24 protein-coding genes (2 of these 24 cut by a window edge) are annotated in these 57,671 nt (G+C 51.4%); 18 read left to right on the plus strand and 6 right to left on the minus strand.

Translation table 11 applies throughout. From position 1 onward, the window contains the following. The 15 genes from EKO24_RS19215 to EKO24_RS19285 all read left to right on the plus strand — a co-directional run. On the plus strand, positions 1-2,156 hold the end of the coding sequence (locus EKO24_RS19215; protein ID WP_161990627.1) for a non-ribosomal peptide synthetase. It extends 5,155 nt beyond the left edge of the window; the window shows 2,156 of its 7,311 coding nt (coding positions 5,156-7,311); the start codon falls outside the window, past its left edge; the stop codon is at positions 2,154-2,156. Beyond that, the gene (locus tag EKO24_RS19220) at positions 2,153-6,055 is read left to right on the plus strand and encodes a non-ribosomal peptide synthetase (protein ID WP_127028420.1); all 3,903 of its coding nucleotides are present in this window, start codon (positions 2,153-2,155) and stop codon (positions 6,053-6,055) included. Before EKO24_RS19215 ends, EKO24_RS19220 begins: the two co-directional genes overlap by 4 nt. Further along, entirely contained in the window at positions 6,052-7,662 is a 1,611-nt protein-coding gene (locus tag EKO24_RS19225) for a cyclic peptide export ABC transporter (RefSeq protein WP_127028419.1), read from the plus strand. Before EKO24_RS19220 ends, EKO24_RS19225 begins: the two co-directional genes overlap by 4 nt. A 104-nt stretch (positions 7,663-7,766) precedes the next feature. Continuing rightward, on the plus strand, positions 7,767-9,008 hold the full coding sequence (locus EKO24_RS19230; protein ID WP_127028418.1) for an alginate export family protein: 1,242 nt from the start codon (positions 7,767-7,769) through the stop codon (positions 9,006-9,008). A gap of 98 nt (positions 9,009-9,106) precedes the next feature. Beyond that, positions 9,107-9,982 carry a substrate-binding periplasmic protein gene (locus tag EKO24_RS19235; protein WP_127028417.1) on the plus strand — a complete coding sequence of 292 codons (876 nt, stop codon included), beginning with the start codon at positions 9,107-9,109 and terminating at the stop codon, positions 9,980-9,982. A gap of 2 nt (positions 9,983-9,984) precedes the next feature. Beyond that, a complete protein-coding gene (locus tag EKO24_RS19240) occupies positions 9,985-11,307 on the plus strand; it encodes a dicarboxylate/amino acid:cation symporter (protein ID WP_127028416.1) in 1,323 nt (440 codons plus the stop codon). 541 nt (positions 11,308-11,848) lie between these two features. After that, positions 11,849-13,390 carry a serine hydrolase domain-containing protein gene (locus EKO24_RS19245; RefSeq protein WP_127028415.1) on the plus strand — a complete coding sequence of 514 codons (1,542 nt, stop codon included), beginning with the start codon at positions 11,849-11,851 and terminating at the stop codon, positions 13,388-13,390. A gap of 68 nt (positions 13,391-13,458) precedes the next feature. Beyond that, positions 13,459-19,947, plus strand: coding sequence for a type I polyketide synthase (locus EKO24_RS19250; protein WP_127028414.1), 6,489 nt, complete (start codon positions 13,459-13,461; stop codon positions 19,945-19,947). Beyond that, on the plus strand, positions 19,944-25,619 hold the full coding sequence (locus EKO24_RS19255; protein WP_143733262.1) for an SDR family NAD(P)-dependent oxidoreductase: 5,676 nt from the start codon (positions 19,944-19,946) through the stop codon (positions 25,617-25,619). Before EKO24_RS19250 ends, EKO24_RS19255 begins: the two co-directional genes overlap by 4 nt. Positions 25,620-25,628: 9 nt before the next feature. Beyond that, complete coding sequence (locus tag EKO24_RS19260; protein WP_127027488.1) at positions 25,629-26,552, plus strand: aspartyl/asparaginyl beta-hydroxylase domain-containing protein; 924 nt, start codon at positions 25,629-25,631, stop codon at positions 26,550-26,552. Between the two features lie 135 nt (positions 26,553-26,687). Then, the gene (locus EKO24_RS19265) at positions 26,688-32,366 is read left to right on the plus strand and encodes an SDR family NAD(P)-dependent oxidoreductase (protein WP_206667317.1); all 5,679 of its coding nucleotides are present in this window, start codon (positions 26,688-26,690) and stop codon (positions 32,364-32,366) included. 197 nt (positions 32,367-32,563) lie between these two features. After that, the gene (locus EKO24_RS19270) at positions 32,564-38,536 is read left to right on the plus strand and encodes a type I polyketide synthase (protein WP_127027490.1); all 5,973 of its coding nucleotides are present in this window, start codon (positions 32,564-32,566) and stop codon (positions 38,534-38,536) included. A gap of 182 nt (positions 38,537-38,718) precedes the next feature. After that, a complete protein-coding gene (locus EKO24_RS19275; protein WP_127027491.1) occupies positions 38,719-43,230 on the plus strand; it encodes a non-ribosomal peptide synthetase in 4,512 nt (1,503 codons plus the stop codon). A gap of 3 nt (positions 43,231-43,233) precedes the next feature. Beyond that, entirely contained in the window at positions 43,234-45,090 is a 1,857-nt protein-coding gene (gene asnB, locus EKO24_RS19280; RefSeq protein ID WP_127027492.1) for an asparagine synthase (glutamine-hydrolyzing), read from the plus strand. Positions 45,091-45,177: 87 nt separating this feature from the next. Next, positions 45,178-46,770, plus strand: a complete 1,593-nt coding sequence (locus EKO24_RS19285) for a TolC family protein (protein WP_161990628.1) — start codon at positions 45,178-45,180, stop codon at positions 46,768-46,770. Positions 46,771-46,826: 56 nt separating this feature from the next. On the opposite strand, the gene EKO24_RS22945 is transcribed toward EKO24_RS19285, so the two are convergent. The 6 genes from EKO24_RS22945 to glgB form a co-directional block, all read right to left on the minus strand. Continuing rightward, on the minus strand, positions 46,827-46,994 hold the full coding sequence (locus EKO24_RS22945) for a hypothetical protein (RefSeq protein WP_206667318.1): 168 nt from the start codon (positions 46,992-46,994) through the stop codon (positions 46,827-46,829). 3 nt (positions 46,995-46,997) lie between these two features. After that, positions 46,998-48,185: an ABC transporter substrate-binding protein gene (locus EKO24_RS19290; RefSeq protein ID WP_127027494.1), complete on the minus strand. Its 1,188-nt coding sequence runs from the start codon at positions 48,183-48,185 to the stop codon at positions 46,998-47,000. Beyond that, positions 48,182-49,045: a prohibitin family protein gene (locus tag EKO24_RS19295; protein WP_161990629.1), complete on the minus strand. Its 864-nt coding sequence runs from the start codon at positions 49,043-49,045 to the stop codon at positions 48,182-48,184. The genes EKO24_RS19290 and EKO24_RS19295 overlap by 4 nt, the downstream gene beginning before the upstream one ends. 511 nt (positions 49,046-49,556) lie before the next feature. Beyond that, positions 49,557-50,327 (minus strand): polysaccharide deacetylase family protein, encoded by a 771-nt coding sequence (locus tag EKO24_RS19300; protein ID WP_127027496.1) that lies wholly within the window; start codon positions 50,325-50,327, stop codon positions 49,557-49,559. 119 nt (positions 50,328-50,446) lie between these two features. Continuing rightward, positions 50,447-51,880, minus strand: coding sequence for a glycogen synthase GlgA (gene glgA / locus EKO24_RS19305; RefSeq protein WP_127027497.1), 1,434 nt, complete (start codon positions 51,878-51,880; stop codon positions 50,447-50,449). Between the two features lie 48 nt (positions 51,881-51,928). Further along, positions 51,929-54,091, minus strand: coding sequence for a 1,4-alpha-glucan branching protein GlgB (gene glgB / locus EKO24_RS19310; protein WP_127027567.1), 2,163 nt, complete (start codon positions 54,089-54,091; stop codon positions 51,929-51,931). A 154-nt stretch (positions 54,092-54,245) separates the two neighbouring features. Between glgB and glgC the strand changes: the two genes are divergently transcribed. The 3 genes from glgC to malQ all read left to right on the plus strand — a co-directional run. Further along, on the plus strand, positions 54,246-55,526 hold the full coding sequence (gene glgC, locus EKO24_RS19315; RefSeq protein ID WP_127027498.1) for a glucose-1-phosphate adenylyltransferase: 1,281 nt from the start codon (positions 54,246-54,248) through the stop codon (positions 55,524-55,526). Continuing rightward, positions 55,516-57,210, plus strand: coding sequence for a glycoside hydrolase family 57 protein (locus tag EKO24_RS19320; protein ID WP_127027499.1), 1,695 nt, complete (start codon positions 55,516-55,518; stop codon positions 57,208-57,210). Before glgC ends, EKO24_RS19320 begins: the two co-directional genes overlap by 11 nt. Positions 57,211-57,287: 77 nt before the next feature. Further along, positions 57,288-57,671, plus strand: the beginning of a protein-coding gene (gene malQ / locus EKO24_RS19325; RefSeq protein ID WP_127027500.1) for a 4-alpha-glucanotransferase. 1,086 nt of this gene lie beyond the right edge of the window; the window shows 384 of its 1,470 coding nt (coding positions 1-384); it begins with the start codon at positions 57,288-57,290; the stop codon falls past the right edge of the window.

Genomic DNA, 57,671 nt, shown 5'->3' on the forward strand with positions numbered 1-57,671 from the left:
GCGAACACGATATTGTCCTGAACTTCGATAAGGACAGCTTGTTTACCGGTTTTCTGGTCTGGCTGACGTTGTATCCCGATGCCGATGAAGTGATCGATATTTTATACAGCCAGGACAGTTGGATTCCGGTGTATTTGCCGGTTTCGATTGCAGGGATCGCGGTCCGGAAAGGCGATGTGTTTAAAGCGTCGTTGCAACGCAAATTGTGCGCGAACGGCCTGAATCCCGATTATTTTATCGACGGTACGTTATATAAAGCCGACGGACAGGAAATCCCCGTTTCTTACGCGGCATATCATAATCAGCCGCAGTTCCAGTCCGGCGAATTTTATCGCCGCTTGTTCCCAGGCAAAGGTGAAATTCCGGTCAGGCCTGCGCTTCAGGTGGCAAAGCTACGTGCATTCTTGGCCGAATCGTTGCCGGCATATATGATTCCGGCGCATTTTACCGAGCTGGAAAACCTGCCTTTGAATAGCTCCGGAAAAGTCGATTTAAAAGCGTTGCCGGTTCCTTTTACGGTAAACAGCAGCGTACAGGGCGATCATTATGCGGCACCGACAACCGGTGCCGAACGGCATTTGGTCGAGGTATGGCAAGACGTTTTGGACCAAAGACCGATCGGCATTCACGATCATTATTTTCATCGCGGCGGCGACTCGATCCGCGCAATACAAATTGTCGCGCGGTTGCGGGAACATAACCTGAAGCTGGACGTGCGCGATATTTTCCAATACCCGACCATTTACGAATTGGCAACGCAGGTGACAGAGGTTGTTAAAGCCGTCGATCAAAGTCCGGTAATCGGCGTGATTCCGTTAACGCCGATCCAGCATTGGTTCTTTGCGCAAAATACGCCGGAACCCCAGCATTTCAATCAAGCCGTTTTGCTAAAACTTAACGGCCGGGCGCAAAAAGCCGATCTGCAAACCGTGTTGGAACATCTGTATCGTCATCACGACGCCTTACGCATTCAATTTAAAATCGGTGTCGACATCGCTCAGCAAATCAACGGAGCGGAAGGAATCGTCAATTTGCAGGAAGTCGATTTACGCGAACAAGCAGAGCCGGCTCAAGCCATGCAGCAACATGCCGATGCGGCGCAGGCCGCTATCGATTTAAGCGCGGGACCGTTATTCAACGCTGTGTTGTACCGTTTGCCGGAACAGGATTGTTTACTGCTGTTTTGTCATCATCTGGTTATCGACGGCGTATCGTGGCGTATTTTGTTGGAAGATTTCAGTAGCGCTTATCGGCAAGTGCTTGACGCTCAAACGATAACATTGCCGTTAAAAACCGACTCGTTTAAAAGCCATGCCGAACGCTTGCAGCTGTTTGCCGAAAGCGGCGAATTAAGTCAACAGCTGGTTTATTGGCAAACTTTGGCTTCGATAGTCGAGCCGGAACCGCAAGCGAGTGCTGCGACGATAGCCGATGCCGGTGAATATGCTTTCGCTTTGAATGAAGCCGATACGCATCTGCTGCTGACCGATACTCACCAGGCGTTCAACACTCGCATCGACGACGTGTTATTGGCGGCTTTGTCAATGACTCTGTATCAATGGCAAGGGCGCCGGCAAACAGTAATCGAAATGGAAGGCCATGGCCGGGATCAGCTGGAAGGTTTGGATACGCAACGCACCGTGGGCTGGTTTACCGTCGCTTATCCGAAATTGCTGCAATACGACCCGCAACAAAACCTGGCCGATTTACTGAAAGAGACCAAGGAATCGCTACGTCTTATACCGAATAAAGGTTTGGGTTACGGCGTATTGCGTTATTTGCAGGGCCGGCCCGAGTTGGCGTTGACGCCGGAAATCGGTTTTAACTATCTGGGCCAAATGGATGGGGCTGACAGGAATGAGTTGTTCAGTATCGATTGGCAAGGTTTAGGCCGCGCTGTCAGCGCCAAAATGCCGCTGGCTCACGATCTGGACATTTTAAGCTTGGTCGAGAACAAAGCGCTGCAATTTCATATTGCTTACAACACATTGCGTTATCAGGACGAAAGCATCCGGCAACTAGGCGATTTGTATAGGCAAAACATAACTTTATTGATCGCTTTCTGCATGGAGCAAGACGGCAGCGAATTAACGCCGTCGGATTTGACTTACCGAGAAATCAGTATTGATGAACTGGATCTGCTGTTTGACGAATGACGGACTTAAATAAAGCAAACTTACAAGATATTTATCCGTTGTCGCCAATGCAGCAAGGCATGTTGTTTCATGCCTTGTACCAGCCGGGCGGTGATGCCTATTTCGAGCAAATAAGCTACGACATCCGGGGCGACTTGGATATTGGTCTATTCAAACAAAGCTGGCAGTTGCTGCATAACCGACATGACGCGTTGCGTACCGTTTTTGTCTACAAAAAAACCGCCAAGCTGTTGCAAATGGTGTTAAAGCACCGGGACATGGACTTCAACTGCATCGACTTAGCCAACCTGGCACCGGATCAACAAGCCGAGCGCATCGAACAATACCGGCAACAGGACAGAGCCAGGGGCTTTGTTTTAACGAAAGAGCGTTTGTCGCGGATTCAGCTGTTTAAAACAGCTGCCGACCGCTATGCGATGATTTGGAGTTTTCATCATATTATTCTGGATGCATGGTGTTTCGGCATCATTTACCGGGAATTGATGCACTGTTATCAAAGCCTTCTATACAATAAGCCGCTACGCTTGGCTCCGGCCCCGCCTTACAGCCGCTATATTCAATGGTTAGGCGCTCAAGATAAAGATGCCGCCCACGATTTTTGGCAAAACTATCTGCAAGGTTATGACGTTGCAGTCGGTTTATACGGACAACAGCAACAGACAGGCGATTATTGCTACGCGATACAAAAGCTGAGTTTATCAACAGAGGATTCCGACAGGCTCAGGGGCGCTGCGAGAACGGCGCAGGTTACGTTAAACACCGCCGTTCAAGCGGCTTGGGCTCTACTGTTGAGCGCACATAACAGCCGCAAGGATATCATATTCGGCGTTACCGTGTCCGGACGCCCGGCGGCGGTTGTCAATGTCGAAAACACAGTCGGTTTATTTATCAATACCGTGCCTTTGCGTGTCCGTATTGACGACCGGCTCAGTCTATCCGCACTGTTGCAGCATGTTCAGAAGCAGGCATTATCGGCCGAATCCTATCATTATTACTCTCTGGCCGACATTCAAAGCCTCTGCGAGCTCAAGCAAAATTTGCTGAATCACGTGTTGGTGTTTGAGAACATTCCGCAAGTGCATGCCGAAGATTCCGGCATGCAGAACAACGGTTTTGCGATTCGGCAAACCGATATGTTCGAACATTCGCATTACCCTTTCGCGTTGTCGGTAACTCCCGATGAGTCGATCGAATTAACGTTGACCTATGACCGCTCGGTCTATAGCGACATAAAGATCGAACGCGTCGCGAAGCAACTGGAGTATTTGCTGTTGCAAATTGCCAAGCAGCCGCAAGCTAGCGTGGCCGAACTTGCGATTTTGCCGGAATCGCAGCAAGCAGAAATTTTAAATCGTTTCAGTAAGGTTGTTGCCGGGGAAGACAGCCGCTTGCTGCTTGATTTATTTGCCCGGCAGCGAAACTGTTTTCCGGACGATCCAGCGGTCAGCAGCGGCAATAACCAGCTGACATTTCGTGAGCTCGACGCCAGGTCGAATCGTTTCGCAAATTATTTACTGCAAAATTTCCAGCTTGAAGCTGACGATAGAGTGGCCGTATTACTGCCCCGCAATAGCGATTTAACTGTTGCGTTGCTGGGTATATTAAAAACCGGGGCCGCCTACGTGCCCTTGGATAATGCTTACCCGAAAGCACGGATTGATTACATTTTGGAGCATAGCCAAGCCAAGCTGTTCGTCACGGCCGGTTCCGGTGTTGGCTGGGGTGTGCCGTCGGTAACGGTTGAACAGGCTGTCAGCCAGTGCGCTAACGATTCCAATCCAGGCATTAACATATCGCCGACACAATTGGCATACTTGATTTACACCTCCGGATCCAGCGGTCAGCCCAAGGGCGTGATGGTAGAGCACGCCAATCTCGCTGCTTTTTGCATTAACTTGCGGCAACGATTCGGTTTTACCGGGCAGGATAAACTGCTGGCGTTGACGACGATCAGTTTCGATATTTCGGTACTGGAATTGCTTTGTTCGCTGGCAGTCGGTATAAGGATTGTGATAGCCGACGATCAACAGAGTCAAAATCCCGAACAAGTCGTTCGCTTAATCAAGGACCATGCTATTACGCTATTGCAGTCCACGCCTTCGCGTTTGCAATGGTTGATCGGCGCCGGCGGGATTGAGGCGCTTTCCGCATTAAAAGTTATCCTGGTGGGCGGAGAAGCTTTGCCGGAAAGTTTGGCGAAACAGCTCAAACAATTGCAGTCGACCCTGATAATTAACGTGTACGGTCCAACCGAAGCGACTATCTGGTCAACTTGCCAGCCGTTAGGCGAGGGCTCAATATCTATCGGTACGGCGCTGGCCGGCGAAAGCGTTTATATCATGTCGCCCGAACGTAAATTACAACCTATCGGCGTGATTGGCGAAATCGTTATTGCCGGGGCCGGCGTCAGCCGCGGTTATTGGCAAGACGAGGAACGAACCGATAAAGTGTTTACCAGCGATCCGTTCAAAACCGGCCAACGCATGTATGCGACCGGCGATTTAGGACGTTGGCTGGAAAACGGTGAAATCGAGTTTTTAGGACGTAATGACGATCAAGTTAAGATTCGCGGCTACCGTATCGAATTAGGTGAAATTGAGCGCCAAATCCTGGAACACCCGGCCGTTGTTCGAGCCGTTGTCGTTAATAGCGGTAGTGCCGAACAGGGTGTTTTGAACGGGTTTATCGTACCGGTCTCGCCAGGGGGCAGTTTCGAGGGATTGACTGCCGAACTGCGTAAACATCTGGCGCAATGGCTGCCTGAATTTATGATCCCCAGCCGCTTTATCGTTACCGAATACGTACCGTTAAACAGTAATGGTAAAGTCGACCGTAAAGCGCTGGTCAAGATGCTAGGAGAATTAGCCGTACCGCAACGCCAATATCGTGCAGCCCGGAATGAACTGGAGCAGCAGTCTGTAGAGATTTGGCAACAGGTGCTTCAGTACCGGCCGATCGGTATCGATGACGATTTTTTCAGCCTGGGCGGAAACAGTATTACTGCAATCCAATTATTGTCGCAGTTGAGTAAACTGTTCGGCAAAGATATTCTGCTCAGCGATTTTTGGAGTCATTCCAGCATTTCATCGCTAACCGAGGCTTTGGCTGATGAGCGTAATTCGGTAATGGTCGCGCTGAATAATCATAGCGATGCGCCGGTAATGTTTTGTTTTCCTCCAATCACCGGTTTTGGTGCGGTGTTCAGAGGTCTGGCCGGCTATTTGTCGTGGTCTTGTTATAGTTTCGATATTGTTCCCGATATCGACTGGATTGCCTACAGCATTGCCGCGATTAAACAGGTGCAAGCGCATGGGCCGTATGTTCTGCTGGGTTATTCGGCCGGCGGCAATTATGCGTATCACGTGGCGGCGGCGTTGCAAAGCCAAGGCGAGCAGGTTCGGGCATTGATTTTGATCGATAGCATCAGGGTCACGGACATCGTGATTTTCAGCAGCCGGGAAAAACAAGACGTTATTGAACAGGCCCTGCAAGAATCGCAGTTGCTGGCTACTCTTGACAAAACTGAGTTGAGCGGCTTGTCCGCTCAAACGGAACTTATGCCCTCTGGGTATAAAGCTGAGTTGAGCAGCGTGTCTGCTCAAACGAAACTTATGCCCTCTGGGTATAAAGAGCGGGTCTGTTCGATGATGACAGCTTATTTGGATTTCATTCTGCAACATCCGAACCGGTCTGCATTAACGACAGACCTGTTTTGTCTGAATGCAGAGGACCGGGACGGGTTATTATTGCCGAGTGATAGTTTCAGCCGCGATTGGTCGGCTTCAACACTGGGTACAGTTATTAATTATCAAGGCAAGGGCAATCATTTCCAAGTTTTGGCGCAACCGCAATTGGCGCATAATGCCGAAGTCATACAAAATATTTTGAATAAATTATGAAATTATTGGATTTTTTTAATAAGGAAAGCAGGGCGCCCAAAAGGCAGATCATTTTTACCGCACTGATTTCCGGTTTAGCGAACGGTTATTTATTAACAATTATTAATAATGCAGCGGAGACTGTTAATAAAAGCGAAGCCTTGCAAATAAGTAACTTTTTTCTGTTCTTGATCGATTTAATATTATTAATTTACACCAAACAATATTCTTTAAAGCAAGCCACCGTTGCGGCTGAAGATGCGATTAACCGTGTCAGAATTCGAGTGGCCGATAAATTGCGCGCTACAGAGTTGCCGTATATTGAAACCGCGGGCCATGCAAAAATATATGCCAGTATTACTCAAGATACCAGTTTAATTTCGGAATCCGCTATTATCCTGATTAATGCCTGCCAGCAAATGATCGTAGTTTGTATTTGCTTGTTATATATTGCCTACCTATCGATACCGGGATTTATTATCACCGTTTCGGTATTAAGTGTATCGGTATTAATGTATTTATATAATTCAAAACATATTAGTGCTCAATTGCATAATGTGGCCAATAAAGAATCTGAGTTCTTTAATGGTATTAAAAGTATTCTGGTTGGTTTTAAAGAAATTAAAATTAACAAAAAAAAGAACGATGCATTATTTACGCATATTGAAACGATAGCCAAGGATGCGAAAGAAATTAAAGTAGCAGCCGGGCTGAATTTTGTTATTGAATTAATGTTCGCGCAAACGTCGTTTTATATTCTATGCGCATCGATTATTTTTGTTTTGCCGGTTTTGAGCGCAACTCAGATTGATCAGGTCGTTGGAATTACTATTGCTATCCTGTTTCTATTTGGCCCGTTAAGCATGGTGGTCAGTGCTTTCCCGATGTTCGTTCGAGCTAATGTAGCCGTAGAGAATATTTATCAACTGGAGCATGAAATCGATCAGTCCAGTAAAACGCAGCAACCGCAACTCCCTGACGCGCCTGTTTTCGAAACCCTGGAATTCGAACAAGTCAGTTTTCATTATCCGCAGCAAAGCGAAGGTACGCCATTCGGGGTTGGACCGCTCAGTTTTAAAATTAACAAAGGCGAGACTTTGTTTATCGTTGGCGGCAACGGCAGCGGTAAATCTACATTACTTAAATTATTAGCCGGGCTTTATTACCCCTTATCAGGCGATATTTATATTAACGACAGGCTTTTGGAGTCCGATGATTACGCGCATTACCGCGAGCTGTATTCAACGATATTTACCGATTTTCACTTATTTGACCGCTTATACGGCATTGAGGACGTTGATGTTCGCCGTGTAGAGGAACTGTTAAAAACGATGGGTTTGTCGAAGAAAACCAATTTTAAAAATCAAGGCTTTACCAATACGGATTTATCGACCGGCCAAAAGAAGCGTTTAGCTTATATCGCTTCCGTGCTTGAAGATAAGCAGATTTATATATTCGACGAATGGGCGGCCGATCAAGATCCTGAATTCCGCCAATATTTCTATGAAGTCTTATTGAAAGACTTAAAGGCCAAAGGTAAGACCGTAATTGCGGTAAGCCACGATGACCGTTATTTTTTTGCTGCCGATAAGGTTATAAAAATAGAGTATGGCCGGATTATCGATTAGTTGTTGCATGGAAGGAGATACGCATCAGCATTTTGTTGATAATTGTTAGGCTATAGCTGGCAGCAATGTACTCATGAAAAACTCAAAATAGTGGATTTTGTCCGATGCTTATAATAAAAAAAGAACTGGCAGTGTCTGTGTTGGCTATAGTTTCTACGACAACGGTTATGGCTGATGATTTTAATAAATCCATCGAAAGAGCACTTAAATTCGGGCAAGACGACGCTAAATATGGACAGATTAAATTGGACTTGCGTTATCGTTACGATAATACCGATAGCGCTAACCCCAAAAAAGAAGTTGCCAATGCATCCACGCTACGATTGCGCTTGGGCTATTTAACGCCTATTTTCAATGGCTTTCAGGCTTATGCCGAGTTTCAAGGTAATCAGGATATCGGTGTTAACAGTTACGACAGCCGAATGAATGGAAAAACCCAGTATGAACAAATTGCAGACCCTCAGCAAAATGAACTTAACCAATTATGGGTGAGCTATAAAGGTATTCCCAATACTGAAGCCAAATTAGGCCGGCAAGCCATACAAATAGATAATGAACGTTTTATCGGGGCGTCGGCGTGGCGACAGTTAGAGCGTACCTATGATGCTTTTTTATTAAATAATACTTCCTTGCCGAATACCTCGGTTATTCTCGGTTATATCAACAAAGATCAGAATACCGACTCCACCATACAAAGTTTACAGTTACCGTTAGCTAATATTAGCTATAACTTCGATAATTTCGGTAAATTAACCGGATATTCGTATTTTATGGATTTCAGGGATCCTGCTTTATATCAAGCATCGAATCAGACTTATGGGGTAAGTTTTGAGGGGGCTCGTAAACTTAATGATACTTTCGGTTTTGTTTATAGAACTGAATATGCGTATCAGAGCAATTACGGTCAAAGTATTCCTTACCAGGCGGATTATTACCATATTATCGGCGGCTTTAGCGCTTATGGCTTTATAGTCAAAGGGGCCATGGAACAATTAGGAGGCAAAGGCTTAAATAAAACTTTTGATACGCCTTTAGGCTTAGTGCATAAATTTAGCGGTTGGGCGGATGTATTCGTTATTACACCTAATGATGGTTATCGGGATGTTTACGCCAGTGTCGAAAAAGAGCTGATGGGTATTAAATTAATAGGTTTTTATCGCGATTGGTCTGACGATAGCAGTAAAAAACATTATGGCGATGAATGGGATTTTATGATTACTAAAGAGTTTTTTAAACACTACAATCTAATGGCAAAATATGCGTATTTCAATGCCGATACTGAGGGCTCGGCAATTGGTAAATACGATACGCAAAAAATATGGCTTGGGGCTGGAATCGTTTTTTAGAAACAGTTAACAAGTATTTCTGATATTGGGTTAAGAAGTTGTTTTGAACGATAGTAACCTTTTTGCTATATAAGCAACATGATGATTAATTACCGAAAATGAATAAAGCCAAAAAAATTATTAGTATAACCCTGGTTTATTTAATTACTTTTTTTATAAGTCCGTCGCTAGTTCTAGCTAATGAGCAGCTCGTTGCAAATGAGCCCGCAAACGAAATACAAGCTATTATCAAAAGAGGAAAATTGATAGTTGCGATGTATAGTCAAGATACGCCGCCGTTTTATTATATAGATAAGAATAATGAACTAACCGGCGTTGATGTCGTTTTAATTAAAGGTTTTGCGGACTTATTAGGGGTTTCAGTAGAGTTTGACCGCAGCGCCAAATTTCTCGATGATGTTGTTGAGAAAGTTGAAAAACACCAAGCGGACTTAGCCATTTGTAAACTTAGCGTAACGTTTGGCCGAGCCCAGCGCGTCCTTTTTGCCGAACCCTATGTTAATCTGCACCAAAGTTTGTTGATCAACAGGCTTGAGCTTTCCAGGCAGCTGAAAGGCCGCTCCCAAGAAGAGACTATACAAAATTTGGCCGGTAAGATAGGCGTAGTCGCTAAATCATCTTACGTGACTTATGCAAAGCATTTCGAAAACATGGAAATAGTCCAATATCCTACCTGGAATGAAGTGGTAGATCATGTTGTGCAAGGCGATATAACGGCTGCTTTTCGCGATGACGCTGAGGTGAAAATGATATTGCGCGATAGGCCCGATACCGCTTTACACCTGTTATCGGTGGTGTTAAAGGATGCAAAAGATCCTAAGGGAATAGCTTTATCGCTTGATCATCGTAATTTAAAAGACTTGCTGGACTTTTATCTTAAGTCGCTAGACTTGAATTTATCGGCCGATAAAATAATCAATGATTACGATAATGTTATTAAAATAATCCAAATAAAAGCCAAGCACAAAGTCTAGCCATGATTCAATTATCGAAAAAAAATATATTAGATGTACTGCGTAATGGCTGGACAGTTTTAATAGCAGTTATTATCGGTATCTATATAGGGCTTTTTAAGCACGAGTATATCGTTTATGTTGCCCCTATAGGTAAGATTTACCTTGATATTTTAAAGATGTGTATTTTACCTATTTTAGTAACGGCTATTTCGTTAAGTATTGCCCGGTTAGTACTGGCCAAGGAAAACCATACTTATATCGGCAAGATGTTAATCATATTTATTATGAGCGTTGTTGTTTCGGGTTTTTTAGGCGTAATCATAGGTATTATAGGTCAACCGGGGGCCGGCTATGATAAGGCCGCTCTTGCTTCCTTAGGTTCTATCGTTAGGGAATCCAATGCCCCGGATCTTGAGATTTCCGCATATATACCCTTCGTTGCTGAACAAAAACAATCCTTTATTAAAGTTTTTATCGATAGCTTAATACCTGAAAATATTTTCTCTGCATTAAACGCTGGGAGCAGTTTAAAAGTTCTCTTTTTTGCTATTTTATTCGGTTTGGCAGTAGGTTCTTCCAGTAAAGTTTCGACGCATTATTTATTAACATCCTTAGACTCGATTTATCTGGCGTTTGCCAAAATGGTACACTGGCTTATGTATTTCCTGCCGCTTGGCCTATTAGGTTTAATTGCGAACGATGTATCTCAGGTAGGCGTCAGCGTTTTAATGGCAATGATAAAGTTTGTGCCGATAGCATTAATGGCTTTCTTTATACAGTTCATACTGAGCAGTCTGATTATGTGGCAGCGCACCGGTTCATTTTTTAAACCGTTTTACGCGCTTAAAGATACCGTTATTATGGCATTGGGAACAGGAAATTCTTTGGCTTGTTTACCCTCGACTTTAACCGCGATGAATGAAAAACTGGGTTACGACAAGGATACTATTGACTTGCTGGTGCCTTTAACATTTACGATATGCAGAACCGGACCCACGCTGTATTTTGCCCTGGCTGCTTTATTTGTTGCTCAATTTTATAATGTCGATTTAGACGTAAGCGGATTTATAACAATTATTATCAGCTCTGTTTTTGCGGGTTTGGCAACTGCCGGGGCGTCAGGCATTGTGTTGTTGTCGATGTTGAGTATGGTACTAACCCCTTTAAATTTACCGGTTGAAGCGGTCTTGGTGTTGTTTATTGTTATTGACCCGATTATCGGTCCATTCCGGGTATTGGCAATTGTGCATACTGCTTGCGCTATTGTGGCCTTAATTCTACCTAAACAGCATCTGGAACAATTAATAGATAAACCGACAATCTCGGCCGAGTTAAATGGCTAATCAATATTAGCTTCATTCGTTATCGTTTGTTTGCGTTTATATGCCAGGTAGAATTTCAAATATCTCGATTGAATGTAATATATTGCTTCCGAAATTATAATCAACTATTTTGAAATTTATTAAGGATGATTTTATTGTTTATAGTTCTCGAATGCTAAATGGCTGCAATACCGTTTATTAATAACAGATATTTTTTCAGGCCCTGATTATTTTTTATAAAAAGCCGTTTCTATTGACTACTTATCAAGCTGAGTTGAACGGCTTGTCCGCTCAAACCCTACTTATGCCCTTTGGGTATAATAACTTGGTAAATAAAGTTTCGGTAATTGAATTAAGGCGGGTATGCCGTCCGGTTATATATTTTGGAAATAAGCGCGGTTAATTTTTCTGACGATTTCGTAGGTTTCGTATAATTTTTTCACTCTTTGTTTTAGTTGTTTTGTTAACGGCAGCAGTCAACGAGTAAAGCGGCTGATGCCTGTTTTACCCTCTACCTGCTTGTTGTAAATCATTTTTTATAAGAAGTTAAAGGAACGTCGCGATGAAAATTAAAACTTTGCTTGCCGTTGCATTATCTATCGGCTTTCACCAAGCTTGGGCTGCTCCTGCTATTCCGGATACAATAACTGTCGACTCGCTGTATAGTAAAGAAACCAACAGTGTGACCCTTCCGATAGTTGACTTGGAAGCCGGCCGCTACAGCAGCAAACTGTCGTTCGATACGTTCGTCAGGCAGGCGGACGGCAGCTATCTGTATCTTGTCACGGCAACGCCGATGGTTTCTCTTAACGATGCCAACGACATTGTGATGGACCCCGGCTTTGATCCGGTCATTGCCGGCAAATTGAAAGCTTTTTTAGAAAAGCATATTGTCGATGTATCCAAGGGAGGATTGGGCAAGCCGGGCGTCATTGTTAGAGTCGATATGAACGGAAAAGTCTGGCGCGGCGTAATTGGTAAAAAGCGCGTTAATTCCGACGAAGCGCTCAATTTCTCGGATAGGCACCGCATAGGCAGCCTCAGCAAAACCTTTGTCGATAACGTCGTTATGCAACTGGTCGATCAAGGCCTGTTAAAGCTCGATGCAACGATCGATACTTATATTCCCGATGTCGTTATTCCTAATAAAAATAAAATTACGGTTCGGGATTTAATCGCGCATAGATCCGGTTTGTATAACTATGTCGTCGATCCGACTTTTACCGGCATTCAAAAGGCTCTGGCCGTCGATCCGCTCAAGGTCTATAAGCCTTCCGACTTACTGGCAATAGCCAACAGTCAGCCGGTAAATTATGACCCCGATCCCAAAGCGCCCAGATACCAATATACGAATACCGGTTTAATCCTGGCCGGTTTAATTATCGAGAAAGTAACCGGTAAGCCGATTATTCAAGCGGTTCATGACTATACGGTTAAACGATTGGGCTTGATGCGCACTGAGTTTCCGAAGGATTCCGGCATACAATCCAATTACATGCACGGTCATGCCGACTATAATAACGACGGAAAATTAAGCTCCTATAACGGCAACGAGAAACAAGCGCCGTGGATTGATCCTAATAACGGCAATACTGTTCCGGCATTTCCCGCGCAAGAAATCGTCAGTTACCTTGATCCCTCAGTGTCTTGGGCGGCCGGGGCGCTGGTTTCCAATCAGGACGATTTGGCAAAATGGATCAAAGCTTATGTCGATGGCGATTTGCTTAAAGATAAAACATTGCAAAGCCAAGTGCTTAACGATTGTCTTCCTTCAGCTCCCGATTACGGCGCTTCCTATTGTTTAGGATTGGTCAAGATAACGTGGCCGTTTAATACCTCCAATCCGAGCCAATGGTGGTACGGCCATTTAGGACAAATCCAAGGCTACGATAATGCAGTGTTCCGCAATCCCAGTAAAAATATTACCGTGGGCATGGTGAACAATAACTACTTTATCAGTACCGATGCGAACCTGGGCACCGGTATTTTAATCTTCGAGTTGTTGAATATTGTTGATCCGCAATCCTCTGCTACAACCGCAAAGACTGCTAATGCCAGAATACCGCTGCCGCCGTTGAATCCTGAAGACTTAGGCGGACAATAAATAAAAATGCCGAGCGTAGGGAATAATATCCATCCTGCTTCATTGCCGCCTTCTAATTAATTATTGCTGTGCAAGAATCCTCTTTCAAAAATTTAGTAGAGCTATTCCGGCATAGGGCGCAACAAGCGCCCGACCGGATTGCATACACCTATCTTAAAGAAGGCATCGTTGAAGAAAGCCTTATAACGTATGCCGAATTGGACCGCAAAGCCAGGGCAGGGGCGGTTGTGATCAGGCGCTACGTACCTGCGAACGGCCGGGTATTACTGCTGTATCCGCCCGGCATCGATTTCATGATCGGTTTTGCCGCTTGTCTGTATGCGGGAGTCATCGCGATACCGGCGCCGCCGCCCGATACGGTCAGGTTGAAAAGGACGCTGCCCAGATTAAAAACCATCGCCAAGGACGCGGAAGCAAGCCTGGTTTTAAGCAGCGGCGAATTGATAGAATCGATCAGGCAAAAATCCGCAAATGCAGCGCAAGCGGCGATGGAGGCTTTCGCCGTCGAGCATTGGCTGGATTTTTATGACTTAAACGATGCTTCGGCGGACGATTGGCGCATGCCGGAGATTGGGCCAGATAACCTGGCTTACCTGCAATATACGTCGGGTTCCACCGCGTCGCCGAAAGGCGTGATGATGAGCCACGGCAATTTGATCCATCATTTGGCGCAAATCCGGCAAGCTTGGGCTTATGACCAAGACAGCGTCAGCGTCACCTGGATGCCGTATTTTCATGATTACGGCCTGGTCGACGGCCTGCTGGAGCCGCTGTTTACCGGTATCCCTTGTTATATTTTATCGCCGCTGACGTTCTTAAAGCGCCCGTTGCGCTGGTTGCAGGCCATTGCCAAGTATCGGGGCACGCACACGCAAGCGCCTAACTTTGCTTATGCGTATTGCCTCGAAAAAATCAGCGACGAACAGCTTAAGGGGCTGGATTTAAGTTCGCTAAAAGTGGCCAGCAACGGCGCCGAGCCGGTGCGTATGGAAACGGTCGAAGCATTCAGCAAGCGCTTTGCCGCCTGCGGTTTTCGCGCCGAATGCCTGTATCCTGCTTATGGCTTGGCCGAGGCGACGTTATTAGTCGCAACCAAGCCGCACGGCGTGTTGCCGCGATTTCATCAATTAAACGCCGAGCAGCGCGAAGACGATAACATCCAAGGCGCTATCGTCAGTTGTGGACCACCAATCGGAATTACCGAAGTCAGAATCGTTAAACCCGATACTTTGGCGGTATGCGGCGAGGACGATATTGGCGAAATATGGATAAAAGATCCCGGCGTTGCTCAAGGTTATTGGCAAAATCAGCAAGCAACCCAGGATACGTTTCAAGCCTACACCAGTGACGGACAGGGACCTTATCTGCGTAGCGGCGATTTGGGTTTTTTGCGCGACGGCGAGCTGTATATCACCGGCCGCCTGAAAGACTTGATCATCATCAACGGCGTCAACCATTATCCGCAAGATATTGAATGGACAGTGATTCAAGCCCACCCGGCGCTGCGTCCCGAACATGCGGCGGCTTTCGCGGTCATCGTCGACGATCAAGAGCGTCCGGTTGTCGTCGTTGAACTGAACCAGAGCTGCGGCGACTACCAGCCCATCGTGCAAGCGATCCGTAGCGCATTGGCCGAAGCGCACGAATTGGAAGTTCATGCGGTGGCCTTGTTAAAAAAAGGCACCATTCTTAAAACCTCCAGCGGCAAACTGCAACGCCACGGTTGCAAGCAAGCTTTTCTGCAACAACGCCTTGAAAGCCATGAACTCTGGCAACAGCCCAGCGCGGTAAAAACCAGCGCCGTCAGCGCAGGCACGCTGGCCGGTTGGCTGGTCACAAAACTTGCCGAAGCGCTAAACATTGCACCGGCAAGCATCGATGTCGACCAGGTTTTTTCGGCTTACGGACTTTCCTCAAGGCTGGCGGTTAGCCTGGTCGGCGAGCTCGAAGACTTGCTGGCGGCTGAAAACGGCAAGCCCTTGGAATTATCGCCGACCTTGTTATGGCAGTATCCGACAGTGTCCACGCTGGCTTCGTTTATGCAAACGCAGTTGCAAAGCCCGGGAATCATAGCCCTGGGTTCGGAAGATCATGCCGGCCTGGAGCAAGCTCCGATTGCGGTAGTAGGTATCGGTTGCCGCTTCCCGGATGCCGACGATCCTGACCGGTTTTGGCAAATGCTGGCCGACGGCCACGATGCGGTCAAGGATATTCCGGCTCAGCGTTGGCATGCGGACAGCTTCCCGCAAATCAATAGCCGTCGTGCCGGCCTTTTAGATCGTGTCGATTTGTTCGATGCCGAGTTTTTCGGTATTGCCGGTAAAGAAGCCGATGCGATGGACCCGCAGCAGCGCTTGGTGCTGGAAGTCGCTTACGAAGCGCTCGAATATGCCGGCATCGCGCCTGAAAGCCTGGCGCAATCCGAAACCGGCGTATTTATCGGCATCAGCACCGACGACTATGCGGCCTGGCAGTTAAGCTCAACCGATGCTATCGATGCCTATGCAAGCACCGGTAAGACTTTCAGTATCGCTGCGAACCGTCTTTCGTATCTATTGGATTTGCGGGGCCCCAGTCTTGCAATCGACACGGCCTGTTCGTCGTCGCTGGTTGCCGTTCACCAGGCCTGCCAGAGTCTGCGCCAGCAGGAATGCACGCTGGCTTTGTCCGGCGGCGTCAACCTGCTGCTGTCTCCACAGATGATGGTAGCCTTGTCCTCGGCCAATATGCTGTCGCCGGACGGTCAGTGCAGAACTTTTGCGGCCGACGCGAACGGTTATGTGCGCGGTGAGGGCTGCGGCATCGTCGTGTTAAAGCGATTGGCGGACGCGGAACGCGACGGCGACGCTGTTTTGGCCGTGATACGCGGCTCTGCCGTTAACCAGGACGGCCGCAGCAACGGCCTGACCGCACCGAACTTGAACGCCCAGCAAGCGGTTATTAAAAAAGCCTTGGCGAACGCCCAAATCAAGCCCGAAGCCGTCAGCTATATCGAAGCGCACGGTACCGGCACGCCGCTCGGCGATCCGATTGAAATGGATGCGTTATTAAGCGTATTTCGCCAGGCGCCGGAACTGAGCGTGGGTTCGGTAAAAACCAATATCGGCCATCTGGAAGCGGCGGCCGGCATCGCCGGCTTGATCAAGGTGATACAGTCGTTGCGCCAGCAAACGATACCTGCGCATTTGCATTGCCACACCCGCAATCCGCTGATCAAACTGGACGGCAGCGGTTTTAGCATTCCAGAAAAAACGCAGCCTTGGCTGGCCGAACAGCGGATAGCCGGAGTCAGCTCGTTCGGCTTCGGCGGCACGAATGCGCATATCGTCGTATCGGAAGCGGAAAGCCGGCAGTTGCGGACGATAGAGAGCGAAAATGTTCAAGTGCTGGCAGTCTCGGCCAAAAGCGCAGCCGCCTTGCAGCAATTGCTGCAACGTTATAGCGATTTTATTAAGTTCCGCCCGCAATTGAATCTTGCCGATTTATGCTACAGCGTAGCGTTAGGCCGGAGCGATTTTAATTTTCGGGCTGCGGCGGTAGCCGACACTCCGGCCGCTCTACAGGAAGCCTTGCAAACCGAAGCTGAAAAAATGCCTACGGCGATTGCAAGGACGCCGCGCAAAATTGCTTTTTTATGCACCGGGCAGGGCGCGCAAACCCGGCAAATGGGCTTGCAGTTATATCAAACCGAGCCGGTTTTCAAAGCCGTCATAGATACTTGCGAGCAGTTGCTAAGCGATGAACTGGAACTGCCGTTAACGGAAGTCATGTTCAATGACGACGATTATTTACTGAATCAAACCGGCTATACGCAGCCGCTGTTGTTTTCGCTGCAATATGCGCTGGCAAAGCTTTGGCAAAGTTGGGGCGTTAAGCCGGATGTTTTGCTGGGCCATAGCGTCGGCGAATATGCGGTCGCTTGCCTGGCCGGCGTTCTCGAATTGCCGGATGCGATCAAACTGATTGCAGCGCGCGGCCGCTTGATGCAGGCACTGCCGGCCAACGGCGGCATGGCGGTCGTATTCGCGGAAGTCGAGGCTGTCGAAGCCGCGCTAGCCAAGGTATCGGGACAGGTTGTGATCGCCGGTTACAACAGCCGCCGCCTGCAAGTCGTTTCCGGGGAAGACAGCGCTGTCGCGGCCGTTTGCGAGATATTGCGCGAACAAGGCTTTAGCTCGCAGCCATTGACAGTCTCGCATGCATTCCATTCGCCGTTGATGAACGACATGTTGGCCGCATTTGCCGGCGTCGCGCACCGTTGCAGCTACCGTCGGCCCAACATTGCTATCGTCTCCAGCCTGACCGGAAAGCGGATCGATATGGAAATGAGCACGCCGGATTATTGGATTTCGCATATCGTCGAGCCGGTCCGTTTTTCGTCGGCCGTGACGGCGTTGTTGTCGGAAACTTGCGATATCGCAATTGAAATAGGCCCGCAGCCGCATGCTTCGGCAATGGCCCGGCAGGCAAGCGGTGCGGAAGCCGTACAATGGTTGCCGAGCCTGAAAAAAGGCGCAACAGACAAAGACGTGTTATTGGCGGCCTTGGCGGAGCTTTACCGGCAAGGCGTCGGCATCGATTGGCGCGGTTTTTATAGCGGACAGAACCGTCAACGTTTGCACGGCCTGCCCAGCTATCCGTTCCAGCGCCAACGTTACTGGCTGGACACGCAGCCGGTATTTGCGCGGGAAGCCACGGCTCCGTTGCCCGATCTATTAAACAAGCCGATCAAGCAAGCATATTATCAATGGCATTGGCAACCAATGCCGCTAGTATCAAGAGAATCGTTCGAGCCGCAAACATGGCTGATTTTTGCAGATCACACCGGCATCGCGTCGGAGCTATCCGTAGCGCTGACAGGCGCGGGCCATCGCTGCCACCTGGTGTTTCCGGGGCCCGGCAACAGCCCGCTGGCATCGGGGCGCGGCTGGCAGATAGAAGCGGCTGCATCCGGCCTGCGCTATTTGCAGCAGCAACAGTTGCCGGAATTGCGCGTGATCCATTTATGGAGTTTGGACCTGGGTTTCGATTTGCAAGACGATGCGGTGATGCAGCAGCAAACGTTCTCATGTTTCAACGTGATGCATATCCTGCAGCAATTGCCGGTGCATAGTTTGTGGCTGGTGACCAAGCAAGCCTATGCGTTGACTGCGGATGACAATGTCCAGTTGAACCAAGCACCGTTATCGGGCATGGCGAAAGCTATTGCGTTGGAATATCCGAAGATTTTTCGCGGCATGATCGATATCGGTTCCGACGGCGATAGTGTGCCGTTAATAGCCGAATTAAGGTCGATAAATACCGAGCTGGCCGTCGCATTAAGAGACGGCCGGCGTTATGTCGGCCGCTTGCTGCCTTACGAATTAACCCAAACCCAACAGGCGGCAAAACCGATCAAAGCCGGTCGCACGTACCTTATCAGCGGCGGTTTAGGTGCGTTGGGGCTGCAAATTGCCGACCGTTTAGCCGGGCTGGGCGCAAAAGACATCGTGCTGCTGGCCCGGCGGCCGGCTGGCGAACAGCATCGGCCGGCGCTGGAACGCTTAGCCTCGCAAGGCTGCCGCGTTCATGCGTTGCAAGCGGACGTCGCTTCCTGTAGCGATATGCAACAAGTCGCCGAACAGCTTAAACAGCTGCCGCCGCTGGCCGGCATCGTCCATGCGGCCGGAGAGGCGAACGACAAGCCGCTGGCGCAAATGAGCGAACGTGATTTTATCCGGGCGCTGAGGGCAAAAGTGCAGGGCGCTTGTTTGCTGCATGAATTAAGCCTTGGCTCGCAGTTGGATTTCTTTTGCCTGTTGTCTTCTATCGCTTCGATCTGGGGCGCGAAAGAACGCGCCGCTTATGCGGCCGCGAACCAATTCCTGGATGCGCTAAGCGCTTACCGGCATCGGCACAACTTGCCGGGGCTCAGCCTGAACTTCGGGCCTTGGCAGGGCGAAGGCATGGCGTCCGGCCTGGCTGACGAACTGGCGCAAAGCGGAATCGGGGCGTTGCATCCGGAGCAGGTTTTAGCCGCGTTGCCGCAAATCTTGTCCGAGCCGGCCGCGCAAATCATTGTCGCCGATGCCGATTGGTCCATGCTGTCTGCATTGTTTGCCGGCTATGCAGGGGCCGGATTGTTTGAACGTCTGGTCAAAGCCGCCGACACAGCCGTGCAAACCGGGCGTTTTGCCGATGAACTGCGCCGAGCGCCGCAACACCAACAACAAGGCTTGTTGTCCGAGCGCCTGCAAACCGAGCTAAGACAAACGCTGGGGCTAAAGAACAATAAAATGGTCGACACCGAGCGCGGTTTTTTTGAAATGGGCATGGATTCGTTGATGGCCGTGCAGTTTAGAACGCGTCTTGAAGACTTATTCGGCCTGAAGCTACCGGCAACCTTGGCGTTCGATTATCCGAATATCCGGCAGTTAAGCGATTTCCTGCTAGCCGGATTGTCCGGTCGGCAAAACGCAGTAGGCAATGTTCCGGAAGTTGCGGATAATGATCAACTGGCCTTGGCCATCGACTTTGAATTGACTGCATTGGAAAATTTATTACGAGATCAAGCATGACGAATGCAATCGACGATAGCACGGCCCGGCGGATTTTAGATTCGTTTAAAAATGCGCGGCAAAAGATCGAGCAATTGCAGCAGGCCGACCGGGAAGCCATTGCGATTATCGGCATCGGTTGCCGGTTTCCGGGCGGCGTCGACAGTCCTGAAAGTTATTGGCAACTGCTATCGGAAGGCAAGGATGCCGTTGTCGAAGTACCTGCGCAACGTTGGGACAGCCGTCGCTATTATCATCCTGAGCCCAATCAATCCGGCTTTATCAACACGACGCGCGCTGCGGTTATCGATCAGGTCGACCAGTTCGATCCGCAGTTTTTCAATATTTCGCCGCGCGAAGCGGTTAATCTCGACCCGCAGCAGCGCTTGGTTCTTGAAACGGCTTGGGAAGCGTTGGAGCGGGCCGGGCATATGCCGGATCGTCTGGCAGGTAGCCGGGCCGGCGTGTTTATCGGTATTACCGCGAACGATTACGGGCAATTGTCGGACGAGATAACGCGATACGACGCTTACTTCAACAGCGGCAACAGCCTGAACGTAGCGGCAGGCAGACTATCGTACACCTTAGGCTTCACCGGTCCGAGCCTGGCCGTCGACACCGCCTGCTCGTCGTCGCTGACCGCCGTTCATCTGGCCTGCCAAAGTCTCAAACAGCGCGAATGTAAGCTGGCCTTGGCCGGCGGCGTCAATTTAATGCTGCTGGTGCAAAACAGCGTTGCTTTGTCCCAAGCCAACATGCTGTCCCCGGACGGCCGGTGCAAAACTTTCGACGCGGCCGCGGACGGCTACGTGCGCGGCGAAGGCGGCGGCATCGTGGTACTGAAACGGCTCAGCGACGCGCTGGCCGACCGGGACAACATCCTGGCCGTGATCCGCGGCAGTGCCGTCAACCAGGACGGCGCCAGCGGCGGCCTGACCGTGCCGAACGGCCTGGCCCAGCAAGCCGTGATCGAGCAAGCCCTGCGCAACGCCAACGTCACCCCGGAGTTGATCGACTACATCGAAGCGCACGGTACCGGCACGCCGCTCGGCGACCCGATTGAAGTCAATGCGCTGGCCGCCGTGTTCGGCGCTTCGCACAGTACGGCGCAGCCGCTGTTGATCGGTTCGGTCAAAACCAACCTCGGTCACTTGGAATCGGCCGCCGGCATCGCCGGGCTGATCAAACTGGTATTGTCTTTGCAACACCAGCAACTGCCGAAACAACTGCATTACCAAACGCCGAATCCTCATATCGACTGGACCAGCTTGCCGGTCAAAGTCGTCGATACGCCGACCGCCTGGCCGCGCGGCGGCAAGCGCCGGCTGGCCGGGGTCAGCGCGTTCGGCTTCAGCGGCAGCAACGCCCACGTGATCGTCGAAGAGGCCCCCGTGCCGGCTACCGACGCGACGATCGCCACCGGTGAGGCCGAGCCTTATCACCTGCTGCCGTTGTCGGCGAAAAGCGAGGCGGCACTCAACGCCCTGCAACAGCGCTACCTGGCTTATTTCACCGTTCATCGAGGCCTCGACTTGGCGGCGGTCTGCTACAGCGCTGCGGTCGGCCGCCAGCATTTTTCGCACCGTTGCGTACTCTTGGCCGCGAACCTCGAGCACGCCCGGCAGCAACTGCAAATCTTATTGAATTCCGCCGGTTCGGCAACCGGTCAAACCGAACAACCGGCAACTGGTTTGGACAGCGCCGCCAGTCCTTGGCATTCGCTCCGCGAGCGCTATCTAAACGGCGACAAGATCGACTGGGCCGCGGCCTACGGCGCGTACAAACCGGCTAAAGTCGTGCTGCCGACCTATCCGTTCCAGCGCCAACGCTACTGGCTGGAGACCGCAAAACGCTCCGCCTCCAGCCATCCCAACGGCCATCCGCTGCTCGGCGGTAAACTGCCGTCGGCATTGCGCACGATCCAATACCAAACCGTCGTCAGCCCCGACCGGCCCGGTTGGCTGGCCGACCATCGCCTGCCGCCGCATACCGTGTTTCCGGCCACCGGCTACTTCGAACTGGCCCTGGCCGCCGGCCGGCAACAACTGCACAGCGACCGGCTGACGATCCGCGACCTAAGCATCCGCCAGGCCTTGGTCGTCGACGCCCCCGTTAGCCTGCAAACCCTGCTCGAAGCGGACGGCGACGGCTACCGCGTCACCATCGCCGGCTGCCCCGAAGCTGAGCAGCATCAAGGCCCGTGGACAATCCATGCCGAAGCCAGGCTCAGCCTCAGTCAGACAGCGAACGACGACAGCCCGGCCGAGTGCCTGGCCGCGACCGCGATGGCGGCCGACAGCAACATCGACCTCGACGCTTACTACCGGCGCTTTTGCGAACAAGGGCTCGACTACGGCCCGCGCTTCCAAGGCATCCGCCGCCTCAGCGTCGAAGGCCGCACCGTCACCGGCCTGCTGACGCTGGCACCGGACGACAGTCACGACGTTAGCCGCTACCTGCTGCATCCGGCCCTGTTGGACAGCGGTTTGCAACTGCTCAGCGCCGCATTGCCGGCAGCTAACCAACAACGCTACTTGCCGGTCGGTCTGGAACAGCTGACCCTCTACCGTAGCGGAAGCGATGCCGCTTACTGCCAGGCCATGCTCAGCGCTCCAGCGGAGAGCGGCGCCGATTATTACAGCGCCGACTTGCAGCTTTACGATCGCCAAGGTTTGCCGCTGGCCGAGCTGAAACACTTGCTGCTGCGTCCGGCCAGCGCCGGGCAACTGTCCGGCCGGCCGCGCCCGCTGGATAGCTACCGCATCGCTTGGCAAACCCAGCCGCTCGAAAGTCCCAGTCCCAACGCCAATCCCAAGGAAGCGCCCTGGCTCGTGTTCATCGAGCCAGGCGAGTTGGCCGAGCAACTGGCCGCGCAACTGCCCAACAGCCACCTGATCCGTAGCGGCAACGACTACCAACGGTTCGATGCCCGGCATACGCAACTGAACCCCGAACAGCCGGAGCACTACCGGCGCTTAGTGGCCGAGCATCCCGACGCCGGCATCATCCACGCCTGGAGCGAGTCCCTGAGCAACCTCGAATTCGGCATCGGCGATGCGGACTACTGGCTCGACAAAGCCCAACAGGTGAGTTGCGCCAGCGTGCTGCATCTGGTCCAGGCCCTGGCCGCCGCCCCGCGCCCGTTGGCCTTGGTCACCCGCGGCGCGCAAGCCGTCTATCGTAGCCTCGATCAGGCCCCCGACGGCCAAGGCGCCGCCTTGCAAAGCCGGGTGAACCTGCTGCAAGCCCCGCTGCTGGGCCTTGCCAAAGTCATAGGTCTTGAGCACCCTGAACTGCACTGCCTGCGCATCGACCTCGATCCCGATGCCAACGCGACAGTCGCCGAAGAAGCCCAGCAGCTCGTTAGCGAACTGCAGCGCCAAATCTCAGGACAGACCGCCAGGCAGACGGTCGCCGCCGAAGACCAGATTGCCTACCGGCAAAGCCAGCGCTACGTGCCGCGCCTGCAACGGCGCAGCCCCCCGGCTGACCTAGTCCAGCCAACAGCCGGTACCGACCATCAGGCTATTGAGCGCCGGCTGCACTTGAACGGCATCGGTATCGACCGCCTACAGCTGCGCGAAAGCGCAATCCCGGCTCCGGTAGCAGGCCAACTGCAAATCGAAGTCACCGCCAGCGGCCTGAACTTCAAGGACGTGTTGCATGCGCTGGGCATGCTCCAATTTCCGGGCCGCCAGCCCGAAGACATCCCGTTCGGCTTCGAATGCGCCGGCACCGTCAGCCAAGTCGGCGCCGGCGTCGACGGCTTTGTCCCCGGCGACCGGGTCATGGCCGTACTGACCCCCGGCAGCATGGCCGACCACGTCAACGTCGACGCTCGCTACGTGGTCAAGACCCCGGGGCGGCTCAGCGACCTGGATGCGGCTGCAATCCCGTTGGCTTACCTGACCGCCGGCTACGGCCTTGAACAGCTGGCGCAAGTCCAACCCGGCGAGCGCATCCTGATCCACGCCGCGGCCGGCGGCGTCGGCCAAGCTGCCGTGCAGATCGCCCAGCAGCACGGCCTCGAAATTTACGCGACCGCCCATCCGGACAAATGGCCGCTGCTCAAAGCCCAAGGCATCAGCCACCTGTACCACTCGCGCCAAGCCGATTACGCCGATGCGATCCTGGCCGCAACCGGCGGCCACGGCGTCGACATCGTGCTGAACAGCCTGAATGGTGACTTCATCCAGGAAAGCCTGCGTTGCCTGGCCCAGGGAGGCCGTTTCATCGAAATCGGCAAACTCGGCATCTTGAGTCCTGAACAAATGCAGCAACAGCGCCCCGACGCCGGTTATCACGTGTTCGACCTCGGCGACGTCGGCCAACAACAGCCGGAACTGATCCAAACCCTGTTCCAACAGCTCGGCGAGCGTTTGCAACAACAGACCCTGAGCCCGTTGCCGGTGCAGTGCTATCCGTTCGAACAAGCTGCCGCCGCATTCCAATGCATGGCTAAAGCCCAACATACCGGCAAAATCGTACTGAACCATCGGCCGGAAAAGATCAAACCGCAGCACAGCTACCTGATCACCGGCGGCCTCGGCGGCCTGGGCCTGAAACTGGCCGAATGGCTGATTGGACAGGGCGCGACCCATGTCATCCTGAACAGCTTGAACCCGGCTAACGCCTCGGTGCAGGAACAACTAAAAAACTTGCAACAGCACGCCCAAGTCGACGTGCTCGTCGCCGACATCGGCCAAGAGCAGCCCGTCGCCCGGCTGCTCGAGTGGATCCGGCAGCACCGCCCGCCGTTAGCCGGCATTTTCCATGCGGCCGGCAAACTCGATGACGGCATGCTGCAACAGCTGGGCTGGCAACGCTTTCATAGCGTCCTAAAACCCAAGATCAACGGTAGTTGGCATTTGCATCGTTACAGCCAAGACCGGGCCTTGGATTTTTTCATCGAATTCTCGTCGGCGACCGCACTGTTGGGAGCGCCGGGGCAGGGCAATTATGCGGCCGCGAACGCGTTCCAGGACGCGCTGGCGCACCAGCGGCGCCTACAAGGCTTGCCGGCCTTGAGTATCGACTGGGGACCGTGGGGCGAGGTCGGCATGGCTGCGCGTTTATCGGCAAATAATAACAATCACTGGCAAGCTCAAGGTGTCGAAGCGATGAGCCCTCAAACGGCATTGCAAGCTTTATCGCAGTTGATGATCGTCAGTGCGGCCCAGGTTGGGGTAATGCAGGTCGATTGGCCGAAGTTCAGCCGGCATTATCCGTCGGCATTGCTTAACGGTCTTGCAAAAATCCAAACGCCGCAAAAGCCTGAGCCAAGTTTTATCGACCGGCTGAATGCATTACCAGCGGAACAACAGCACGACTATTTGAACGATTGGTTGCGCGAACAAATTTGCACGGTATTGGCGTTGCCTAAATCCACGCTTATCGATCCGAGAGAACGCTTGTTCGATTTTGGTTTGGATTCGCTGATGGCGGTAGAGTTAAAAAACCGTTTGGATAATGCGACGGCCAAGAAATTGCGGTCGACTTTGATTTTCGATTACCCGACGCTGGAAGCGTTGGCTAAACATTTGGCCGAGCAGGTGTTGGCGGCCGGCGATAAAAAACCGGAGCAAGCCGCCGGGCAAACGCTAACAGACCGGGACTTATTTGAGCTTAGCGGCTTACTGGATGCATTGGAAGACTGTTCCGATGATGAAATTACTCAACGATTAATGAACTAGGAGTCTGGCATGGTACCTGATGATTGTGGAACGCGCGAAGGACAGCTACAAAAAGACATTGTCCATATAATGCGGCAGGGCGGTTATTGGGATGCGATCATGGACGGCGATTCCTCCTTGGACAGGGTCAAAGTCTTTTTGCGGACATTGGCCGGAGAAATACCGGCAATCGTCAACGACATGCAAAGACCGAACGTATTGCCGATCTTTCCCGGCCTTAATTACAAGCCGGTGCATGACAAAGCCGATTATCCGTGGGCCGCTCAGCTTGAGAGTGCTTTCTCGGCCATCCGGGACGAAATTATGAGCCTGTCGTCCGATTGCGATTTTTTGGGCTATGAGGGCGGGTTGGCCCAGCAGAATATGTGGTCTGTGGTCCCGATGTATTACATGGGAACTCCTATCCGTGATTTCCAAAAACATTGTCCTAAAACAGTCGAGATTGTAAACACCCTGTCGGGACATTGTTTCGAGTATCCTTGGGGCGATTGCTTGTTTTCGCGTCAGGCCGCAGGTTCGCACCTGATTGCTCATTGCAGCATCGATGCGTTCAGGTTGCGTGCGCATTTAGGCTTGGATGTGCCGGGAGACTGTACAATGCGGGTCAAGGACAATTTACTGCATTGGCGCAACGGCGAAGTTTTCATTTTTGAAGACTCGTTCGAGCATGAAGTCTGGAATCGCAGCGATAAGCCAAGAACGGTCTTGATCATCGATTTTTGGCATCCGGATTTAACCGACGTGGAAAAACAGGCCTTGATGGCCGGTTTCAGGAAATACGAAATGCGCGCGATGATGTGCAAGTTCCGTCTCGGCGATCACCGGGAGCGTTTTGAGCCGTTGTTGTTAGCCCAGTTTAAGGAAGAAGACCAACATCTGGATGTGGCCCGTTATTGGCCGGAGGCTGATTGTTTGAAAATGGAACACGGATGACACTGATGAGACGGATTTAAACGGATTTTATTTTTCTTTTTTATCCGTGCAATCAGTGTTCCATTAAATTATATACAGTTACCGAAACTTTATCCATCATAAGCTTTCATGGCAGAAGACAACTTATCACAAAGAATGGCGCAGTTTTCCGCGGTTAAATTAGCGTTGCTGGCCGAACAATTAGGCCAGCAGCGGGAAATTATTCAATCCGAGCCTATTGCGGTGGTTGGCTTGGGTTGCCGCTTCCCCGGCGGCGTCGATACGCCGGAACGCTATTGGCAAGCCTTGCTTGAAGGTCTCGATGCGATGGAAGAGGTTCCGGCGGACCATTGGAACCAGCAAGATTATTTTTCTGCCGAACCGAATCAAGCCGGAAAAATATCCAGTCCATTAGGCGGCTATTTAAAAAACGTTTACGACTTCGATCCGCAGTTTTTCGGTATTTCGCCGCGCGAAGCTTTATCGCTTGATCCGCAGCAGCGCCTGCTGTTGGAGGTGGCCTGGGAAGCGTTGGAAAATGCAGGGCAGTCGGCCGAGCAACTGTTTGACAGCGCGGCAGGCGTGTTTGTCGGCATAGGCGCGTACGATCATGGCTTACGTCTGCTGGGCGGCGATGCCGAAACGATTGACGCTTATTACGGCACCGGCAATGCGTTTAGCGCCGCCGCTGGACGATTGTCCTACGCTTTAGGCTTTACCGGCCCGAGCTTGGCGGTCGACACCGCTTGCTCGTCGTCGCTGACGGCCGTGCATTTGGCCTGCCAGAGCCTCAGGCAGCGCGAATGCCGCTTGGCCTTGGCAGGCGGCGTCAATCTAATGTTGGCTCCGGCTTTGAGCGTTAATTTTTCCCAAGCCAACATGCTGTCGCCGGACGGCGGCTGCAAGACCTTCGACGCAGCCGCGAACGGTTACGTGCGCGGCGAAGGCTGCGGCATTGTGGTGCTGAAACGGCTCAGCGACGCATTGGCCGACCGCGACACCGTGCTGGCCGTGATTCGCGGCAGCGCGGTCAACCAGGACGGCGCCAGCGGCGGCCTGACCGTGCCGAACGGCCTGGCGCAGCAAGCGGTCATCGAACAGGCCCTGAGCCATGCCAAAGTCACGCCGGACTTGATCGACTACATCGAAGCCCACGGCACCGGCACGCCGCTCGGCGACCCGATCGAAGTCAATGCGCTGGCGGCCGTGTTCGGCGCTTCGCACAGCGCCGCGCAGCCGCTGTTGATCGGCTCTGTCAAAACCAATCTCGGCCACTTGGAAGCGGCCGCCGGCATCGCCGGCTTGATCAAACTGGTATTGTCTTTGCAACACCAGCAGCTGCCGAAACAACTGCATTACCAAACGCCGAACCCGCATATCGACTGGGACGGCTTGCCGGTCCGCGTCGTCAGCGAGCCGGTGGCTTGGCCGCGCGGCGATAAGCGCCGCTTGGCCGGGGTTAGCGCGTTCGGTTTTAGCGGCAGCAACGCCCACGTGATCGTCGAAGAAGCGCCAGTGCCGGCCGCCGACGCCGCGTTAGCGCCCGAACACTATGCCCTGTTGCCGCTATCGGCGAAAAGCGAAGCCGCGCTGCATGCCTTGCAGCTGCGCTACCTCGACTACTTCAGCGTTCATTCCGAACTCGATTATGCCGCCGCCTGCTACACGGCCGCAGTCGGCCGCCAACATTTTGCTTACCGTAGCGCGATCCTGGCCGGTAACCTCGAGCAAGCCCGTCTGCAACTGCAAGCTCTCGTGCAAGGTGCCGCCACCACCACCGGCCAAACGCAACCGGCGGCAATCGACCCCGCTGTCACCAGCCGCTGGCATGTCCTGAAAGAACGCTATTTGAACGGCGAAAAAATTGATTGGACCGCGGTTTACGGTGAGTACAAACCGGCCAAGCTCGTACTGCCGACCTATCCATTCCAGCGCCAGCGCTATTGGCTGGCTCCCAGCCAGCGTGAAGCCCGAACGTTTAGCAGCGGCCATCCGCTATTAGGCGGTAAACTGCCGTCAGCGTTGCGCACGATCCAATACCAGACCGTCGTCAGCCCCGACCGGCCGGGCTGGTTGGCCGACCATCGCTTGCCGCCGCATACCGTGTTCCCGGCTACCGGCTACCTCGAACTGGCTCTGGCCGCCAGCAAGCAACAGTTGCACTGCGACCGCCTCAGCATCCACGACCTGAGCATTCGCCAAGTCCTCATCGTCGACCGCCCGATCGGCCTGCAAACCTTGCTCGAGCCGGCCGGCGACGGTTACCGCTTTAGCATCCTAAGCTGCCCGGAAGCCGACCAACATCAAGGCCCGTGGACCCTGCACGCCGAAGGCAGCGTCCGCCTCAGCGACGATCCCGGCGACGAACTACCGGATAATATCCCGGCCGCGACCGCGCAAGCTACCGACACAGACATCGAAGCCTATTATCAGCGCTACCGCCAGCAAGGCCTCGACTACGGCCCGCGCTTCCAATGCATTCGCAGTCTCAGCGTCCAGGACAACACTGTCTCCGGCTTGATCACCCTGGCGCCGGCCGACGCCATTGAGGCCGGCCAGCACCTGCTGCATCCGGCCCTGCTGGACAGCTGCCTGCAACTTCTCAAAGCCGCGTTGCCGAAAGACAACGGCCAACGCTACCTGCCGGTCGGCCTGGCGCAACTGGACCTGTACCGCAGCGGCGCCGATGCGGTCTATTGTCAAGCCAGCCTGAGCGCCCCGGCTGATAACGCCGACTACTACCAGGCCGACTTGCAGCTCTACGACCGCCAAGGCCAAGCGCTGGCGGCCGTCAAACAACTGCTGCTGCGCCCGGTCAGTGCCGGCCAACTATGCAATCAAGCTCAGCGCCCGCTGGACAGCTACCGGATTGCCTGGCAAGCCCAGCCGCTCGAAAGCCGCGATGCCACCAGCGCCAGCCAAGCGCATTGGCTGTTGTTCATCGAACCGGGCGTGCTGGCCGACCGGCTCAGCGCCGAACTGCCGAACAGCCATTGCATCCGCCGCGGTCCCGACTACCGCCGGCTCGACGCTCGCCATAGCCAGCTCGATCCGATGCAGCCCGAACATTACCGCACACTGCTGGCCGAGCATCCTGACGCCGCCGGCATCGTCCATGCCTGGAGCGAATCCCTGGACGATCTTGACGGCGCGTTCGGCAATCAAAGCGACGCCGATACTCTGATTGATCAAGCGCAACAGCACAGCTGCGCCAGCGTCCTGCACCTGGTGCAGGCCCTGGCGGCCGCGTCTGCCGGTCAGTCGCGCATATTGACCTTGGTTACCCGCGGCGCGCAAGCCGTCTATCGTAGCCTCGATCACGCCCCCGGCGGCGAAGGCGCCGCCTTGCAAAGCCGGGTGAACCTGCTGCAAGCGCCGCTGCTCGGCCTGGGCAAAGTCATCGCGCTCGAACAACCCGAACTCCATTGTTTGCGCATCGATCTCGATCCCGACCGCCAAAGCGGCACCGGCGCCGCAGCCGCCGAAGCGCAACAGCTCGTCGACGAACTGCAACGGCAAATCCAAAAACTAAACCCGACGGCTTCCCAAGCGGCTGGCAGTCCCATTGTCGAAGACCAGATCGCCTACCGCCAAGGCGATCGCTACGTGCCGCGCCTGCAACGGCGCAGCCAGCCGGCTGACCTAGTCCAGCCAACAGCCGGCACCGACCACCACGCTACTGAGCGCCGGCTGCATTTGAACGGCGTCGGCATCGACTGCCTACAACTGCGCGAAAGCGCAATTCCGGCTCCGGCTGCCGGCCAACTGCAAATCCGCGTCACCGCTAGCGGCCTGAACTTCAAGGACGTGCTGCATGCGCTAGGCATGCTTAAATTTCCGGGCCGCCAGCCCGAAGACGTCCCGTTCGGTTTCGAAGGCGCCGGCATCGTCAGTCAAATCGGCGCCGGCGTCGAGGGATACAACCTCGGCGACCGGGTCATGGCCGTGCTGACACCCGGCAGCATGGCCGACCACGTCAACGTCGACGCCCGTTACGTGATTAAGACCCCGGACCGGCTCAGCGACCTGGACGCGGCTGCAATCCCGTTGGCTTACCTGACCGCCGGCTACGGCCTTGAACAGCTGGCGCAAGTCCAACCCGGCGAGCGTATCCTGATCCATGCCGCGGCCGGCGGCGTCGGCCAGGCCGCGATCCAAATCGCCCAGCAGTACGGCCTTGAAATTTACGCGACCGCCCATCCCGACAAATGGCCGCTGCTCAAAGCCCAAGGCATCAAATACCTGTACCACTCGCGCCAAGCCGACTACGCTAACGCGATCAATGCCGCCACCGGCGGCCACGGCGTCGACATCGTGCTGAACAGCCTGAATGGCGACTTCATCCTGGAAAACCTGCGCTGCCTGGCCCAAGGCGGCCGCTACATCGAAATCGGCAAACTCGGCATCCTGAGTGCCGAACAGATGCAACAACAGCGGCCCGACGTCGGTTACCATGCATTCGACCTCGGCGAAGTAGGGCAGCAACACCCTGAACTGATCCAAGATCTGTTCGGGTACTTGGGCGAGCGCTTGCAACAGCAAACCTTAAAACCACTGCCGGTGCAGTGCTATCCGCTCGAACGTGCGGCCGACGCGTTCCAGTGCATGGCCCAAGCCCGGCATACCGGCAAAATCGTGCTCAGTCATCAAACCGGCGCGATCAAGCCGCAGCACAGCTACCTGATTACGGGGGGCCTCGGCGGTCTGGGCCTGAAAATGGCCGAATGGCTGATCCAGCAAGGCGCGACCCACTTAATACTGAACAGCGTCAACCCGGCCAACGAACAAGTCCAGGAACAGCTGAACGCGTTACAGCAGCAAGCCCACGTTGAGGTCATCGTCGCCGACATCGGCCAGGGCGAGCAGGTGCAGCGCCTGTTCGAACAAATGAAAGCCAGCCAGCCGCCGCTTGCCGGCATCATCCATGCCGCCGGCAAACTCGACGACGGCATGCTGCAACAGCTGGACTGGGCGCGCTTCCAGAGTGCCCTCAAACCCAAGATCAACGGCAGTTGGCATTTGCACCGTTACAGTCAACACCTGGCGTTGGACTTCTTCATCGAATTCTCGTCGGCGACCGCGTTGCTCGGCGCGCCGGGGCAGGGCAACTATGCGGCCGCGAATGCATTCCAGGATGCTTTGGCGCACCTGCGCAAGTTGCAAGGCCTGCCGGCCTTGAGCATCAACTGGGGACCGTGGGGCGAGGTCGGGATGTTGAAAGGCTTGCAGGCGCAAGACCAGCAACGCGTATTGAAATTAGGCTGGCAGCAGATTAAACCGGAACAAGGCTTGGCGACTTTGGCGGCGTTAATGGCCGAAGAAGTTACCCAAGCCGGCGTGTTGGATCTGGATTGGTCGAAGTATTGGCAGCAATCGTTAACCGCGATTACCCCGGCTTTCCTGTCCGGCTTGAAACAGCAAACAGGCGCGCCGGCAGCGTCTGCCAAATCGCCGGGGTTTATCGACAAGCTGGACGGCTTGAGCTTGGCTGAACGCAAGACGGCATTGCAGCGTTTCCTGCACGAGAAAGTATCGTCGGTCTTGGGCTTAACGACAGCTATCGAGCAGCGCAGGCGCTTGTTCGATTTGGGCCTGGATTCGTTGATGGCGGTGGAATTGAGAAATCGCTTGGAAGCCGAACTGAAAAAACCTCTGTCGTCGACGCTGGTATTCGATTATCCGACCTTGGAAGATTTGCAAGCCTACGTCATGAAAGATATTTTGCCCGACTGGTTTACAGAACCGGCGGATCAAGCTTCGGCTGAGGAAACATTCGAAGGCGATATTGCCGAACTTTTGGCCCGGGAATTGGCGGAATTAAGCGGAAATAGGTAGAAGCCTAATTGGATAATAGAACACGGATCGCACTGATTAAGACGGATTTAAACGGATTTTTGAAAAAGCTGGAGCCGAGTTTTTATGCATTTTATGAATCGCTTTGATAGTTTTATGAAAAAATTTTGTTTTATCTGTATTAATCCGTGTCATCCGTGTTCTATTCGTTGCAAAAAACAGAAAATTAATTTACACCCATGACCGATAAAACCACGCAGTTAATGCAAAACGCTTTGCGCGAGATTCAAAACCTGCGCGCTAAAGTCAGCGACCTTGAAAAGCAAAGCAAAGAGCCGATTGCGGTCATTGGCATCGGCTGCCATTTTCCGGGCGGCGCCGAGAATCCGGAGAAATTCTGGCAATTGCTGGCCGGCGGCGTCGATGCGGTGAGCGAAGTGCCGGCGCAGCGTTGGCCTATCGATCAGTATTACGATGTCGACCCGGATGCGCCGGGCAAAATGCACACCCGTTACGGCGGCTTTTTAAATACGCGTATCGATGAATTCGACCCGCAGTTTTTCGGCATGACGCCGCGCGAAGCATTGAGCCTCGATCCGCAGCAGCGTTTGTTGATGGAAACCACTTGGCAGGCTTTGGAAAACGCCAATATCGCTCCCGACAGCCTGTTTAAAACCAGAACCGGCGTTTATGTCGGCATGGCGGCCGGCGATTACGCGAATAAAGTGCTGAACGCCGACAGCCGCTACATCGACGCGTATTACGAAACCGGCAACGCGCTTAGCGTCGCGGCCGGGCGATTGTCTTATTTATTGGGTTTGACCGGACCGGGCATCGTGGTCGACACGGCTTGTTCGTCGTCGCTGGTCGCGCTGCATTTGGCTTGCCAAGCTTTACGGTCAGGCGAATGCGACCGGGCGATTGTCGGCGGCGTCAATGCGATGGTTACGCCGGCGAACAGCATCGCTTTTTCGACCGCGCATATGCTATCGGCGGACGGCCGCTGTAAAACCTTTGCGGAAAGCGCGGACGGCTACGGGCGTGGCGAAGGCTGCGGCGTCGTGATTTTAAAACGCCTGCAAGCGGCTATTGACGATAAGGATCGTATCCTTGCTGTGATACGCGGCAGCGCGGTCAACCAGGACGGCGCCAGCGGCGGGCTGACCGTGCCTAACGGCGTTTCGCAACAGGCCGTTATCAAACAGGCTCTGGCAAATGCCGGTGTCAAACCGGAACAAGTTTCTTATATCGAAGCGCACGGCACCGGCACCCGGCTCGGCGATCCGATTGAAATCAATTCGCTGGCGGAAGTGTTCGGCAAGGGCGAAGCACGGCAATCGCCGTTATGGGTCGGGTCGGTAAAAACCAATTTCGGCCATTTGGAAGCCGCAGCCGGTATCGCCGGATTCATCAAGGTCGTGTTGGCTTTGCAACATCGGCAATTGCCGAAACATCTGCATTTCGATAGCCCCAGTTCGCAGATCGACTGGCAGCGCATGCCGATCCAAGTAACCGCGCAAGGTTCCGATTGGCAGGACCAAGCGGGTACCCGTATTGCCGGCGTCAGTTCTTTCGGTTTCAGCGGCACCAATGCGCATGTGATCGTCGAACAATATGTGCCTGGCGATGCGCCCGCAGTAGCGGTTGAAGACAATCATCACTTATTGCTGCTGTCGGCTAAAAACGATGCCGCGTTGGCCGACCTGGCGGCGGGTTATCGCCTGTTTTTACAAACGGAGCCGCGATTGGCCGATGTTGCAATCGCGTCGGCGATCGGCCGCAATCACGAAGCAAAACGCCTGGCAATCGTCGGCGAAACGCACGAACAACTGCAACAGGCTTTGTCCGATTATTCGGTGACGGACGTTTCTAATACCGAAGTGGTGTTTTTATTCACAGGGCAGGGCGCTCAATATGTCGGCATGGGACGCGAGCTGTACGAATCGCAGCCGGTTTTTGCCGAGGCATTGGATGCATGCGATCGGTATTGCCGCGAGCAGCTGCAATTTTCGTTGCTGGATTTGCTGTATCCGAATGAGGCATCTCAGACTGGCTCCGGCCGGATCAATCAAACTGCCTATACGCAACCGGCGCTGTTTGCAATCGAATATGCGTTGGCGCAATTGTGGCAGTCCTGGGGCTTACAACCTAGCGCAGTCGCGGGCCATAGTATCGGCGAATATGTCGCAGCTTGTGTTGCCGGCGTATTTTCCTGGCAAGACGGCTTAAAACTGGCGACTGTGCGCGGCCGCTTGATGCAAAGCCTTCCGGAAAACGGCGCGATGGCGGCGGTATTTTGTTCTGAACAGCAGTTGTCCCCAATGCTGGCGAATAACCCTGATGTGGTGATTGCGGCTTATAACGCGCCGTCTCTACAGGTCATCTCCGGGCTTAAAGATGCCGTGAGCGCTATCTGTACCCAGCTGCAACAACAGGGCGTCAATTACCAGTTCCTGCAAGTATCGCATGCTTTTCACTCGATGCTGATGGAACCGATTCTTGCAGAGTTTGAGCAGGTCGCCGCGCAAATCGTTTACCAAAAACCGGCTATTGCGTTGTATTCCAACCTGGACGGCAAACCGCTCCAGCACATCGACGCATTGCACTGGCGCAAGCACCTGCGCGAAGCGGTGCATTACCGGCAAACCGTTGAAAATTTGCTGACCCAAGGCTACCGGCTGTTTCTGGAATGCGGCCCGCATGCGGTGTTGTCCGGTTTAGGCCGGCAATGCAGTAGCGCACAAGATGCAAGATGGATTGCGTCGTTGCAAAAAGGGCGCAGCGACAAGCAGCAGATTAAACAAGCGCAGGCCGAACTTTATACGGCCGGGGTTAATCTGGACTGGCAAGCTGTTTACAACCATCCGGCCAAGCCCGCCGTCGTATTGCCGAATTACCCGTTCCAACGCAAATCGTATTGGCTGGACGACGTTGCGTTGCCGCCTGTTACATCTTTAGTCTCCACGGAAACCACCATGTCGAACCGAACACCCGAACTTGCGACCGCGGTTAAGCAATTGCTGAAAGAGATCAGCAGCATCCCGGTCGAAGACATAGCCGAGAACCAGAATTTCATGGCGATGGGCCTGGATTCTTTATTAATCGTACAAATGCAGCAGGCTTTGGAACGCCGTTACGGCGTCAACATCGCGATTACCGAGTTTTATCAGTCGGTCGATACCGTTGCGAAAATCGTCGATTATTTAAATCAGGTTTTACCCGAAGCCGTCGAATCACCGGTTCCGCAACCGATGCAAGCCGTGTCTAATGCGATACCGGCCGTTTCCTGTGCCGGCGGAAGCGCAATGGAACGGATCATGAACCGGCAAATGCAGGAAATGACCGCATTGTTCGAGAAGCAATTGCAGGTTTTGCAAGGTTTGCCGGTTGCGCAGGAAACAGCCCAGCCTGCGATGGCCGCATCGGTTGCAGTGCCGACGCCGCAACCTAAAGCAGGAATCGCGGGTTTATATAAGGAAATCCAAACGCAAAAAAATGCGCAATGGAATGCCGAGAAACAGGCTTATATCGATAAGCTGGCGCAACGCTTTAACAGCCAAACCGGAAAATCCAAAGGCTATGCGGCCCGGCACAAGAAAGTGCTGGCCCATAACCGCAATGTCGCGTTCCGGCCGGAATGGAAAGAACTGGTCTACCAGATTGCGTTCGAGCATGCGCGCGGCGCCAAAACCTGGGACATAGACGGTAACGAGTACGTCGATATTACGATGGGATTCGGCGTGAATTTATTCGGCCACAATCCGGATTTTGTCAAACAAGCCTTGCTCGACGAATTGCAGCGCGACGGTCTAGCCATCGGACCGATGTCGCGCTTGACCGGCGAAGTGGCCGAGTTGATGACCGAGCTGACCGGCCTGGAGCGGGTGGCTTTTTTCAATACCGGTTCGGAAGCGGTGATGGTTGCTTTGCGCATTGCCCGGGGCGTGACCGGCCGCGATAAAGTGGTGGTATTCAGCGGTTCGTATCACGGCAGTTTCGACGGCGTACTGGCGACCGGCTGGTGCGATGCGGAAGGTCAGGCATCCAGTTTTCCGCTGGCGCCGGGCACTTTGCAAAACTTTGTCAACGATGTGGTAGTGCTGAAATACGGCGATCCCGAATCGCTGAAAATTATCGAGCGGCTGGGCGATACGCTGGCCGCGGTACTGGTCGAGCCGGTGCAAAGCCGGAACCCGTCGTTGCAGCCGCGCGAGTTTTTGCACGAGTTGCGTAAACTGACAACGCAAAGCGGCACCGCGCTGATATTCGACGAAATGATTACAGGTTTTAGATTGCATCAAGGCGGCGCGCAAGCGTGGTACGGCGTGCAGGCCGACTTGGCGACTTACGGCAAAATCCTGGGCGGCGGCATGGCGGTCGGCGCGGTGGCAGGTGCTGCAAGGTTTATGAATGCCATCGACGGCGGCTATTGGCAATACGGCGACGATTCGTTGCCGACGCAAAAAATCGTGTTCGTCGCCGGCACTTTTAACATGCATCCGTTGGCGATGGCCGCCGCCAAAGCGGTATTGACCGAGATTAAACGCCAAGGCCCGGCATTGCAGGAACAGCTGAACCGGCGCACCCAAGCGTTTTGCGGGGGCTTGAACGCCTGGTTTTCAAGCCGCCAGGTGCCGATTTCAATGGTTTATTGCGGATCGCTGTTCCGCTTCCAGATGCAGGGCGATATTGAATTACTGAATACGCATTTGCTGGAGCAGGGCGTGCTGATCTGGGAAGGCCGGAATTGCTTTTTCTCGACCGCGCATAGCGACGACGATCTTGCTTATGTCGTGGTGGCGGTTAAACGCTGCGTCGAAGCGATGTATGCCGACGGCTGGCTGCAAGCCGAACACAAACCGGCACGCCCGCAAGCAGCCGCGCCGATTAGGCCGGTTGAAAAACAAACGGATTATCCGCTGTCGAATGCGCAAAAACGCTTATGGACGTTGGAGCAATTGGCGCCCGGCTTGGTTGCTTACAATTTGCCGTCCGCGATCAAATTGCCGGCCGACGTCGATCAGGAAGCGATGCATAAAGCCGTGCAGAGCTTGCTGATGCGCCATGAGTCGCTACGCACTTATTTCATTGAACAAGACGGCTTGCCCCGGCAAAAAATATCGGTGATTGCGCCGGATGTGCTGGAGGAAATGACGATGGCGACCGAACAAGCGGTGCTCGATTTTGCCGGGGAAGAGGCCGAAACCCCGTTCGATCTAAGCCAGCCGCCGCTGATCAGGATCAAGTTGATACGCTTGCCGGATTGCGTCTGGATGCTGATTACGATGCACCATATCGTCAGTGACTTGCTGTCGATTGAGATTCTGGCCAAGGACCTGTTTGCGCTGTACCAAGCCTATCGCGACAATCGCGACAACCCGCTGCCGCCTTTGCCGATTCATTATAAGGATTACGCCCAGTGGCAGGATTCGGTCGACAGGGCAGAGCACCGGGATTATTGGAAGAACAAGCTGGATGCGGCCGAACCGCTGAACTTGCCGGTTGATAACGAGCGTGCTGTCTTGAATCGTTATCAGGGCGAGTTTTTCCGCTTTGCATTGACGCCGGAGCAGACCGAGCAATTTACCGGATTTTGCCGGAAGCAGGGTATTACCGTCTTTATGGGTATTACCGCGGCGCTGAAAGTCGTGTTGCATGCGTTGTCGGGCCAGCATGATATTGTGATCGGCAGTATTTTTGCCGGTCGCGAACATGTCGATCTGCACGAGCAAATCGGTTTTTACGTGAACACCTTGCCGTTACGCAGCCGGATCAATCCGGACATGCCTTTTGTCGAGTTACTGGCACAGGTTAAGCAAACCGTGTTGGAAGCCTCCAAATACCAGGCTTATCCTTTCGATGCGTTATGCGCCGATTTGTCAGTGCCCCGCAGCTTAAGCCGTAATCCGTTGTTCGACGTGGTGTTGACGATGGACGACCGTAGCGTGATTGCCGGCTTGGCAAAAGAACACGGCTTCACGCCGGTTGAAATCAATACGCCGGGCAGTTTGTTCGATATGCTGCTGTACGTGAATCTGGCCAATAAGCAATTGGAAGTGGCGCTGAATTACAACACCGATTTATACCGGCGCGAAACCATCGCGGAATTTGCCGGACGGTTAACCGCGGTGTTGCAACAGTGTTGCCTGCATCCGGAACAGACGGTGGCGGAGTTGCTCAGAGACGTTTGGACGGCAAGGCAAGGTAATTGATTGTCCACGAAAGACACGAAAAATATGCTGTTTGACATGTGCAGGTTCCCAAGCAGGAGCCTGGGAGCCAGCGTAATTTGGAATCTTTTTGAATGTTTTCGTGCTTTTCGTGTTTTTCGTGGACGAAATGATTATTTCTCGGTTCATTGAATACATAAAATCGCACACACTGAAGGAACATCATGGCGCAATACGCTTTATTACATCAGGAATTTCAACGGCAGACAGCCGAGCAGCCGGACGCACCGGCGTTGACGTTTGACGGCGTAACGATCAGTTATGCCGAACTAAACGCGCGCAGCAACCGGCTTGCGCATTATTTACAGTCGCTCGGCGTGAAACCCGAGGTTGTGGTCGGCCTTTCATTGGAACGCGGCTTGGATTTAGTCGTAGCGATTGTTGCCATCCTTAAAGCGGGCGGTGCTTATTTGCCTTTGGACATCAACGCGCCGCCGGAACGGCTGGCGTTTATCCTGCAAGATTCGGCAACCAACATCGTGCTGACCCAGAGCCGCTTGGCGAGCAAATTCAGTGCGGTCGAGCATTTGATCGACCTGGACGCCGAGCAGGCCAAGATTAACGCCGGCTATTCCGAGCAAAATCTATCGGTGGATTATCCGGGCGATCCGGCGCAGACGCTTTGTTATGTGATGTACACGTCCGGTTCGACCGGCCAGCCCAAAGGCGTGCAAATTACCCAGCACAATGTGATGCGCTTGTTCCGTTCGACCGAGCACTGGTTTAACTTTAACCGCCAGGATGTTTGGGCCTTGTTCCATTCGTTTGCGTTCGACATGTCGGTTTGGGAGATTTGGGGCGCATTGCTATACGGTGGCCGCTTGGTCGTTGTGCCGCACGCAACCGCGCGGACGCCGGAACAGTTTTACCAGTTGCTGGTCGACGAGCGGGTCACGTTTCTGAATCAAACGCCGTCGGCATTCGCGCCGCTGGTTCGCGTCGACCAGAATTATCCGGCCGATGCGATAGCGTTGCGTTGCGTGACGTTCGGCGGTGAAGCGTTGAATTTCAAAATGCTGGAACCTTGGTTGCTCCGTCACGGCGATTCGGCACCGCGCCTGGTCAATATGTACGGCATTACCGAAACCACGGTGCATTCGAGTTACCGCCCGGTTACGATGCAGGATATTCGCGACGGCAACAGCAAATTGATCGGTGTCGCGATTCCCGACCTTGAGCTGCATTTGCTGGACGAAGCCCAACAGCCAGTGGCGGTCGATGTCGAAGGCGAAATTTATGTCGGCGGCGACGGCGTTGCACGCGGCTATTTGAACCGGCCGGAACTCAATAGCGAACGTTTTATCACGCTGCCGCAATTTCCCGGCCAGCGTTTATACCGTTCCGGCGACTTGGCGCTTAGGCTCGCCAACGGCGATATGGAATATATCGGACGCGCCGATACCCAAGTCAAAATTCGGGGTTTTAGAATCGAGCTGGGCGAAATCGAAGCCGTGCTGACTGGCCATCCGCAAGTCAACGAAACGGTCGTGACGGTTTATGAAGAAGACGAGCACAAACGCTTGGCCGCTTATCTGGTAGCCGACGTCCAAGCTTCACAAGCCGAATTGATTAAACAGTTGCGCGAATTGGCCGCGGCGCATTTACCCGAATACATGCAGCCGGCGTATTACACCGTGCTGCCGAAGATGCCTCTGAACGTGAACGGCAAAATCGACCGTAAAGCGTTGCCTGTGCCGGAACGCGGCGCTCCGGCGGCCGACAGCAATTTTGCCGCGCCGCAAACCCAAGCCGAACGGACGCTGGCGGCCATTTGGGCCGAGTTGTTAAAGCTGGATAAAGTCGGCATACACGATAACTTCTTTCAGTTGGGCGGCGATTCGATTTTAGCGATACAACTGATCAGCAAGGCCAACCGCGCCGGAATGAAACTGGCGCCGAACCAATTATTCCTGCATCAAACCATTGCCGAACTGGCTCAACAGGCCGGCTCTACAATGGCTTCGGCGCCTGCCGCTGTGGCCGCGCCGGTGCAAAACGATAACGATGCGATTCAATTAAGCCCGGTTCAGCATTGGTTTTTCGAACAAAAAATCGCCCACTCCCAGCATTGGAATCAAGCCGTGTTGCTCAAGTGCAAGCAGCCGCTTGCACCGGATTTGCTGGAAAAAGCTTTACAGGCGTTGCAATATCATCATGCCTGTTTGCGCTACCGCTTTATCAACCAGCCGAATGCGGCCGTTCCCGAACAGCGTTTGAATCCTGATTGCAAGCCGGTCCGGCTCAGTAGAATAGACCTGACCGCATATCCCGAGTCGGAGCGCACCGCTTTGCTGGCCGAAGCCGCCGAGCAGGCGCAAGGCGATTTGAACCTGCAAAAAGGCGTGTTGATCAAGGCCTTATTATTCAAGTTGAGTCAGCAAGAGCAGCGGCTGTTGATCATCGTGCATCACTTGGTCGTCGACGGCGTATCGTGGCGGATTTTGCTGGAGGATTTGGAAACCGCGTTCAATCAGTTGCAGCAGGGCCAAGCCGTGCAATTGCCGGAAAGCGCGACCTTTGCGCAATGGACCCAAGCGCTGCAAAGCTATAGCCGGCAAATATCCGGCTGGCCGGCGTTAACTCAAGGTTCTTATGCGGCTTTGCCGACCGATTTCAACGGCGAAAACACCAGCGGCAGCGCGCAAACCTATACGTTGGTGCTCGATCCGGAGCGGACCAAATCACTGTTGCAAGCCAAGAACCAGCGCATCCAGGATATTTTGCTGACCTCGTTGCTGTTGGGTTTGCGCAACCGGTCGGGTCTTGGCGATTTGCTGATCGATCTGGAAGGTCATGGACGCGAGCCGATATCCGACTTGGATATTTCCCGGACTTGCGGCTGGCTGACGGCTATTTACCCGTTCGCGGTCAACGCCGACGGCGAACCCGGCGAAGTTTTGCTGAAGGTCAAGAACGGTTTGGACAAACTGCCGCAAAACGGATTGGATTACGGCGTATTGCGTTATTTATCCGGCTCGGAAGCGCTTAAAGCCTTGCCGAAAGCGCAAGTGGTGTTCAATTATTTGGGCCAGTTCGACCATTTGTTCAGTCCAGACGGATTGTTCGAATTGGCCGAGGAAGATCACGGAGCCACTCACGATGCTCGCGGCATCAGGCCGTATTTACTGGAGATCAACGCGCTGGTTTACCAGGGCAGCTTGCGGATCGATTTCGTCTACAGCGAACAATTGCATAAAGCCGAAACCATCGAGCAGATTGCCCGGACCATGCAAACGGCTATCGACGGCTTATTGGTGTCCGGGGATTTTTCATTGGCAGGCTTAAGCACGGCAGAGCTAAGCAGCTTACAGGCGCAGTATCCCGAACTTGAAGCGCTATATCCGCTGTCGCCGACCCAGGAAGGCATGTTGTTCCACGCCTTAAGCGACAGCTCGGCCGACGTTTATTTCGAGCAGCTAAGTTACGATTTTCAAGGCCGTATGGATATGGCGTTATTCCAACAGGCTTGGCGGGAAGCGATGCAACGGCACAGCGTATTGCGGACTGCGGTAGTTTGGAAAGGCTTGAGCAGGCCGTTGCAGGCGCTGTTAAAACAGACCGAATGCCTATGGCAAGACCTGGATTGGCGCGAGTTAAGCGCGCAAGCCGCGGAACAGCGCTGGCAGCAGTTTGTCGGTGACGACAGGAAAAAACTGTTTGAGCTGGACCGCGCGCCGTTAATGCGCTGGACGCTGGTGCAAATGCCGGACGGACTGTGGCGCTTGCTGTGGACTCATTCGCATATTCTGCTGGACGGCTGGAGCGTCGCGTTGATTATTAAAGACGTGCTGCATGGCTATAACGCATTGCTGGTCGCACAAACGCCGCAATTGCCGCAGGCCGCGCAATACCGCGATTACATCGCCTGGCTGGAAAACCAGAACCGGCAACAGGCGCAACGCTTTTGGCAAGATATTTTGCAGGATGCGGAGCCCGGCGCGTTGCTTACGGACCGGACCGGTCAGCAGGGTTACCTTGAATTGTTCGATCAAATAGCCGAAGCCGAATGCCTTGCCCTGCAACAACTGGCTCAGCAATTGGGCGTTACGTTGAATACGTTGGTCCAGGCGGCCTGGGCTCTGGTCGTTGCGGAACGCAGCGGCAGCGACGGCGTGTTGTTCGGTATTACCGTGTCGGGCCGGGCAAACAATTTGGACGGCATAGAAAGCATTGCCGGGCTGTTTATCAATACCTTGCCGTTATATCTTCAACTGGATCGCGACATGCCGTTGTCGGATTGGCTGAAAGCGATACAGGCCAAGCAGTTTGCGATGCAGCAGTACGAATATTCTTCGCTGGCCGACATTAAAAATTGGTCGGGCGCTAACGTTGCGTTCGACAGCATTTTTATCTACGAGAATTACCCGGTCGATAAAGCCTTGCTGAATGCCGAACAACCGTTGCGGCTGTGCGGCGTCAAAGCCTACGAACACACCAATTATCCGTTGACCCTGCTGGCGATCCCGGATAAGGGCTTGAATCTGCAAATGACTTATAACTCGGCGTTGTTCAGTGCGGAGACTGTTAAAGCCTATTTGCAGCAGCTTAAGGCCCATCTGCAAGCGATGTCGTCGCAGTCCGGGCAGCAACGCTTGGCGGATTTTTTCCAATCGGCGGCGAGCGTCGAGCAGGCCGACTTTTTACAGGCGACTATGGCTTTGGACGAGGATTTTTAGGCGATGTGCGGTATAGCCGGTATTTATCATTTAGCCGGGGAGCAGCCGGTCGAGCGCGCGTTATTGCAAACCATGGTCGACAGTTTTGCCTATCGCGGTCCCGACGACGACGGTTTTTACCAGGAACCCGGATTGGGCCTGGGTTTCCGGCGGTTGTCGATTATCGATTTGGCCAGCGGCAATCAACCGATCAGCAATGAAGACGATACGCTGGTCTTGATTTGCAACGGCGAAATTTATAACTACCGCGAACTGCAAGCCGATTTGATCAAGCAAGGCCACCGTTTTAAAACCGCCTGCGATATTGAAGTCATACTGCATTTGTACGAGCAATACGGCGTTGAGTTATTGCAGCGCCTGAACGGACAGTTTGCGTTTGCGTTGTACGACAAACGGCAAAAACGGCTGATGCTGGCGCGCGATCATGTCGGCATCGCGCCACTGTTTTATACTGTGGCCGGGCAGCGTTTTATTTTCGGTTCCGAGATTAAAGCCATTCTTAAATATCCAGCCGTTGAACGTCGCGTCGATTTAACCGGGCTGGACCAGATTTTTACTTTTCCGGGCCTAGTCAGCCCGCGTACGTTGTTTCAAAACATCCACGCGCTAAAGCCCGGCCATTTCATCTTGGTCGAGCAAGGCGACGTCAAAGTTAAGGAATATTGGGATTTGACCTATCCGCTGCAATCGGAACTGGATAACCAAATCTCGGAACAGGATTGCATCGACCGTTTGGACGAGGCATTACGCAAAGCGGTCAACTATCGGCTGCATGCCGATGTGCCGGTCGGTTTTTACCTGAGCGGGGGATTGGATTCATCGTTGATTGCAGGACTGATTCATGACTTGTCGCCGGAAAAACAGCGGCATTCGTTCTCGATCGGTTTTCATGACAAAGCCATTGATGAACGCCATTATCAGCAGATCATGGCGGCGCAGGTCAATTCGATTCATCACGAAACGGTATTCGACAGCGAGCATATTGCGGAACGTTTGCAGGACATGATTTTCCATGCCGAAACACCGTTAAAGGAATCGTATAACAGTTGTTCGCTGGCGTTGTCGGGCTTGGTTAAACAGCAAGGTTTAAAAGTCGTGTTAACCGGTGAGGGTGCGGACGAATTGTTTGCCGGTTATGTCGGCTATCGCTTGGACCAAAACCGCGAGCAGGACGATTTTAGTTTGGAAGCGATGCTGGAAACGCAGTTGCAGGAAGAATGCTGGGGCGAGCCGTTTTTCTACGAAAAAAACTATCACGAATTCAAGGACACCAAGCGCGCTTTGTATGCATCGGCTGTTTTGGAACAGGCCGAGGAGTTCGAATGCACCAATCATGCGCCGGTCGATACCGGTAAATTGCTGGGGCGGCATGCTATCCATAAGCGCTCGTACCTGGATTTTAAGTTGCGGATGTCCGATCATTTGCTGGCCGATCACGGCGACAGGGTCGCGTATGCGAACTCGGTCGAAGCCCGCTATCCGTTTTTGGACGTTAACGTGATTGCCTGCGCCCGGACCATCCCGCCGCATTTTTTAGTCAACAACATGCAGGAAAAATATATCCTGAAACAATTGGCGCGGCGCTACGTGCCGGATGCGGTGATTAACCGGCCGAAGTTCAGCTTTGTCGCGCCGGGCAGCCCGAATCTGTTGCGGCAAAATAACGAATGGATAGAGGATTTATTGTCTTACGAACGGATTAAGCGCCAAGGTTACTTCAATCCGGACGTCATCGAGCGCCTGAAGAAAACTTATCGAGCGGACGGTTTCAACATTAATCAAACGTTCGACGACGATTGGCTGTTGATGGTGCTGACGTTTAATATCTGGTTGGAGATTTTCGGTTTACCCGAATTTTAAGCAAGAAGGAATTTGTCAAAGTAAATCCGGAAAGCAATGGGGCGCTGGTTTTACTGATAAATTAATATTTTAATGTTATGTATGATTATGAAAAACAATAATAAAAAATATAAGAAAATAGTTGCTGAACTATTGGTTTTTCTTGCTTCAACGAATATCGGCCATGCTGACGAAGTCTACGATTTGGCTCGGGTAATTAATAGCACATTGATACAAGCCCCGGAAATTCTGCAACAACAAGCGGCTGTGGAAGGCGCCGAAGCCGGCGTAAAAGTCCAAACCGGCCAATTCGATCATCAGGTACTGTCCAGCTATAGCACTAAGTTAAGTAATGCGCCGATCATCAGCTACAACCAGTCGGGCTTTTTCAACTTAAGCTATTTGCAATCTTATCAGCATTTGTTGCAGGCCGGTATTCTGAAGCAGTTTCGCACCGGTATCTCAGCCGGGTTTAGTGTCAATGTCCTTCGTACAGATCCTCTGAACGGTCAGAGCCAAGCCAACGCACAGGGCGTTGATTTAACGACCAGCAATCAATCGAACGTTAACTTTCAATTGAACATCCCGTTATTGAAGGGTGCTACAGAGGAGTCGGCCGGAGCCGCCGAAAAAGCGGCGATTCTGCAATATAAAGCCGCGCAGAACGATTTGAGCTTCGTGATTTCTTCAATCGTATTGAATGCGATCAATGCTTATTGGGATTATAAGGTTGCCGAAGAAACGTTGGAGATTAACCGTATATCCGAGCAGCGCGTTCAGGAGTGGGCGGATAAGGCGAAACAGTTGTTCATCCAAAAAGATCCTGCGCACGTTAAGGAAATGCGGGAAAAATATCGTGCTGAAATCGATGCGGTGTTGGCGTATTTGGCCGGTAAACATCTCAGCGTAGTAGCTTCTACGCAATTATTGGAACAAGCGAAGATCGCGCTGACGGTGGCCATGGGAACACCTTATAACGACTTTGGCATGGTGAAAGTATCTGTCGAGCAATTTCCTAAATTCGATACGGTCAATCTCAGTCCTGAGCAGCTGAATAAAAGCTGGGTTGCGCAAGCTATCGAAAATCGCGCCGACCTGAAAGCGATAAACTTAAGGCAGGACGCTAACAATGTCCTGGTAAAGAAATATACCCGCGATTTAATGCCGCAATTGGATGTTTCGTTGAATGCCGGTTATCAAGGTTTAAGCGAAGGAGCTAGTGCGAGCACATTCGGCGATGCGGTGTACCGGAATGTGCCCGGACCGAACCTAGCAGGGCAGTTGTCGTTCGCCTATCCATTGGAAAATAATACGCAGGAAGGTTTGTTAGCGAGCCAGAAAGCGCTTTCCAGAAATACCCGGATCGGTATTGGGCAGTTGGAAAGAACTATCAGCGCTCAGATTGATGTCGACGTATCGCTTTTAACAAGGCGGATGGCCGAGGAGAGCATGGCTGAAAAAGCGGTGGCTTTCTACCAGCCGGCTGTCAACGAGTTGGTCGAACGGGCGATGAAAGAAGCGCCAAAGTTATTGAACTTGTTGGAATATGAAGACCGTTTGGTGCAGGCAAAAGTCGGCCGGCTGCAAGTAAAAAGCGCGTTAGCCAAGCTTATTGCGGAAGTTCGTTTTCAAACCGGCACGTTGATTATCGGTAACGATGAAAATCATGCGGTCGATATCAATGGTTTAAATGGATTTTAGATGCTAATAAATCAATCACTGCTGAATATATTGAATAAGCCCGATATATTTTGCGTTTACGGCTTTTGGTTTTTTCTGACCGGATCGGAAGCGGCAATTAATATAATGCCTCCTACAGGGGTTAATAACAGAGAGGCAAAGAAATAGGCCCAAAACCCTAACTTTCTTTTAATTCCTAAACAGGCGATAAGAAAGCAGATTAAAACATAATATAAACTAAACATTTTTTACTCCGGTTTTAAAACAATGCGAAATTCGCCATCTTTCATTTCTTTGATATACAACGGCTTGTCTACAATGCGCCCTTGATTGTCAAAGAAATTTTTTCCATGCTCGTTTTTAAAGTTATATTTTAAAGTTCCAGCTATATCAATCGGTACGGTAGAATCGCTTTTCCTTATCGCTGCGGCAAGGATTCTTAATGCACCATAGCCTTGTCTTGCTGCAAAATTAGGCGGTTCGCCATATCTATTTGTAAACTTAGCATAGGCTTCCGACTTAACATCTTCGCTTTCTTGAGTATCATCGTAAGTGGACGCGACAAAAACATTATTGGATTTTTGTCCGGAGAGTTTCCATAAAGCTGTATCATCCATGCTTATACCGCTGAATAGCGGTTTATCGATGCCCATTGTCCGTAATTGATTAATTACTCGTCCGGCAATTTCTCCTTTCGCGCCGAGCAAAATAGCATCAAAATTATGCTGCTGTAATTCATAGATCAATTCCCGGAAATCGTGCTGCTTTGGGTCGAGAGAACGGGAGAAAACTACATTAATATCTTTATCTTTTAATAAACCGCTAAAATTAATTGCGATATTAAGACCTCCCGTGCCTTGCCTCGAATATAGAACGGCAATATTTTTATAGTTTTTAAACTCGCAAAATCTGACTAATGCTTGTGCATATTCCCGGGAAGTGGGGAGTATGCTAAAGGTGTATTTAAAACCATGGTTAGTTAAATGCCGGTCGGTAGCAAACGCCGATATAGATAAAACTCCATACTGTTCATAACTTACCGAAGATGAAATTGCCTGATTCGATTCCTCTATGCTTAGAGCGGCGACGATACTCGAATCGCGGACAACTTTTTCTATTACGCGACGGTTATTGTTTTCATCATTATGGAATTCATGAACAACCATTTTCTTGTGTATCAGAACGCCATTCTTTGTAAAAGTAAACCCACGCTCATTTTCTTCTTCTAGTGCTAAATCTACTCCTTTCTTAAAACTTTCTCCCAGAAAAGGTAGATTCCACGTAACAGCAATATGAATATCGCTGTCATCCATTTTTGCCAATTCTTCCCTCTTATGTAGAGAATACTGATAACTGGAAAGATAGCCTAATAGAAAACGTATAGGTAAAGTCGCGGCGATAATAACTAGCAGCAATGGAATTGCATATTTTTTCATTTTGCTTGATGCTTCGACGAGTCCGATTCGCCGCCTAAAATAATCGGCATTTCTTTAGAACCATTGCCGATTACAACGATTTTCGAATTATCTGAGTTAGAAAGAGCGACAGTAGCCTGAATACCCTGCCATTTTAATATATCCGTTGTTAGTGATTTATTAATGGTTTCATTAAAGGCCTTAATACCTTCGGCTTCGATCAATTTCCGTTTGGCTTCCAGTTTCTCTACTTCTATCCGATATTCATACGTGTCAGCCAGCTCTTTAGACTCAATTTTGTTCTCCATTACCGTTTCAATTGATTGCGGCAATGTAATCCGAGTAATAACTACGCCTTGAATTGTAATATAGTTTTTTTCCAGTTGGTCCATTGTATCATTCACCATAAGCTGAAGAAGAGCCGGGTCAGGTGAATACATTTGGTCAATCGTTAATTGGCCGACCTGAACTCTGATATTGGATTCTACTTCGGGAATGACTATTTTATTTAAATAGTCAGGACCAACACGCTGATGTAATATTCCTACGGTTTCCAGTTCAGGGTAATAGCGAATTGATATTTCCAATTCAACTTTTAGTCCTTCCTTGGTTAAAGCTACCATATTGTGCGGATGCTGTTGAATTCTAGTGTCGTAAATATACATGATATTCCAGGGGAATATCAGTGTAATACCTTCCGGATACGTCATATCGGTCACTGTCCCTTGTCCGAACCGCCTGTATAAAACGCCCACTTCCCCGGATTTTATCGATATAACAACAGAGGACCAGAAAAACGCCAGGAAAAGTACAGTGATTAAAACTAGGGTTATAATCGTCGCCAGATTTCGTTTTATAAATGGCTCTGGTGAATTGCTCATAGGATATTCAGACATTATATTATTTACGTTTAATCGATAGGCTATTTTAAAATATCCGCACTTGGTAAATATTTTTAATAAGCTTTTTTAAATTCATCGTTTGAGGGCGACCAATAGAGCCGATCATTAAGCGGCAAGACCGTTCAAAAGTAAAAGCTATGCCAAGTTAGATTGATAAATTATTGAATAGTAACATGGTGCCTAAAAACATGGGAAACTTTTTACTTAAGTCTCAGGGCTTGTTTTTGCTTTCTATCCATTAGCTTTACCTTTGGATATAGATAGAAAAGTTCTTATAAAAAATCATGGCTGGATAATAATTTGCTTTTTACCCAAGGGCATAAGTTTCGTTGAGCAGACAAACTGCTCAGCTCAGCTTTATCGACAATTCGGGGAATACGGATATTAATGAGCCTTGGTTTTCTCTCCGATGTTTATATGCGATCAAGATATTTAATAAATATTCGAGCTGCATATACCGGGTAGCCGGTATCATTTTGTCGTTGCGCCGTTATTCATAAGCTTCAATTTTTAAAAGCCGTTCCACGCTGACGATCTTATAGCCATTTTCTTTCGTAAAATTAAGCGTTTGCTTTAGCGCCTGAACGGTGCTGTCCGAAGTGTCGTGAAACAGGATAATTGCGCCAGGCTTTATTTGTGTTTGTACGCGTTTGCTTATGGTTTGTATGTTATCGCTCGTTGTATCGAACGAGCGGATGCTCCAGCCTATAATGTTGTAATTCAACAGTTTTGACGCTTTTACAAGGTTGGGTGTGGTTACTCCGTAAGGCGGGCGGAATAATTTCATGCGTTTGCCGATGATATTAAACACACTTTCGGCAGTCCGGTTTAGTTCATCTTTAAAGCCTTGCTGGCTTTTAAAATCGATGTAAAAAGAATGCGTGTAGCTGTGGTTGCCGATACTATGCCCGTCTGCATCGATCTGTTTCAAAATGCCCTCATTGCCTCGGATGTTCTTGCCGATGACGAAAAAAGTTGCCGATGCATTGTATTGCGCTAAAGTTGAGAGTACCTGCGGGGTATATTGACGATTTGGACCGTCGTCAAACGAAAGGGCAATTTCTTTCTCGGAAACATTTCCATAACAATAGGCCTGGGTATGAAAATTAGATTGAATGATTGCCGATCCGTAAATAATTAGCGCCAAATAAATGCCGCTTGGCAATATCAGCCATTGCAGGTTGATTTCAAAAAATAGGTGTAACAAACCGACAACAATGACGGCAATAACAAATCCGCTACGGGCTGATTTAAATGTCATTTGATATGTTTACTAATTGCTCGGCAGCGAGTTTTGCATACCTTAACAAGATCAACCAAGACCGTATGCAGTGTTACGGTCTTGGTTTTCATAAATTGAGCGGGGTGACGATAATTGCTTTACAGGTGGCTATACAAGGTCATGTACTGCTTGGCGCTTTTACTCCAGGAGTAGTCTTTTTGCATGCCGTTTATTTGTAACTGTTTCCAGGTTTTGGAATGGTTGTATAAAATCAGCGAGCGTTTGATGGCTTCCATCAGCGTCCCCGCGTTGGCTTCATTGAAAACCAGCCCTGTTGCGGTATTGTTATTTAGCGTTTCCGGAACGGTATCAATGACGGTATCGGCCAGCCCTCCAGTTTTTCTGACAATGGGGATAGTACCGTAACGTTGGCTGTATATCTGGTTTAAACCGCAAGGTTCAAAGCGCGACGGCATCAGGAAGATGTCCGCGCCGGCTTCAATTAGGTGCGCCAGTGTTTCATCGTAGCCGATAGTAATTGATATTTTATCGGGGTGGCTTTCGGCAAAATTATGCAGGCGCTGTTCAAAGCCTTTATTCCCACTGCCAAGCAATACGAATTGCAACGGATGCGTCAGCATTTCGGGGAGACATTCCAATATCAGGTCTATGCCTTTTTGTTCTACTAAACGGCTGATAAGCCCAAACACGGGAATGCTTTTATCAACCGGTAAGGAGACCTTTTCCTGTAATGCCGCTTTGTTGAGCTGTTTTTTATTTAATGTTGAGTGGTTAAAGGTTTGGACGATGTTGGCATCGGTTTCGGGATTCCAGTGGTCGGAATCTATGCCGTTGATAATGCCGCTCAGGAAGTCTTTCCGGTAACTCAGCAGGCCTTCCAGTCCGTAGCCGAATTCGGCGGTTTGAATCTCTTTGGCATAGGTTGGACTAACAGTGGTAATACGGTCCGAGTAAACCAGGCCGCCTTTAAGAAACGACAACATGTCATGGAATTCTATGCCATGGGGGTTCCAAAGCTGGCCCGGCAAATTTAACGAAAGGTAAGTCGCTTTTGGGAATATGCCCTGGTAAGCCATATTATGTATCGTAAAAACAATAGCCGGACGGCTGTATTCCAACGATAGCAGGGCAGGCACCAAGCCGCTCTGCCAGTCGTTGCAGTGGACGATGTCGGGTTTCCAATCCAGCCAGCTCCGGTTCATCGCAACTTCGACAGTGACGCGGCAAAATAAAGCAAAACGTTCCGCGCCGTTGGCCCATGGTTTGCCGTGTTCATCGACATAGGGATTGCCCGGATAATTAAAAAATTCGGGGCAATCGACCAGCCACACGGTGACGCCGGTACCGGGCAGCCGGGTTTCCAGAATATTCACGGCATAATTGTTGACATAAACCGTGCTTAAGTAGCGGACTTCTTCCGTTCTGTTGATGGCCTGATAGTTAGGCATGATAATGCGTACATCTTCACCCAATTCCGATAGCGCCTTGGGCAGACTACCGGAGACATCGGCCAAACCTCCTGTTTTAATCAGAGGATGGGCTTCACTGGTGACAAAAAGTATTTTTTTCATTTACCTTCGCTGTAATTTGATTAAATGTAGGGAGCTGAATTTTGATAGTTATAATTTCAAGATTATGCCACCCAGAGGCGGTAACGTAAGGCTGATGGAGTGAGGCTGGTTCATCCAGGGCGTGGGCTCCGATAATGCTGCGCCATTGCCGACATTGCCGCCGTCATAATATCCGGAGTCGGAGTTGAATATTTCCGTATAGGTGCCTGGCAGCGGTACGCCAATCCGGTATTGTTCACGCATTACCGGGGTAAAGTTCAGCACCACGATCAAATCTTCATGCTCGGTTTTACGCCGATAACTGATGATGGATTGTTGCACGTCGTGGCAATCGATCCATTCAAAGCCATGGTGATCGAAATCGTGTTGATATAAAGCGGGATGTTTTTTGTAAAGATGATTCAGGTCTTTTACCAATGTCTGTACGCCTTTGTGATGTGCATAATCCAGAACATACCAGTCCAAGTCCTTGTTGAAGTTCCATTCCGTACCTTGACCGAATTCGCAGCCCATGAATAGCAGTTTCTTGCCGGGGTAGGTGAACATTAAGGTGTACAGCAGCCGAAGGTTGGCGAAGCGCTGCCATTCGTCTCCGGGCATTTTGCTGACTAACGAGCCTTTGCCGTGCACGACTTCGTCGTGGGAGAAAGGCAGGCAGAAGTTTTCGGTAAACGCATAGAGCATGCCGAACGTGAGCTGGTCGTGATGGTATTTGCGATGTATCGGCTCCTGGCTCATGTAAGCCAAGGTGTCGTGCATCCAGCCCATATTCCATTTCATCGAGAAACCCAAACCGCCGGTCCAGGTCGGACGGGTGACTTGCGGCCAGGACGTGGATTCTTCGGCCATCATGACGGTGCCGGGATGTTGCTGGTGCGTGACGGAATTGAGCTCCCTCAGGAAGTCGATCGCTTCCAGGTTCTCGTTGCCGCCGTACATATTGGGAATCCAGTCGTTTTCGTTGCGTGAATAATCCAGGTACAGCATTGACGCAACCGCATCGACACGCAAGCCGTCAAGATGGAATTCCTCCAGCCAGAAGATGGCGCTGGACAGCAAAAAGTTTTTCACTTCGTTGCGGCCATAATTATAAATCAGCGTACCCCAGTCGCGGTGCTCGCCTTTACGCGGATCTTCGTGTTCATAAAGTGCGCTGCCGTCAAAGCGGGCTAGTGCAAAGTTGTCTTTAGGGAAGTGCGCCGGTACCCAATCCAGGATGACGCCGATTCCGTTTTGATGAAGGGTGTCGATAAAATAGCGAAAGTCATCCGGCGTGCCGAAGCGGCTGGTTGGGGCAAAATAACCGGTGGTTTGGTAACCCCAGGACGCGTCCAACGGATGTTCGGTGATTGGTAATAATTCAATATGGGTATAACCCATGTCTTTGACATAATCGACTAGCTGCTCGGCCAGTTGACGATAATTCAGGAAATTGCCTAGATGGTCGCGTCGCCAGGAGCCCAGATGCACTTCATAAATAGACATAGGTTCATGCAGCCAATTGTGGCGCACGCGGTCACTCATCCATTGTTGGTCTTCCCAAACATAGCTGTCTTCGTTAATTACGACGGACGCGGTATTGGGGCGGAACTCGAATTGCTGACCGTAAGGATCGGTTTTTAACAGAACTTCATGGCTGTTACGGTTTAGAATCTCAAATTTATAGTAACAGCCGGCATGCAAGCCCGGCACAAACAGTTCCCAGATGCCGCTGCCGCCCAAACTGCGCATCGGGTTGCAGCGTCCGTCCCAGTGATTGAAATCGCCTACCACGCTGACTCTGCCGGCATTAGGCGCCCATACTGCAAATAAAACCCCTTCAATACCATCGACGGTATGTAAGTGTCCGCCCAGTTTTTGGTAGATATGCCAATGTTTGCCTTCGCCGAATAAATGTTGGTCGAATTCCGGAAATTGAACGCCAAAATCGTACGGGTCGTAATTTTCGTGTTTGTAACCGCTTTTGTCGACCCAGGATAATTGATAATGTTCTGGTAATTGCTCATGTTCGGCGTTATATTCAAAAAAGTCCGTATTGGGCAAGCGGTCTAAAGCAGCGCCGTTATGGCTAAAGCATACTGTTTCCGCATAAGGCAGATACACCTTAACTTGAATACGGTTGTTCTTGAGATGGCGACCTAAAACTGAGAAAGGATCATGATGTCTGGCTTCGATAATTTTTATGGCATCGGAATCAAGTGCGTTTGTCACCCCGGATGGTGCATGTGCCGCAAGCCCTTCTGGAGCGGACTCGGTATTAGATTGCTTTTTCACTATGAATAGCCTCGGCGTAATGGAATAATAGTTAGGTGAATGTTACCAAACACATCAAGAGTTGTCAGTCTATTCCACATGGAGATGAAAAATGTCAGCGTCAAGTACTCATAAGCACGATCATAATATCAGTCATTTAACTCGTAACACCGTCGCACTCATATTGGCTGGTGGTCGCGGTTCACGATTAATGAATATGACCGATTGGCGCGCTAAGCCCGCTGTACCCTTTGGCGGCAAATTTAGAATTATCGATTTTCCCCTGTCGAACTGCATGAATTCCGGTATACGCAAGATAGGGGTTTTAACTCAATACAAGGCTGACTCACTGATCAGGCATATTCAGCAAGGCTGGGGCTTTTTACGCGGCGAGTTCGGAGAGTATGTCGACTTGATGCCTGCCCAACAAAGGCATGATGAGAATTCCTGGTATGCAGGAACCGCTGACGCTGTTTTTCAAAATATCGATATTTTGCGTAGCCGCCATCCGGAACATATCTTGGTCCTGGCCGGGGATCATATTTATAAAATGGATTACGGTGCGATGCTGGCCGATCACGTTGAAAAAAACGCCGATTTAACGATAGGCTGTATAGAAGTCTCGCTACAGGACGCAACGGCTTTTGGCGTCATGGATGTGGATGAAAATCGGAGAGTCAGGGATTTTGTCGAAAAACCCGAGCATCCCCCGGTGATGCCGGGCAGAACCGATACCGCCTTGGCATCGATGGGGATTTATATTTTTAATGCCGGTTTTCTGTTTGAGCAATTGCTTAAGGATGCGGATACCAAAGGCTCCAGCCATGATTTCGGTAAAGATATTATTCCTGCCGTGATCGATAAATATATCGTTAACGCTTACCCGTTTTTGGATTTACAAAGCGGGGAACAAAGTTACTGGCGCGATGTGGGGACCATTGATGCGTATTGGGCTGCGAATATGGAATTGATTGGCGTTAAACCGGACCTGAATTTGTATGACAAAACTTGGCCCATATGGACTTATCAAGCGCAAACGCCACCGGCCAAGTTCGTATTTGATAGCGACAAAAGGCGGGGTTCGGCTGTTGACTCAATGGTTTCAGGAGGCTGCGTCATTTCGGGTGCTACAGTCAGGCATTCTTTATTATTCTCCAATGTTCGCGTTAACTCGTATACGACCTTGCAAGATACGATCGTTTTACCGGAAGTGAATATCGGCCGCCATTGCCGCATCACCAAAGCGATTATTGAAAAAGGCTGTGAAGTTCCGGAAGGCACAATCATCGGTGAGGATAGGGCTGAAGACGAAAAGCGCTTTCATGTCAGTCACGGCGGAGTCGTTTTGGTAACGCCGGATATGCTGGGACAAAAAAGACATTATGTCCGATAACAAAAAATTGAAACTCGTTTTGTGCTGGCACATGCACCAGCCGGAATATAGAGATTTGCAGTCGGGAGAATTCAAGCTGCCGTGGACATATCTGCATGTGATTAAAGACTATGTGGATATGGCGGCACATCTGGAGGCAGTGCCGCAGGCCAAAGCGGTAGTCAATTTTGCGCCGATATTGTTGGAACAAATTGAGGAATACGCCAGGCAGGTCAACGGCTATTTGCACGATCAAATTTCTATTACGGATCCTTTATTGGCGGCACTGGTTAATCCCAGTATTCCGGCAGACCCCGAAGAGCGCATGAAATTGGTCAAGGATTGCATGCGCGCAAACCGGGAAAGACAGATAAACCGCTATCCGACGTTCAAAAGATTGATTGAAATGGCCGATTGGCTCGAGCATCATTATGATTCTCTGACCTACGTCAATTCTCAATTTATAGGCGATATTCTGGCTTGGTATCATCTGATTTGGATGGGGGAAACTATCAAGTTAAGCGATACTCGGATAAAACGGCTGATAGAAAAAGGATCCGGTTATACGCTACACGACAGGATCGAAATTATAGAGGTCATTGCCGAGCAACTGACCACTATTATCTGTCGATACAAGGCATTAGCCAGAAAAGGGCAGGTTGAGCTTTCTGTGACGCCTTACGCTCATCCTATCATGCCGCTTTTACTGGATTTGAATTCTACCCGCGAGGCTATGCCCGATGCGCCTCTGCCGGAGTTGGATGCTTATCCGGGGGGAGAAGAGCGTATTGTCTGGCATCTTGATAAAGGGGTGCAGACTTTCAAGCGCCTGTTCGGTTTTAAACCTAAAGGGTGTTGGCCTTCGGAAGGCAGTGTGAGTGGCCCGACATTAAAAATATTGGGTGATTTTGGTTTTGAGTGGGCAGCCAGCGGCGGCTCTGTACTGCATAACAGTTTAAATCTTCCTGAAAACGATAAAACATTGGGCATTCATCACCCTTTCAAGCTTCAGGAAACCAATGTAGCGTGTTTTTTTCGTGATGATGGCTTGTCCGACCTGATCGGTTTTGAGTATTCAAAATGGCATGCCGATGATGCGGTTGGCGATTTGATTCACCACCTCGAAAATATTGCAGCCCATGAGCCAGGTGATAAGGTGGTCTCAATCATCATGGATGGCGAGAATGCATGGGAATATTTTCCTGCGAATGGCTATTACTTTCTCAGTGCTTTATACGAAAGATTGGCCGGCCATCCAAATATCGAGTTAACGACTTTTTCGGAGTGTCTGCAAAATAAGGCCGAGGTTAAGCCATTGGCAAAGATAGTTGCAGGCAGTTGGGTTTACGGCACTTTCTCGACCTGGATAGGCGATGTGGACAAAAACCGCGGCTGGGATATGCTGGGCGATGTGAAATGGACTTTCGACAAGGTCATTTCAGCGGGTAGATTAACGGAAAAACAAATAGAACAGGCTGAACTTCAGCTGGCTGTCTGTGAAGGATCTGACTGGTTTTGGTGGTTTGGGGATTATAATCCGGGGGAAGCGGTTAGTAATTTTGAAAAGCAATATAGGCTTAATTTGGCTAACTTATACAGACTGTTAGGCGAGGAGCCTCCCGCTTATCTGTCAATGTCTTTTACGCAAGGTTCCGGTACTCCGGCTATGGGGGGGGCAATGCGTCCAGGCGTTGAATTTACATAATTGATGGGGGTTAATATTTGGTTCTCCGCATTCAATAAAACCAGCAATTAAAAAACATAAACGAGAGATCGCTAAGTGTGAATAACATCTTAAATAAACGTCGAGCCGGCATTTTGTTGCATATTACATCGTTGCCGGGTACGGGCCGCCAAGGCGATTTAGGGCAGGAAGCTTTTAATTTTGTAAAATTTCTTCACGATACCGGAGTAAGTGTATGGCAGGTTTTGCCTTTAGGCATGACGCATGCCGACGGTTCTCCTTATCAGAGTTTGTCTGCTCATGCCGGTAATCCGGAATTGATCAACATTGATTGGTTAGTAAAGAAAGGTTGGCTGCAACGGGCTGATAAATGTGGAGAATGCGCCGGCGACTGTGTCATAAGATGTTTGGTTGCAAAATCCTATTATGGTTTTTTGGAACGTGCCGATCAACACGATCGGGATGCTTTTGCGCATTTCTGT

Source organism: Candidatus Methylobacter oryzae, assembly GCF_003994235.2.
Lineage (GTDB): Bacteria > Pseudomonadota > Gammaproteobacteria > Methylococcales > Methylomonadaceae > Methylobacter_A > Methylobacter_A oryzae.

Excerpts from the sequence above, each read along its gene's own strand:
- EKO24_RS19220 (WP_127028420.1), top strand. The coding sequence starts at position 2,153 with ATGACGGACTTAAATAAAGCAAACTTACAAGATATTTATCCGTTGTCG.
- EKO24_RS19225 (WP_127028419.1), top strand. The coding sequence starts at position 6,052 with ATGAAATTATTGGATTTTTTTAATAAGGAAAGCAGGGCGCCCAAAAGG.
- EKO24_RS19230 (WP_127028418.1), top strand. The coding sequence starts at position 7,767 with ATGCTTATAATAAAAAAAGAACTGGCAGTGTCTGTGTTGGCTATAGTT.
- EKO24_RS19235 (WP_127028417.1), top strand. The coding sequence starts at position 9,107 with ATGAATAAAGCCAAAAAAATTATTAGTATAACCCTGGTTTATTTAATT.
- EKO24_RS19240 (WP_127028416.1), top strand. The coding sequence starts at position 9,985 with ATGATTCAATTATCGAAAAAAAATATATTAGATGTACTGCGTAATGGC.
- EKO24_RS19245 (WP_127028415.1), top strand. The coding sequence starts at position 11,849 with ATGAAAATTAAAACTTTGCTTGCCGTTGCATTATCTATCGGCTTTCAC.
- EKO24_RS19255 (WP_143733262.1), top strand. The coding sequence starts at position 19,944 with ATGACGAATGCAATCGACGATAGCACGGCCCGGCGGATTTTAGATTCG.
- EKO24_RS19260 (WP_127027488.1), top strand. The coding sequence starts at position 25,629 with ATGGTACCTGATGATTGTGGAACGCGCGAAGGACAGCTACAAAAAGAC.
- EKO24_RS19265 (WP_206667317.1), top strand. The coding sequence starts at position 26,688 with ATGGCGCAGTTTTCCGCGGTTAAATTAGCGTTGCTGGCCGAACAATTA.
- EKO24_RS19270 (WP_127027490.1), top strand. The coding sequence starts at position 32,564 with ATGACCGATAAAACCACGCAGTTAATGCAAAACGCTTTGCGCGAGATT.
- EKO24_RS19275 (WP_127027491.1), top strand. The coding sequence starts at position 38,719 with ATGGCGCAATACGCTTTATTACATCAGGAATTTCAACGGCAGACAGCC.
- asnB (WP_127027492.1), top strand. The coding sequence starts at position 43,234 with ATGTGCGGTATAGCCGGTATTTATCATTTAGCCGGGGAGCAGCCGGTC.
- EKO24_RS19285 (WP_161990628.1), top strand. The coding sequence starts at position 45,178 with ATGAAAAACAATAATAAAAAATATAAGAAAATAGTTGCTGAACTATTG.
- EKO24_RS22945 (WP_206667318.1), bottom strand. The coding sequence starts at position 46,994 with ATGTTTAGTTTATATTATGTTTTAATCTGCTTTCTTATCGCCTGTTTA.
- EKO24_RS19290 (WP_127027494.1), bottom strand. The coding sequence starts at position 48,185 with ATGAAAAAATATGCAATTCCATTGCTGCTAGTTATTATCGCCGCGACT.
- EKO24_RS19295 (WP_161990629.1), bottom strand. The coding sequence starts at position 49,045 with ATGAGCAATTCACCAGAGCCATTTATAAAACGAAATCTGGCGACGATT.
- EKO24_RS19300 (WP_127027496.1), bottom strand. The coding sequence starts at position 50,327 with ATGACATTTAAATCAGCCCGTAGCGGATTTGTTATTGCCGTCATTGTT.
- glgA (WP_127027497.1), bottom strand. The coding sequence starts at position 51,880 with ATGAAAAAAATACTTTTTGTCACCAGTGAAGCCCATCCTCTGATTAAA.
- glgC (WP_127027498.1), top strand. The coding sequence starts at position 54,246 with ATGTCAGCGTCAAGTACTCATAAGCACGATCATAATATCAGTCATTTA.
- EKO24_RS19320 (WP_127027499.1), top strand. The coding sequence starts at position 55,516 with ATGTCCGATAACAAAAAATTGAAACTCGTTTTGTGCTGGCACATGCAC.